The following is a 57,671-nucleotide window of genomic DNA, read 5'->3' on the forward strand; positions in this document are numbered from 1 at the left end:
GCGTCAGCCGTGGTGGGCGCTTCTGAGAACCGGTGCCCGGCGCAGACTTGACTCTGACACCGTGTGAGGTCGTAGACCGGGAGGCGTCATGTTCAGTATCGGAGATTTCGCCAGACACGGACGGGTATCGGTCCGGATGCTGCGCCACTACGACGCGGTCGGATTGTTGCGACCGGATCGGGTGGACCCGGCGACCGGGTATCGGTATTACGAAGCCGCTCGACTCGCCAGGCTCAACCGCATCGTCGCGTTGAAGGATCTGGGGTTCACGCTGGAACAGGTGGGCCGGATTCTCGACGAGAAGGTCGACAGCGCCGAATTGCGCGGCATGCTGACCCTGCGGCGCGCGGAGCTCGAGCAGCGTATCGCCGAGGATCGCGCCCGGCTCGTCCAGGTCGACACGAGACTCCGGATCATCGAGAAGGAGGGCCTCATGCCCGTCCAGGATGTCGTCGTCAAATCCGTCCCCGCCGTCCGGGTCGCCGAATTGACCGGCGCGGCCGAAGGTTTCGAGCCGCAGTCGATCGGTCCGGTGATCGGTCCGTTGTTCGAGGAACTGTGCCGCCGATTGGATCGAGCGGGGATCACCCCCGTCGGGCCCGCGATCGCCTACTACGAGCAGCGCTCCGAGGGCGACGGCTCGGTCGTCGTGCACGCGGCGATGCCGGTGTCGGCGGAATCCGATGCGTCGCAGGACTTCTCGATCGTCGATCTGCCCGCGGTGGCGCAGGCGGCCACCGTCGTGCACCGGGGCAGTATGGACGCCGTCATGGAGCCGTGGCAGGCGCTGGGGCGGTGGGTCGACGAGAATGGTTACCGCTCGGCGGGTCCGGCCCGCGAAGTCACCCTGGAGTTCACCGAGGATCCTTCGGGGTGGGTCACCGAACTCATGGAGCCCATCACCGCCGGGTAGGTGCCCAGCCGTCACCGCCGAGCCGGAACCTCGAGGCCACGCTTCCCCACCCGGGCCTACCGATGTGCGTCGGGTGATCTGGGGATACCCGCTGACGGGGACAACTCCTCAGCGGGTATCCGTTCCGGTCGCTATTCGACTGTCAGGTATCGAGGCGCAGGCCGAGGACGGGATAGTTCGGGTCCTCGTCGCCGGGGCGGGCCTGTCCGTGGCCGAGAAACGATGTCGCCGTGCACAATCGGAGGCGGTGACGCGCGCCGACGGCGGTGAGGAGTGCGCAGCCGTCCGCGGGGACCCGGGTGGGCGGGAGCGCACCGGTGGGCAGCATCGCGGCGGCTTTGTCCACGGTCGTGAGGAAGAGTCCGCCGGGGCGGAGGACCCGGGCCACCTCGGCGAGCACCGGTTCGGGGTCGTCGAGCAGGTGCAGTAGCCAGATGGCCGTCACCGCGGCGACGCTGTCGTTCGGCAGTGGAAGCGCGGTGGCGTCCGCTCTGGCGACTCGGCCCGGTAGACGTCGGGCGGCGTGGCGCAGCATGCCGGTCGACAGATCGACGCCGATGACGCGGTGGCCGAGAGCGTCGAGTCGCTCGGCCACGATTCCGGTTCCGACGGCGAGGTCGAGGACGATGCCGTGTGCGGGCAGCAGTTCGCCGAGCGCGGACGCCGCCGCGTGCGCCCGGGGCGAACCGCCGCGTGTCCGGTCGTAGTCGGCGGCCTCGTCGTCGTAATCGAGCACAGCGTCATCATCTCCCCGATTCGGGGGATTCGTCGAGCTTGCTCGATCCCCGAGGAGAACCGGTCCGTACGGCACCGGCCCGAGAGTTCCCCCGCTATGCGCGATACCGGCCCGGTGACCCGCTCAGATCTCGACTGTCACCGCGTGGAATCCACCGGGCCCGCTGGGATAAGGGGGTCGGTTCTCCCCCGCCTGTACCACTCCGGATCGGCCGACGACGCGGGCGCGGATCGTGTGACGGCCCGGCGGCAGTTCCAGGGTCGTGCGCCAACGCCGCCAGGCGGCGGGGGCGAGTTCGTCGGCCAGTTTCGTCGTCTGCCAGGGCCCTCCCCCGACCGATACCTCCACCTCGGCGACGCCGGCCGGTGGCGCCCACGCGACGCCTGCGACGACCGTCGTGCCCGCCGATTCCCGGCCGGGTGCCGCCACGTCGATGCGGGCCTGGGGTTCGACCCACAGCGGATCGCTGGTCCAGCCGCGTTTCCACCAGTAGTCGACGTGGCTGTCGTCGGTGAGTTCGAGTTCGGCGAGCCATTTGGCGCCGGTGTACTGGCCGTACAGGCCGGGGACGACCACGCGTGCGGGGAAGCCGTGGGCGGGGCTGAGCGGTTCGCCGTTCATGCCGATCACGAGGTAGCCGGGGAGTTCGCCCGAGCGCAACGGCTCGACCGGGAGCGAGATCGTGTAACCGTCCACGGCCCTGGTGACGAGGCGGGTCGCACCGGAGGCCGGGATGACGTGGCGGAGCAGATCGGCGAGCGGGACGCCGACCCAGCGGGCATTGGCGACGCGTCCCTGGCCGGGCCGGTTGTGGACGCAGACCAGGACCGCGTCGAATTCGACCGCGTCGGCGGCTAGATCGGCCAACGACAATCGCAGCGGGTGCGCGACCATGCCGGTGACGGCCAGCCGCCAGCGCGCCGGATCGACGCGGGGCGGGTGTGGGCTCACATCGGCGACGTAGAACTTGTGCTCGGGGGTGATCAGGGCCGACAGGCCGGGTTCGCCCTCCAGTCCGTCCTCGGGCGTGACAGCCGGGTTGCCCATCGCGCCGATGCGGCGAATAGCACTGCGCTGCTTGCGATCATGATCGCGGTTCAGGGTGTGCGCGGCGGCGAGCAGGCCCGCGCCCGCGGCACCGACCGCGAGCGTGGCCAGCAGTCCACGTGACCGGGTGCGCAGGCCCGCGGCGAGCACACCGGCGGCTGCCGCGGCACCCGCGGAGATCCAGGCCGACCGATTGGCCTGTCGTAGGCCGAGTGCGCCCGCGCCCGCCCCGAAGGCAGTGGCGGCGGGGACGTGCCATCGGTCGGGCAGCCGGGCCAGACCGACCGCGCCCGCGAGCGCGCCCGCCACGGTGCCGAACCGGATGAAGGTTTTGTCGTGCCGCCCGGTGAGTTCCACCGTCGTCTCGACCACCGGCAGTGGCGCGGTGTCGGTGAGCGTCCGCCCGATCGCGTCGATCAGGGACGCGCCTCCGACTGCCGCGACGACCTCACCTGATCCCAATGCCGCCAGGCCGACCGCGGCGGCTCCGAGCCCGCCGACCCGCTTCCGGTCCTTGCTCGTGCGCACCGCCGTAACACCTGCTCTCGTCGTGATGGTCGTCGTTCTTCTCGCATTGTCCCCGAATCGGCGACACCGCCGTGGCCGTTCCTCAGGAGTCGACCGGTTCGGCGGCGAGCGCTTCCAAGTGTTTCGCGACCGCTTCCGGAAGCCGGTCGCCCGCGGCGCCGCCGCCGAGGATGCCGACGGTCAGGCGATCGGCGTAGGTGTAGACGAGGAAGGTCACCGCCGCGGCGGCGCCCGTCGACGGGCGCGGATGGGCCGAGAGGTAGACGATCTCGTACTCCGACAGCGCCGAGCCCGCGGGCATCGTGAAGGTGCGGACGCGGCCGGTGTTGGTCAGGGCGATATGCCCGGCCAGCGAGTGGATCATGGTGGGGCCGAAGAAGTCGGGGAAGTGCAGCACCGATTGCCGGACCGTTCCGTCGGCGAGGTCGCGGTGCAGGCGGGCGGAGATCTGTGCGCCGAGATTCTCGATATCGCCCGCGGGGTCGACGGTCGCGGCGAAACAGGCGAGGCCCGCCATATTCGTGCCCGCGACGGCGGACACGGGCGGGTCGAGACGCGAACGCATATCGACCGGGTAGACACAGGACACCGGGACGGGATCACCTGCGGCACCGGATGTCTCGGCGACGTAGGCGCGCAGCAGGGCGGCGGTGACCAGGCCGTTGACGGTGACATCCGGCCGTCGTCCGAGTCGGACGATGCGGGCGGTGGTCTCGACGTCGAGCACCGCGCGTCGCGGGCGGGCCAAGGCGGGCGGCGGCGGGATCTCCGGATCGGGTGGAAGGATTCGCGCCCCCGGCGGCAGCGCTCGGATCGCGTCCTCGAGTCCGGACCGTTCACCCCTGACGATGCCACGCTCTGCCGCATACCATTCCAGCGACTGCGGATATGGCTGTGGGACAACAGATATCGACCGGCCGCCGACGTATTCGGTGTAGTTGTCCCACAGCCGGGCGAACAGTTCCACGCAGTGCCCGGCGTCCGCGACGGCGTGGTGCACGTACAGGGTGACCCGCGACCGGTGCGCGACCGTCACGTCCAGGTAGGCCAGCTGGGTTCGCGGGTCGATCGACTCGGCCGGGATACGCACCTCGTCCGGCTCACCGTGGGTGACCCACGCGCCGACATGGTCGCCGCTCGGGCGCAGGAGGTGGCCGTGTCCGGCCTCGTCTTCGCCGATTCGGCAGGTGAGCACCGGATAGGTCCGCAGCAGTGCGCCGAAGGCCGCGCGCAACGCCGCCGTATCGAGTTCACCCTCCACCCGCACCGTTCGACCGGTATAGGTCGCGTGCCTCACGAAACGCTGTTCCGACGCCGCTAACACCCGTAGTACATCACCCGCACACCACCACACACCGCACAGCGTGCGGCACGGGCGGATCACACGCAATCCGGCGGGTGCGAGAGACTGCTCCGATGAGTCTCGCGGCACATCTGGAACAGCTCGGACGCCCCCTGGTCGAGCGGCAGCTGACCCATCCGACGGTGGCGGGCATCGCGAACGGCGACCTGCCCGAACCCGTCTTCCGGTCCTGGCTGGAACAGGACTACCTGTTCCTGCTCGACTACGTCCGGGTGTTCAGTCGGCTCGCCTGGCAGGCTCCGGCCGCTCATCTGGGCGATCTGGTCGACCTCGCGCAGTCCACCTACCATGACGAACTCGCGCTGCACCGCTCGCTCGCCGCGGAATTCGGCGCGGACCTGAACGGGGCGGTCAAGGGGAAGCCCTGTGCCGAATACACCGCGTTCCTGCTGGATTCGGCCGCCGACTACGCCGACGGTCTGGCCGCCCTCTACCCCTGCATGTGGGGATACTCCACCCTCGGCGCCATCCTCGCCCAGAATCCGCCCGCCGACCCGCGCTACCGGCGCTGGGTCGACACCTACGCCGATCCCGGCTTCGCCGCCCTGACCGCCCGCTGCGCCGAGATGCTCGACGAAGCCGGCGGCGACCGGGAGCGCGCGCAGCGCTTCTTCCTCGAGGGAATGCGCCACGAATACGATTTCTGGGACGTGCCCTGATTCGTCCACGCGGGCGGGATATCCCGCTGCCGTGTGGGCGCGGGATCGACGGTGGTCCTAGGCTGGGCCGGTGGGTTCCGAGCACGTACGCGCGTCCGACGCCGACCGCGAGAAGATCGTCGACCGATTGAAGTCGGCGATGAACGAGGGTCGGCTGACCCTGCACGAATACGACGATCGCGTCCAACAGGTCTACAACGCCAAGACCTACGGTGAGCTGACGCCGGTACTCGCCGACCTACCTGCCCAGCGCCCGACGAAATCCGTTCGTGGGGAAAGCATTCCGCAGTGGATCATCATCATGTGGATTCCGTGGGCGGCGGTGAACGCACTGTGCCTTGTCATCTACGCGGCCACCGGGGCGGGCTACTTCTGGCCGTTCTGGGTCGCGGTGCCCTGGGGTTTCGCGTTGCTGATCCCGACGGCGATCGGGATCACCACCCGGCCGCGCGGCGAGCGGAAATGACACGAGGCCGACACCCCGTGGGTGCCGGCCTCGACGTCGCGATCGCTACGCGCCGATGAGGTGCTGGGCCAGGTAGCCCTCGACCTTGTCCAGCGCGATGCGTTCCTGCGCCATGGTGTCGCGTTCGCGGATGGTCACCGCCTGGTCCTCCAGGGTGTCGAAGTCGACGGTGATGCAGAACGGCGTGCCGATCTCGTCCTGGCGACGGTAGCGGCGGCCGATATTGCCCGCGTCGTCGAATTCCACGTTCCAGTTCCTGCGCAGTTGCGCGGCAAGGTCTTTCGCCTTCGGCGTCAGATCCGCGTTGCGCGAGAGCGGCAGCACCGCGGCCTTCACCGGGGCGAGCCTGCGGTCCAGGCGCAGCACCGTGCGGACGTCGACGCCGCCCTTGGTGTTGGGGGCCTCGTCCTCGGCGTAGGAGTCGACCAGGAACGCCATCAGCGAACGGGTGAGACCCGCGGCCGGTTCGATGACGTAGGGGACGTAGCGCTCGTTGGTGGTCTGGTCGAAGTAGCTGAGCTCGGTGCCCGAATGCTCCGAATGCGTCTTCAGGTCGTAGTCGGTGCGGTTGGCGATACCTTCCAGCTCACCCCATTCGCTGCCTTGGAAACGGAAGCGGTACTCGATATCGGTGGTGCCCGCCGAGTAGTGCGACAGCTTTTCCTTCGGGTGTTCGAACAGCCGAAGATTCTCCGGGTCGATGCCGAGATCGGTGTACCAGGAGAAACGGGTGTCGATCCAGTACTTGTGCCATTCGGCGTCCTCGCCGGGTTTGACGAAGTACTCCATCTCCATCTGCTCGAACTCGCGGGTGCGGAAGATGAAGTTGCCCGGGGTGATCTCGTTGCGGAAGCTCTTGCCGATCTGGGCGATGCCGAACGGCGGCTTCTTGCGCGCGGTGGTCATCACGTTCGCGAAGTTCACGAAGATGCCCTGCGCGGTCTCGGGCCGCAGGTAGTGCAGGCCCTCCTCGTCGTCCACCGGGCCGAGGAAGGTCTTGAGCAGGCCGGAGAAGTTCTTGGGCTCGGTCCAGTTGCCCGGCTGGCCGGTGTCGGGGTCGTTGATATCGGCCAGGCCGTTGACCGGCGGGTGGCCGTGCTTCTCCTCGTACGCCTCGAGCAGGTGATCGGCCCGGTAGCGCTTGTGCGTGTGCAGCGATTCGACCAGCGGATCGGTGAAGGTCGCGACGTGACCCGACGCCTCCCACACCGCGCGCGGCAGGATCACCGACGAATCGAGACCGACGACATCCTCGCGGCTGGTGACCATGGACCGCCACCACTGCTTCTTGATGTTCTCCTTGAGCTCGACACCGAGCGGACCGTAGTCCCATGCCGACTTGGTGCCTCCGTAGATCTCACCGCACGGGTACACCAGACCCCGGCGCTTGGCGAGGTTGGCAACGGTGTCCACCTTCGACTTGGGTGCCACGCGAGAGTTCTCCGTTCACTGCGAGTGTTTGTCCGGATGCGAACTTCCGATGCGGAGGTCGCCCGGAGACATATGTCGTGTACAGACTATCGGCAGCGGCCAACGGGTTTTCCACCGCACAGGTGTTGTCACGGCGCGTACGGTGGGCATACATCCCGAGGCGGAACTCCCGGTCTCTCGCGGGCGCATACCCCCGAGGCGTCGTGGGCCGCGCAGGTCTCGATGGTGCGAGCCGCGCATGTCGCATTTGACATGCGCACCCATGCATATCAAAATGGGATCGCTTTCCATTAAGGAGTGATTCGATGTCCGCCGAAGCCGCTACCGCTCATTCGCACAACCCCTACCGGTCCCCCGGCCCCGCCCCGCTGCCGACCCGGGGCGTCCTGGAAGACGCGGGCGAATTGCTGCGCGCCCTCGCGGCGCCCGTGCGCATCGCCATCGTGCTGCAACTGCGTGAATCGCCGCGTTGCGTACACGAGCTGGTCGACGCGCTCGGCGTGACCCAGCCGTTGGTCAGCCAGCACCTGCGCATTCTCAAATCGGCGGGCGTCGTCCACGGCGAGCGGTCCGGGCGCGAGGTGCTCTACGAACTCGTCGACGATCATCTGGCACATATCGTCGTCGACGCCGTCGCGCACGCCGAGGAAGGTTGATCCGTGCCTGACAAAACCCTGGATACGCACAAGTCGGTCGGTATCCGGAGCACCCGTCAACGCAGTGCCATCGCCGCGCTGCTCGGCGATATCGAGGAATTCCGCTCGGCCCAGGAACTGCACGACGAACTCCGCCGCCGCGGCGAGGGGATCGGTCTGACCACGGTCTACCGCACCCTGCAATCGCTGGCCGACGCGGGCCTGGTCGACGTGCTGCGCACCGATTCCGGCGAATCGGTCTACCGCCAGTGTTCCAACGGCCACCACCACCATCTGGTGTGCAGGCATTGCGGACGCACGGTCGAGGTGGAGGGGCCGACGGTCGAGGCGTGGGCGGAATCCATTGCGGGAGAACATGGTTTCACCGACGTGAGTCACACCATGGAGATCTTCGGCAGCTGTCGCGGTTGCGCGGCCGCCGACAGCGGCGGAAAACCCTGATACGGCGGGGTTAACATCGGGCGGATCAGCGCTTATTCACCTGGGAATCGATCAACACTTGATTCCTTACCCAGGGAGGAAGCGTGCGAGAATCTGTACGCGCCGCAAGGATATATCGCGTCACCCGGATCGGGGCGGCCGCGCTGCTCGGCTTCTCGGTATTGCTCACGTCGGCCTGCCTGGACGAGGAGACCACCGGAACGCCGGTCACCAGCGCCGAAGGCGGAGTAGGCGGTCCGCAGGCTCCGGCGGGCCCCGGCGCGCAGCCCGACTCCGCCGACAGCCCCGGTCGGGCCGTCGTCCGAACGGTCGGTAAGACCGGCTGGTTCGAGGGTTTCGAGATCACCGTGGACAAGGCGACGGTGGTGCCCGACGAATACGGCGGAGCCAAGGTGCTCATCGACATCACCTACGAGAACACCGGACTCGAGGCCGCGACGTTGAGTAACAACTCCCATCTCGAAATGGGCAGGGAGGTCGACGGCGGAGCCGGTTTCGACAATCCGACCGTGCCCGGCAAGGGGTCGGCCACCGGCAAGGTCACCACCCCGGTGCAGGTACTCAAGGACGCCGATCATCTGCTCGACACCCTCACCGTGGTCTACGGCGAGGCGTCGGACAACCAGACCCGGATTCCGCTGGCCGCGTCGAGCAAGGTCGAGAGCGTCCAGCCGAGAGCCCTGCCGATCACCGGCACCCTGGTGCAGGATCCGACCACCGTCGAGATCACCGGGGCCACACTCGGTCCGAGTTACGCGAAGAACGAACGCGGTAAGGACGAACTGGCGCTGCGTATCAAACTCGTCGGCGGCGCCGGGATTTCCGACGGCGGGACCAATATCTACTACCAGTACTTCAGCCTGAAGACACCGGACGGCCGGACCGTGGTCGCCGATTTCCGGGGCACGATCAACGAACTGCTCGGACGCGGCGAGACCATCGACAATCCGCTGAACTACGTGATCTTCGTGGTGCCGACGCCCACCGCCGGGCAGTACGTGGTGACCTACAACGCGGACAAGGATCCGGGGACCGCGGCGTCGATGCCGTTCACGGTGAGCTGACCGACGCCCCGGACACGAACGTCGGCCCTGTTCGACGGTCGTGTCCGTGCACCGGACTTCGGCGACCACGGCTGTCGGCGGGTGCGACCGCGTCGGTTCGGTCGGGCGGCACAGGACAAGCAGCACAGCGTCCGATCGCACCCGGTCGAACGGGTGCGACCGGGCTACAGCGGGATTCGCGTCGCGCTCAGACGGCCGGGACCGGTTCGGGTGACGCCGCCGGAACCGGTTCGGCCTCGGCGCGGCGACCGCGCAGTACCGCGACACCGATCAGCGTCACCGCCACCACGGCCCAGACCAGCAGCACCGTCAGCGGTTTCGCGGCCCCGGCGCCGTCGAAGAAGGCGACCGAGCGGAGCAGAGTGGAGGCCGCGCCGGGCGGGAGGTACTGGCCGATGGCGCCCCACGGCTGCGGCAGCAGTTCTGGGGCGGAGGTGGCGGCCGAGAACGGGTTGCCGATCAGCAGCATGGTGAGTGCCGCGATACCGATCCCGGGGCGTCCGACGACCGAGGCCAGGCCGACGACCGCACCGGCGACCGCGAAGGAGACCAGACCCGCGACCGCGGCCAGGGCGAGATAGGAGCCGGGCACGACCGACATCCAGCCCTGGATGATCGCCATGCCGAGCAATCCGCCCACCACGCCGAAGGTGGCGAGTCCGGCGATACGGGTGGCGGGGGTGGGAATGAGGAGGCTGAGCAGGACGCCGGCTGCGATGCCCGACATCACCAGGGGCAGCACCATCGCGCCGAAGGCGGTGCCGCGCGGATCGTCCACGTCGGCGGCGACGACGTCTTCGACGGCCGCGGACGGCACGCCGGACAACTGCTGGGCCAAGGCCGTGAGTTGCTGTGCGACAGCGGGACTCGCGCCAGAGGCGACGAGGACCCGTGGTGCGCTGCCGCCGGTGAGGACGGCGCCGTAGACCTCGCGGTCGACGATGGCGGCGCGGGCCGCGGCTTCGTCGGCCGGGGTGGTGATCTCGAAGGCGTCGGGAAGTTGGGCATTCAGCCGTTCGGCGACCTGCTGGGCCTGCGGACCGGTGACCGCGATGGGCAGATCACGCGGTTCGATATTGGCGGCGGGCCAGGCGAAGGCGATCAGCATCAGGGCCTGGAGCAGGGCGGCGGCGAGTCCGACCGCGAATGCTCGCTGGGTGGTGTTCATGACTTTCTCCCGAAAATCGAATGACCGTTCTTTATTGATTTCACGGTCGCACGGCGGCGGAAGGTTGTCAAGAACGGATATTCGTTTTACTTTGGGTTCATGCCCCGAGTCAGCGAAGAACATCTGGAACGCCGCAGGCAGCAGATTCTGGACGCCGCCCGCCTGTGCTTTGCCCGCAAGGGCTTCCACGACTCCTCCATGCAGGACGTCTTCGCCGAATCCGGGCTCTCCGCAGGCGCGGTCTACCGGTATTTCAAGAGCAAGGACGACATCATCGCCGCGCTGGCCACCCAGACGATGATCGAGCTCAGGGGCACCATGGCCGAGGCGATCAGCGCCGAACCCCTGCCGACCCCCGCCGAGGTGATCACCCTCATCGCCAGGAACATCGTCGCGCGCAGCGGACCGGAAGGACCGGTGCGGCTGGCCCCACAGGCTTGGTCACTCGCCCTGGTCAACCCGGAGGCGACCGGTTACGTGCGGGAGGCCATTCTCGCCATGCGCGGGGTCTGGGAGGACTACGCGGAGCGGATGCGGGCCGCGGGCTGGCTCCCGGCGGACGCCGACACCCACGCGGTCGCGGTGGCCATCATCGGCCTGCTGCCCGGCTTCATCCTGCAACACCTGATCATCGGCGACATCACGCCGGAGACGCTGGCGCGCGGTGTTCGGACCCTGCTCCCCTACGGTGAGTCCGCCGCACAGGGCGGTTAGCGGTTCACCGTAGCGGCACGCGCACGTCGCTGCCGCCCTCCGGGGTCAATCGGGCGTGCACCTTCAGCAGCGACGGGGCGGGCACGAACCCGCCCGCGAACAGCGCCTCGCCCTGACGGAACCACGGCGAGCGCTCGAGCAGCGCGGTGGGCGCGTATCCGAAATAGGTGCCGAGTTCGGCGAGATCGGACGGTGAGGTCATCTTCATCAGCGCCAGATTGTCGCACTGGGACAGGATGCCAGGATGGACCTTGGTCGGCCGCTGGGTCGAGAGCAGCAGCCACAGTCCGAATTTGCGTCCTTCCGCGGCGATCTGGATCAGCCGCTCACGCACCGAGACCGCGATCGAGGAGTCCAGGCGCGGCGAAGCGAGATTGTGCGCCTCGTCGATGACGAGAAGTAACGGACGGCGCTCCTCCCTGCGCGCCCACAGATCGTCGAGCAGTGCGAGCGCCACCACGAGTTGCTGTTCGCTCGTGGAGAATCCGCCGAGATCCAGGACGGTGGCGTCCGGACGCTGCGCGACGATATCGGTCACGGCGGTATCCCCGCGCGCCCACACCTCCCAGGTGTTGAGCCCGAGGTTCTGGATGCGCAACGCCAGCCGGCGCTGGGCGGGATTGTCCGAACCCAGCAGCTTGGGCAGCGTTTCGTCGAGTTCGGCGGCGGTCATCAGCGCGGACATGCGCAGGAGTTCGCCGAATTCCTCGCGGTCCACGATCGGGTCGATCCGCAACACCGCGGCCTTGGACGGGAGCGGCAGCGCGGTGAACCTGGCGCGCAGCGGGGCCGCGGCGTCGTGCGGGCGCAATACGCGGATATCGCGCTCCCGCAACGCATCCGCGGCGGGGCCGGTGGCGCCGGGATGCAGTTCACCGAGGCGGACGTAGTCGGAATTCGGATCGAAGATCACCATCGGCAGGGCCGTGTGCGCGATGAGTTGTTCGAGGACGACGCCGAGGGCATAGGTTTTCCCCGAGCCGCTCTGACCGCACCAGAAGGTGTGCCGGTTGAATCTCGTCGGCAGCAGCCGGGCCGGACCGAACGGCGGGGTGAGATTCACGCCGACGTCGAGTACCGCGCCGGTGGTGTCGTGCAGGGTCTGCACGATCCGCGAGTCGACCGGCTCGACGCGACCGCTGTCGAAGGCGTGACTGGCCCCGGTATCGATGCCGTCGACGGCCAGTTCGCCGATCAGGCGCCCGCGCAACCGCGCGGGTGTGGTCTGACTCCGTTCCTCGACCATCGCCAGCTGCCGCGTGCCACCGGCGTGCACCACGATGAGGGAACCGGCTATGAACGAGCTACCGACGGAGTCTGCGATGACGAAGGAGCGTCCGTCATCGGAGCGGGCCACGGGATAGCGGGAATCGTCGGGCATGGTCCGATCGTGCCACCACCTGGCAAACTCAGGGCTACATGCAGGTTGCGACGCGGGTTCGGGCACGCGGGGGCCCGATCGGATCCCGTCTGGACCACGCCGCCGAGCTCGGGCAGCGCGTGACCGTCGCCGACCCGGTTCAGGTCCGGGGCCGGATCCTGCCGCCGGTCGCCGAGGGCGACCGGGTGACACCTCGGCGCCCGAGATCCGCCTACGGCTGGAGCAGGCCCGGCCTGGCGCGAGCGGCGCCCGACAGCACCAGCACGAGCATGGTCGCCAGCGCCTGATCGTCCAGGCCCGCGGCCGGGAAGGTGTAGCGCAGGATGACATCGGCGAGTTTGCCGTGGGCGATCACCGTGAGCGAACCGAATTGCAGGGCGTTGTTGCGTTCGGCGACCCGCTTGTGCAGTTGCGGTTTCAGCGGACGGTCCCAGGCCAGCACGCAGGTCAGCGTCAGCACGTCCAGGCCGGGCGCCAGACTCACCGCGCGCAGCGAGCACAGGGAACCCTCGTATTCGAATCCGATCGAGCCCTCGGGGTCGACGCGGACGTCGACATCGTAGATCGACAGACACGCGCCCGCGCGCGCCTGTAGTTCCTGCTCGGGGGTGACCGCCGAGTCCATCTCCGCACCACCGTTCACTTGGTACCGCCGAAGCGGCGGTCACGCGAAGCGTACTCGAGACAGGCGTCCCACAGGTTACGTCGATCGAAATCGGGGAAAAGTGTTTCCTGGTAGACGTATTCGGCGTAGGCGGACTGCCAGATCAGGAAGTTCGAACTGCGGAACTCACCGGACGGCCGCAGGAACAGATCGACGTCGGGCATATCCGGTTCGTCCATGTACTGAGCGAGCGTCGCCTCGGTGATCCGCTCCGGATCTATCTCACCCGCCGCCACGCGACGCGCGATTTCCCTTGCGGCATCGGCGATCTCGGCACGGCCACCGTAGTTGACGCACATGGTGAGGGTCATCACCGTGTTGTCCTTGGTCAACTCCTGGGCGGTCTCGAGTTCGTTGATCACGCTGCGCCACAGGCGCGGTCGCCGACCGGCCCAGCGCACCCGCACGCCCATCTCGTGCATCTCGTCGCGGCGGCGGCGGATGACGTCACGGTTGAAGCCCATGAGGAAGCGCACCTCGTCGGGGCTGCGCCGCCAGTTCTCGGTGGAGAAGGCGTAGGCCGACAGCCACTTCACCCCGATCTGGATACAGCCCTCGACGGTGTCCATCAGGACCGCCTCGCCGCGCTCGTGTCCGGCGGTGCGTGGCAGTCCCCGCTCCTGCGCCCACCGGCCGTTGCCGTCCATCACCAAGGCCACATGTTTCGGCACGAATTCGATCGGCAGTTCCGGCGGCACGGCACCCGAGGGGTGCGGGGACGGCGGGCGGACTGTCCGGTCGCTGTCCGATCCGGTCTTGCTCGGCCTTGTCGTAGTGGAGTCTCGGCGGAGGATCACGGGGTCCATCCTGCCTGATGCGCCGGGCCGGGCGAACAGCCATCCACGCATCCGCCACACGATCCCCGCACGACCGCCACCTAACCCGCCACGTGCCGCCCGCCCGCCGCGGACACCGACGACACGGAGGCGGACCGCTCGATCAACGGCAGCGTGCGCAATTGCCGTTCCAGATGCCATTGCAGATGCGCCGCCACCAGTCCGCTGGCCTGATTGCGCACCGAATCGGGCACCGTCGCGACGTAATCCCACTCGCCGCGCAGCAGGGCGATCAACAGATCGAAGACGCCCGGCGCTGGCGTGGCCGCGCCGGGCGGACGGCAGTGCACGCAGACCGCGCCGCCCGCGCCGACGTGGAAGGCGCGATGCGGACCGGGGGTGGCGCATTTCGCGCATTCGTCCAGCGCGGGCGCCCATCCGGCGAAACCCATGGCGCGCAACAGGAACGCGTCGAGTATCAGTTCGTGCGGGCGCTGTTTGGCCGCGATGGCGCGCAGCGCGCTCGCGGTGAGCGCGTGCAGTTTGGGCGCGGGCGCGCGTTCCTCGCCCGCCAGGCGTTCGGCGGTTTCCAGGATCGCGCAGGCGGTGGTGTAGCGGCCGTAGTCGTCGATGATGTCGGCGGCGAACGCCTCCATCGTGTGCACCTGGGTGACCACGTCCAGCGTGCGTCCCGGATGGAGTTGCACATCGATGTAGGCGAAGGGTTCGAGTCTGGCTCCGAATCGCGACTTGGTGCGCCTTACCCCCTTGGCCACCGCTCTGACCAGGCCGTATCTGCGCGTGAGCAGCGTGACGATGCGGTCCGCCTCGCCCAGTTTGTGCTGGCGCACCACCACTGCCTCGTCCCGATACAAACGCACGGGGTCATCCTCCCACGCTGCGGCGACAACGCCCGAGAAGGGAGTGGCGGAGGGGCGATCGCTATCCGGCCCGGCTCTGCGGCCGGGCGCGGAAATGCGCGCGCTCCCCCTGTTTGCCGAACAGCGAGAGGAATTCGACCGCGTCGTCGTCGGCCGCGCCGAACCAGTGCGGCTGGCGGGTGTCGAATTCGGCCGCCTCGCCGGGGACGAGGATCAGATCGTGCTCGCCGAGCACGACGCGCAACCGCCCGTTGAGGATGTAGATCCACTCGTAGCCCTCGTGGGTCTTGGGCTCGGGCTCCCTGCGGGCACTTCCGGCCTCGATCACGATCTTGTACGCCTGGATGCCGCCCGCCCGACGGGTCAGCGGGACCATGGTCATGCCGTGGTTGGTCACCGGACGCAGGTGGATGCGCGGATCACCGGTGGTCGGCGCGTCGACGAGTTCGTCGAGAGTGACCCCATGCGCGCGGGCCAGCGGGAACAGCAGTTCCAAGGTGGGTTTGCGGGCGCCGGATTCCAGCCGCGACAGCGTGCTCACCGAGATTCCGGTACGCGTGGACAGGTCGGCCAACGTGGTCTCGCGCTGTTTGCGCAGTGCGCGCAGGCGTGGCCCGACCGCGTCCAGTGCTCGGTCGAAGTCGATATCCATGACATCCACTTTGCCATATCAGCAAAGAAGGTTGCCATCTTCGAACTATGTCACGCATGGTCGTCCCAGGAGGTGGTCCCGATGACCGATCAGTTGGAAAATAGCTATGACGTGGTGATCGTCGGTGGTGGCGCGGCGGGTTTGAACGGTGCGCTGATGCTGGGCAGGTCGCGACGTTCGGTGGTGGTGATCGATGCCGGTCGGCCCAGGAACGCACCGGCCGAAGGGGTGCACGGACTTTTGGCCCTCGACGGGATCGCGCCGTCGGAGTTGCTGGAACGCGGGCGTACGGAAGTGCGCGGCTACGGCGGGCACATCGTCGACGGTGACGTGGTCGCGGTCGAGCTGGGTGAGGAAGGTTTCACCGTGACGCTGGCCGACGGGCGCGCGGTTCGGGGGCGCAGGGTGTTGGTGGCGACCGGGCTGGTCGATGAGATCCCCGATATCCCGGGGCTGCGGCAGCGCTGGGGCAGGGACGTCGTCCACTGCCCGTACTGCCACGGATGGGAGGTCCGGGACCAGGCGATCGGGGTGCTCGGCACCGGGCCGATGTCGGTGCACCAGGCGCTGCTGTTCCGGCAGTTGAGCGCGGATGTCGTGTATTTCGCCGACATCGCGCCGCCGACAGCCGAACAGGCCGCGCAGTTGGACGCCAGGGGTATTCGGGTGGTCGACGGCGATGTCGCGTCGGTGGAGATCGCGGACGACCGACTCGTCGGCGTTCGCCTCACCGACGGAACGCTCGTCGCGCGTGACGCGGTGGCCGTGGCGTCCCGGATGGTCGCGCGCGCCGGATTCCTCGCTCCGCTCGGCCTGGTGCCCGTCGCCCATCCATCCGGTATGGGTGAGCACATTCCCACCGATCCGACGGGACGTACCGAGGCGCCCGGGGTCTGGGTGGCGGGCAATGTCACCGATCTGTCCGCACAGGTCGGCGCTGCGGCCGCGGCGGGGGCGATGGCGGGGGCGCAGATCAATTTCGATCTGGTCAACGAGGAGATCCAGCAGGCCCTGATCCCGCAGACGTAATCGCTTTCCCGACAGTCGGATTCAGTACCGGGCGGCGTTCGGACGCGCACATCTCACAACCCCGCGCACGGCTACGACACCGGAGCAGGTCAGGACTTCTGTCCCGCCAGGAGCCCGCCGACCAGCAGCATCAGCGAATGCATGGCCTGGGCGCGGGCGGTGTCCTTGTCGGGGGCGTGGGCGACGATCAGCCCCGCCTCCGACACCGCGCTGAGGATGAGTTGGGCCAGGGTCCGCAGTGGGGCGTCGGCGATCAGGCCGTCGTCGCGGGCCCGCTCCAACTGGGAGACGATCAGGCCGAGGCCGTAGCGGGCTTCCAGCTCGCGCCACTGTTCCCAGCCGAGGACGGCGGGGGCGTCGAACAGGGCGATGCGGATCATCTCGGGCCGCTGGCAGATCCCGAGGAAGACGTCGAGTCCGACGGCGACGGAGACCAGCACGTCCTCGGTCTGCGCCGCGTCGATCGCCCGCTCGATCTCGGCGGTGTTGTCCGACTCCAACTGTTCGAGGACGGCGAGGAACAGTCCGCGTTTGTCGCCGTAGTGGTGGTGCAGCGCACCACGGGTGACGCCGGCCTCGGCGACCAACTGCTCCGCCGAGGTACCCGCGAAGCCGCGCTCGGTGAACAGGCGGCGACCCGCCTGTTCGAGCGCGGCCCTGGTGGTGCGGGAGCGATCCTCCTGGCTACGGCGTGGCATGCAGCCGAGTGAACTCCAGAATCCGCCGGGTGAGCAACTCGGGCTGGTCTTCCGGGAGGAAGGTGTACGAGTCGTCGACGAGGGTCAGGGTCGCATCCGGCAGGTCGCGGGCCAGGCGTTCGGCGAATTCGATCGGGAAGATCCTGTCCTCGCGCGCCCAGACCAGCAGGACCGGAACCCGGACGTCGGCGAAATGCCGCGCCGCCTCCAGGGTGTAGCGACGGCGCGCGGTGATCAGGAAGCGGCGCAGGTCTTTTCGGATCGCGGCCGAACCGCGGCTCGGCAGCAGGTAGGAATCGGCGATCTCGGGCGGCACCGGCCGCTTGGCCACCAGCCCGAAGGCCAGTGGCAGCCGATGCAGCGCCCGGATCCGCATCAATTCGGTGAACGGCCGGATCGAGCCGGGGATTCGGGCCAGTACGCCGAGAGCGGTGAAGGGCTGCGGCAGGAAGGCCTCGTAACTGTCGACCGAGGCCAGCACGACGCGGCCGATACGTTCCGGCCTGCGGGTCAGCAGCACCTGGGTGATCGCTCCCCCGGTGTCGTTGGCGACCACCGTGACGTCGGTGAGGTCGAGCCGTTCCAGGAAAACGGCGAGCAGGTCGGCGAGACCGTTCGGGGTGAGATCCGCGTCGGGCACGGGGATGGTGTGCGCGCCCAGCGGCAGTGTCGGGGTCAGACAGCGATGACCGGCGGCGGCGACGGCGGGCACCACATGACGCCAGAGATCGGCGTTGACGAGCAGGCCGTGCACGAACAGCACGGGCGCGCCCGCTCCGGTGTCGTGGTATTCGACGCGGCCGCCGGGCAGGTCGATCTCGTGGGCGGCGCCGAGCGCGGGACTGATTGCCATGGTGTTCGCCTCTCGCAGTGGTGAGCCTTCCCGGTAATTTTTACATACATACGGAATGTATGTCCACGCCCGCACAGGTCGTGACCGTGACACGGGTTCGACACGTTCCGGATACGGACGGTGCGTTTCCGGCCCGGAACGCGATAACTGATGTGGACGGTTGACCAGATGCGCGCTACCGTTCACATCCACAGGCCGAACAAGGGAGATCGGATGACCGCGTCCGAACGCGGGAGGCTCGCGGCGGTGCCCGACCCCACAGACCACCCGGCACCCAGCGCCTTCGCCGCGCCGCACCGGGGGCTCGCGCGATTCGCCGCCGACCTGGCCGACGGCACCCTCACCTCGACCGAGGCCGTCACGTCCGCCCTCGACCGCATCGAGGCCAGCCAGCCGACGCTCAACGCCTTCCGCGTCGTCCGGCGCGAGAAGGCGCTGGCCGAAGCCGCCGACGCCGATCGCCGGATCGCGGCGGGCGAACGTCTTCCCCTGCTCGGCGTGCCGATCGCGGTCAAGGACGACACCGATATCGCGGGCGAGCCGACGGCGTTCGGCTGCGGCGGCGAATTCGCGCCCAAGACCGAGGACGCCGAATCGGTGCGCAGACTGCGCGCGGCGGGCGCGGTGATCGTCGGCAAGACCAATACCTGCGAACTCGGCCAACTGCCCTTCACCAGCGGCGCCGCCTTCGGCCACACCCGCAATCCCTGGCACGCCGAACGCACCCCGGGCGGGTCATCGGGCGGCTCGGCGGCGGCCGTCGCGGCCGGATTGGTCCCTGCCGCACTGGGTTCCGACGGCGCGGGCTCGGTCCGCATCCCGGCGGCATGGACGAATCTGGTCGGCATCAAACCCCAGCGCGGGCGCATCTCCACCTGGCCGTTGCCCGAGGCGTTCCACGGCCTCACCGTCAACGGACCGCTGGCCCGCACCGTCGCCGACGCGGCGCTACTCCTCGATCTCGCGGCCGGTCCGCACGCGGGCGACCTGCACACCCCCGCGCCGGTCACCGTCTCCGACGCCGTGGGACGCGATCCCGGCAGCCTGCGGATCGCGCTCTCCCTGCGCATCCCCTTCACCGCCACCAGAACCGCGCTGGACTCGCAGGTCGAAGCCGCGGTCCTGCGCATGGCGACGACGCTGCGCGCGCTCGGCCATTCGGTGACCGTCGCCGACCTGCACTACGGCCTCATGATCGGCGCGTCGTTCCTGCCCCGGTCCATGGCCGGTATCAGCCGGGTCTGCGACACCATGCCCGGCGCGGTGGTCGATCCGCGCACCCGCGCCAACGTCCGCTTCGGGCGGCTGCTCAACGGACCGGCGCTGTTCGCCGCCCGTCAAGCGGAACCGTTGCTGCACAGGCGAATCGGATCGTTCTTCCGCGACTACGACCTGGTGCTCGCGCCGACCACCGCCACGCCGCCGCCCCGCGCGACCGATATCGACGGCATCGGCGTGAACGACACCAACAACCTCATCACCGCCGCGTGTCCCTACACCTGGCCGTGGAACGTGCTCGGCTGGCCGAGTGTGAACATCCCCGCCGGGTTCACCGACGACGGATTGCCCATCGGCGCCCAGCTCATGGGCACCGCGAGTTCGGAACCGCTGCTGGTCTCGCTCGCGGCGCAGGTGGAATCGGAGCTGCACTGGGAACGCCGACGCCCCGAACCCTGGTGGTGAGCTAGAAGCCGAGTTTGCCCAGCTGTTTGGGATCGCGCTGCCAATCCTTGGCGACCTTCACGTGCAGATGCAGGTAGATCCGCACGCCGAGGATATGTTCGATCTGCTGGCGGGCGTTGGTGCCGACCTCCTTGAGCCTGGCACCGCCCTTGCCGATGACGATCGCCTTCTGGCTCGGGCGCTCGACGTAGAGCAGGGCGTGCACGTCGAGCATGTCCTCGTTCTCCTCGCGCGGCAGCACCTCCTCGATGACGACGGCCAGCGAATGCGGGAGTTCGTCGCGCACGCCCTCGAGCGCGGCCTCGCGGATGAGCTCGGCCATGAGGGTTTCCTCCGGCTCGTCGGTCAGCTCGCCGTCGGGGTAGAAGGCGGGACCTTCCGGCATCTTCGAGGCGATGACGTCGACGAGTACCTCGACCTGCTCACCCTTGACCGCCGAGACCGGCACCACGTCGGCGTCGGGACCGAGCAGCCGGGACAGCCCGAGCAGTTGGGCGGCGATCTCGTCGCGGCTCACCTTGTCGATCTTGGTGACCACGCCGAGCACGGTGGTCTTGGGCGCCATCTGCTTGATCTGCTGCACGATCCACCGATCGCCGGGACCGATCTTCTCGTCAGCGGGGATGCACAGCGCGATGACGTCGACCTCGGAGTAGGTGTCGCGCACCAGATCGTTGAGGCGCTGCCCGAGCAGGGTGCGCGGACGATGCAGGCCCGGGGTGTCGACCAGGATCAGCTGCGTGTGGTCGCGGTGCACGATGCCGCGAATGGTGTGCCGCGTGGTCTGCGGACGCGAGGAGGTGATCGCGATCTTCGCACCGACAAGGGCGTTGGTCAGCGTCGACTTGCCGGTATTGGGTCTGCCGACGAAACAGACGAAGCCCGAACGGAATTCGGCGGAGTCACCCGCGCGACCGTCAGCCACCCCGCACCTCGGCGGTGACCGCTGTGGCAGCTGTGGCAGCTGCGTCCTCGGAGTCGTCGACGATCTCGAAGACCGCGCCGTCGCGATCGGTGAACACGATCCGCGCGGCGGGCGAAACCTCGCGCACCGCACCGACACCGGCGTCGGAGAACCTGCCGCCGACCACCGCGGCCGCTTCGAAACCCTCCGCGCCGCTCGAGATCGCGGCGGCGACCGCGGATTGCAGTGCGGTCAGCCGCAACGCGTCCAGTGTCACCTCGCCCGCCGCGTAGGTGCGGCCGTCGGTATCGCGGATCGCGGCACCGCTCACGCCGCCGGTCCGCGCGAGCGCACCGCGAGCAAGAACCACCAGCTTGTTGTCCTCGGCATCCAATTCAATCATCGGTGTCTCCGTCCTCGTGACGATCGGCCGGGCTCTCCCGATCCGATCCATTGCCTTTCCGCTTGCCGTTCTTCTCACCCGCCGCGCGGTCGTCCTCCGACTTCTCGCGCACCCGCTGCGGCGCGCGTCGCACCACGACCGTGTGCACCCGCATCCGCCCCCTGGCGTCCGCGGCGCCCTCGCCGCGCAGGACCAGCCCGTACGCGACCACCTTGGAACCGGGCAGCGGCACCCGGCCCAGTTCGTGCGCGAGCAGGCCGCCGACGGTGTCGACATCCTCGTCCTCGATCTCCAGGCCGTACAGCTCACCCAGATCTTCCACCGACAACCGCGCCGACACCCGGTAACGGCCCTCACCCAGATCTTCCACCGGCGGGGTCTCGTCGGTGTCGTATTCGTCGGCGATCTCGCCGACGATCTCCTCCAGGACGTCCTCGATGGTGACCAGACCGGCGATGCCGCCGTATTCGTCCACCAGCAACGCCATGTGATTGCGACGGCGCTGCATCTCGTCGAGCAGATCGTCGAGCGGTTTGGAATCGGGCATGAAGACGGCCGGGCGCATCACCTCGCGCACCCGCACCTTCCTGCTCCGATCCGCGTACGGCACAAGATCTTTCAGGTAGACGACACCCAGGATGTCGTCGACGTTCTCGCCGACGACCGGAATACGCGAATGGCCGCTGCGCACCGCGAGCGACATCGCCTGTGACGCCGTCTTGTCCGCTTCGATCCAGACCATCTCGGTGCGCGGCACCATGACCGCGCGCGCGGCGGTGTCGCCGAGTTCGAAGACGGACTGGATCATCCGCCGCTCCTCGTCGGCCACGACGCCGCGCTCACCGGCCATCTCGACGACTTCGCGCAATTCGATCTCCGAGGCGAAGGGCCCGTTGCGAAATCCCTTACCCGGGGTGATCGCGTTACCGATGAGGATGAGCAGACGGCTGATCGGACCGAGCACCATGCCGATGAACTGCAACGGCAGCGCCGCCACGAGGGCAAGGGAATAGGCGTGCTGTCGGCCCAGGGTGCGCGGGCCGACCCCGATCACGACGTAATCCACCAGCACCATCACCACGGCGGTGATCAGCAGCGCCCAATTGTCGTTCCAGATCTCGATGAGCGCCGCCGCCAGCAGCACGGTGGCGCTGATCTCGCACAGGATGCGCAGCAGCACCATGAGATTCACATAGCGCGGACGGTCGGCGACGATGCGGCGCAGACGCACCGCACCCGACCGCTCGGCGCGCACCATATCGTCGAGGCGGGCCGGGGAGACGGTGTTGAGGGCGGAATCGATGCCGGCGAACAAACCGCCCACCGGGACGAGCAGGCACGCGAGTAGAACGAGGGTCAGTGAACTCACGCCGGGCCCAGAGCGTCACCCGGTGTGGTGAAACCAGCCTTGCCGAGCAGACGGGCGTCGCGTTCGGCGAGTTCGGCGCGGCGCTCGGCCTCGCGCAGGCTCTCGTACCACTCCTCGAGCAGTTGGGCCTGCAACGCGAACATCTCCTTCTCCTCCTCGGGCTCGGCATGGTCGTAGCCGAGCAGATGGAGGACGCCGTGCACGGTGAGCAGCGCGAGTTCGTGATCGAGCGAATGCCCGACCTTGCGCGCCTGGGTGGCCGCGAACTCGGGGCACAGCACGATATCGCCGAGCATGGACGGACCCGGTTCGGGGCTGTCGGGCCTGCCGCCCGGTTCGAGCTCGTCCATCGGGAACGACATCACGTCCGTCGGACCCGGCAGGTCCATCCAGCGCATGTGCATATCCGCCATGGTGTCGAGGTCGACGAGCACCATCGACAGTTCCGCCGCCGGGTGCACGTCCAAGCGGGCGATCACGAAACGCGCGACGCTGACCAGGCCTTCTTGGGGTACGTCGATCCCCGACTCGTTGGCGATCTCGATGCTCACCCGCACAGCCTATCGGCCGCCATCGGACCGGGTCCGCCCGCAACCCCGCCACGAACCGCACCGCGTCGAGACCCCCGCGACAACGCCGCTCCCGGCCGTACCGCGTCGGCCGTACAGACGCCGACGGCGCCCGGATGATCCGGACGCCGTCGGGTACCGCGTCTTCGATTACCGCCGGTCACCGCGGCCCGCGGCGCGACGCTGCGCCCGGTTTCCCGGGTAGTGCTCGCCGACGGCGGGGCGGGTATCGGATTCGAACTTCTCGTAGGCGTCGACGATATCGGAGACCAGCCGGTGCCTGACCACATCGCTGCTGGTGAGCTGGGCGAAATGGATGTCCTCGATACCGGTGAGGATCTCACTCGCCGCCCGCAGTCCGGACCTGGCGCCGGTCGGCAGATCGACCTGGGTGACGTCACCGGTCACCACGATCTTCGAGCCGAAGCCGAGCCGGGTCAGGAACATCTTCATCTGCTCGGCCGTGGTGTTCTGCGCCTCGTCGAGAATGATGAAGGAATCGTTGAGCGTGTTGTGCGTGAGCAGGAAATCCTCGGTGACATACAGGGAGTCCGCGGCAGCAACCCTGATGCAGACCGCTTCCTCGGTCCCCTCGGATTCGATGCGCTCGATGAAACGCTTCGGCTGACCACCGCCGAATTCCTCGTATTTCGCAGCTTTGCGAGCCAGGCGGAAGGGCACGATCCCCTCCGGCAGCCGAATATCCAGCCTATGAGCATCGGACCGGTGTTCGACCGGTCGCCCCTTCGCTCTGCCGGGTGCACGTCCCTCTGCGGGCCGGAAACCGACATGCGCAATTCCGCCGAGCGACTGAACGAGGAACACGACATCGTCGCGCAACTGTGGGGATACGGTGGTGAACTGGATACGGCAGGTACGCCCGGCCTGTGTGGCGGGCCCGCCATCCGAATCGAGCAGTCCCTGAAGAAGCCCGAGCCGGACGTCGGCATCATTCAGCAGATAGTCGCGCGGAACGAATTTGGTCGCCGAACGGGTGCCCGCCAGTCCCAATCCCCTGACCGCGCTCGTCACCGGGTTCGCGGTGGTAATCATGTCGCCCGGTACACGAACGCGATTCAACACATAGTCCACCGCTGACTTCCGGCGCGCGACAATTCCCGGAACAGCGTCGGCGAGTGCTGATGCGAGTTCTGGATCGTTCGTCGCGAACGACGGAGTCGTGGAGCAGGTGAGGCAGCCGTCACCGAGCAACAGTCCGAGTGCGTACGGGTCGATCGGGACCTGGCGCGATTCGAAGTGAACCGCCGCGCTCAGCAGCGGAAGTTCGTAACGATGATAATGAGCCGCGCGAAGATTGCCGATCATCTCCTTGGTCTGGAGAACCCGCGCAGGCTTACCTCTGCGGCGATCAGCACGGGTATACACCGACCACAGATGATCGCCCGAGGCCAGAGTCGACGCTCCGTCCTGGGTCTGTACTCGATATATCTCCTTGAACCCCTGCGGATAGACGCCCAGCACCTCTGTGGGACGACCATCGGACCCGATCACCGAGTCCCCGACACGAATCTCTCCGATAGGCCGGAATCCCGAAGGCGTCAGCACCTTCGTGCGAAGCGGCTGCGCGCGGCCTCGCATGTACGCCAGGGGCGCGACCTCGATGACACCGGCCGCCATGAGCTTCGGAATCGCCTCCGGATCCATCATGTCGTGCAGCGCGTCGTAGAGCGGGCGCAGGTACGGATCGATCTTCTCGTTGAGCGTGCCGGGCAGGAAGCCCAGCCGCTCCCCCGCCTCCACGGCGGGACGGGTCAGGATGATCCGGTTGACCTGCTTGGTCTGCAACGCCTGCACGGCCTTGGCCATGCCGAGGTAGGTCTTGCCGGTGCCCGCCGGACCGATGCCGAACACGATGGTGTTGGTGTCGATGGCGTCGACGTAGCGTTTCTGGTTCAGCGTCTTGGGCCGGATGGTCTTGCCGCGCCGGGACAGGATGTCCAGGCTCAGCACCTCCGCCGGGGATTCGGAGGTTCCGTCGGTCAGCATCGACACCGTGTGCCGCACCGCTTCCGGCGTCACCACCCGATTGCGGCCGGTCAGCGCGACGAGCTGCTCGATCACCCGCTCGGCCAGCGCCACGTCGGCGGCCTTACCGGTCAGGGTGACGAAATTGCCGCGGACATGGATGTCCGCGTCGAGCAGTTGCTCGAGTTCACGAAGATTCTGGTCCGCCGAACCGAGGAACGGGAACACGGATTCGGGAGCGAGTTCGATACTGGAACGCACGGTTCGCGCTGCGGGGCCCGAGCCCCCACTGTCGCCTGCACCGGTGCCTGCTGCGGGTGTGGTCGGGTCGCCGATCTCGCCTTGTGTTCTCAAAAGTGGCTATAGCCTGCTTCCTGTCTCGATCCTTCGTTGCCCAAAGTTTAACGCGCCCCACCGACACAACACAGTGAATAATCGGGTATGAGCAGCACAGGACGGGCACCCGGCGCACACGGACGGGTTCCCGTACTCTCGACGCCGAGATTCGATCGTGAGGCTTGGCGTGCTCGTACCCTGGGAGATTCGGCGCACCGTTCGGTTTCTCGCCGTGGTGCACATCCCCTGCCGTCGCTGTCGCCGCGCCGCGGAACACGGACTTCGGCAGTTGGTCACCGGATTCGGCGTGAACGGGAAGTCGTGGGGTGAGATCCACACCAGGAGCGCGCTGGAATGCCGCTCCTGCGGCGCCATATCGGAGATTCCGCGAGAGTACTTCCGCCAGTTGCTCCGACGCGCGGCGGCGGCGCGAACCGCGCCGTGGGTGACGGTGACGCCCTACCGCGGGCATCCGAACGCTCGGGGGTCTACCAGCGGGTGGTGAGCGCGCCCAACGCGCCGAGCGCCACGGTCGCGGCGGTGGAGGTACGCAGCACCGTCGGCCCCAGCAGAACCGGGGCGGCTCCGGCCTCGGTGAGCGCCGCGATCTCGGAATCGTCCAGACCGCCTTCCGGGCCGACGACGAGGACGACCTCGCTCGCGCCGGCGAACGGCAGTTCGGTGAACTTGCCCGCCCCCGATTCGTGCAGCGCGGCCACGATCGCGCCACCGGTTACGGCGGTGCGGACCAGATCGACGATCTCGCGGGTCCGATGCAGATCCGCCACCTCGGGAATGTACGGGCGACGGGACTGGCGCGCCGCCGAACGCGCGGCCGCACGCCATTTCTCCACCGCCTTGGCGGCTTTGCCCTCCCAGTTGGCGATGCAGCGGGCGGCCTGCCACGGCACGACGGTGTCGACGCCCGCCTCGGTCATCAATTCGACGGCCAGTTCCGAGCGATCCGATTTGGGCACCGCCTGGATCACCGTGACGGCGGGCGTCACCCGTTGCGCGACAGTGCGATTCAGGATCCGCAGATCGAGCCGGTCGCGCTGGGTCGCGACGACCTCGGATTCGGCGAGCAGTCCGCGTCCGTCCGACAGCGTGATCGGCTCACCCACCCGGATGCGGCGCACGGTGGCGGCATGACGGCCTTCCTGACCGTCGAGGACCGCCACCGCGCCCGTCTCCGGGATGTCGTCCAGATAGAAGACCGTGGCGGCCAACGGGTCAGCGTCCGCTGAACGAGGCGCGCAGCCGGGCGAACAGTCCGCTGTTGTGTTCGGACTGCGCCGTCATGACCTCGGCGCGGTCGCGCTCACGCATGCCCTTGTACTTGCGCAGCAGATCGGACTGTTTGCCGTCGAGTTTGCTCGGCACCACGATGTCGAGGTGCGCGAGCAGATCGCCGCGCGCGCCCGAACGCAGGCGCGGCATTCCGTGGCCGCGCAACACCGAGATCTCGTTGGGCTGGGTACCGGGCTGGATGGTGAGTTCGGTCGGGCCGTCGAGGATGGTGTCGATGACCACGGTGGTGCCGAGCGCTGCGTCCACCATCGGGACCCGGACCGTGCAGTGCAGATCGTCGCCGTCGCGCACGAACACGTCGTGCGGCTGCTCCACGATCTCCACGTAGAGGTCACCCGCGTGACCGCCGCCGGGACCGACCTCGCCCTGGGCGGCCAGGCGAACCCGCATCCCGCTGGCGACACCGGCCGGAATCGGCGCGGCGATCTCCCTGCGGGCGCGCACCCGACCGTCACCACCGCATTTGTGGCAGGGATCCGGGATGGTCTCACCGGCGCCGCGGCAGGTGGGGCACGGACGCGCCGTCATCACCTGACCGAGGAAGGAACGCTGCACCGACTGGACTTCGCCTGCGCCACCACAGGTTTCGCAGCGCACCGGCTTGGAGTTGCCGTTGGTGCCCGCACCGGTGCAGACGTCGCAGAGGATCGCGGTGTCGACGGTCAGGTGTTTGGTGACGCCGACCGCGCATTCGGCGAGGCTGAGCCTGGTCCGCAACAGCGAATCGGCGCCCGCCTGCACCCGGCCGCGCGGTTTGCGCTGGCCACCGGAGGTGTTCATCCCACCGAAGAAGGCTTCGAAGACGTCGCCGAGACCACCGAAACCCGCACCGGAGAATCCGCCCGCGCCACCGCCGCCGGATTCCAGCGGATCACCGCCCAGGTCGACGATGCGCCGCTTCTCCGGGTCCGTCAGCACCTCGTAGGCGGTCGACACCTCCCTGAACTTGGCCTGCGCCGCCTCGTCGGGGTTGACGTCGGGATGCAGTTCACGCGCCAGCTTGCGGTAGGCGCGCTTGAGTTCCTGGTCGGTCGCGTTCTTGGCGACGCCGAGCAGTCCGTAGTAATCCCGTGCCACGTGAGTCTCTTAGTCCTTGGTCGCTCTCCACCGCCGACCTGCCGGCCGGGCGTGGGCTCATCCTTGTCTGCTCCGTTCCGACCGGATACACACGGCGGCACGAACACACACCACCGCCGTCGGCATTAGTCGGATGCACTCAACTTTATCCGGCCGGAAGTTCGAGAGTAACAGCGCCTTCGATCGACACCGTCCGGCCGTGCCCAGCGCTACCTTCACGCTACCTCGGCGGCGCCGAGATCAGCGTTCGGCCAGCACCTCGCCGATGTAGCGTGCCACGGCCGCCACCGAGGCGATCGTGCCGGGGTAGTCCATCCGCGTCGGGCCGAGTACGCCCATACCGCCGAGAATCGCGCCGGAAACACCGTAACCCGTCGAGACCACGGAGGTGCCGCGCATCTGCTCGACCTGGGTCTCCTCGCCGATGCGCACGGTCACCGTTCCCGGTTGCTGGGCCGCTGCCAACAACTTGAGCACGACGACCTGTTCCTCCAGCGCCTCCAGCACGTGGCGCAGCGATCCGGGAAGGCCGAAATCGGCGGCGTTGCGCGTCAGATTGGCGGTGCCGCCGAGCACGAGACGTTCCTCGGGATGTTCGACCAGGGTCTCCACCAGCACCGTCGACACCCGGATCAGTACGTCGCGCAGGGTGCGCGGGGCGTGTTCGGGAAGTTCGGCGACCGCCGCCGACGCGGCCGCGAGCCGCTTTCCGTCCATCGCGCCGCCGAGCATGCCACGCAGCACCGCGAGATCCTCGTCGTCGATGAGCGCGCCGAGTTCGACGAGTCGCTGGTCGACGCGGCCGGTGTCGGTGATGACGACCAGCAGCAGACGTGCCGGATTCAGCGCGACGACCTCGATGTGGCGGACCGTCGACGCGGAGGCGGTCGGATACTGCACGACGGCTACCTGCCTGGTCAGCTGCGCGAGCAGCCGCACGCCACGGCGCAGCACGTCGTCGAGGTCGACGCCCGATTCCAGGAATTCCATGATCGCCCGTCGCTCGGGACCCGAGAGGGGTTTGACCTCGGAGATCCGGTCGACGAACTGGCGGTAGCCCTTGTCGGTGGGAATGCGCCCGGAACTGGTGTGCGGCTGGGTGATGTAGCCCTCCGCTTCCAGCACCGCCATATCGTTGCGGATGGTCGCGCTGGAGACGCCGAGATTGTGGCGGTCGACCAGGGTTTTCGACCCGATGGGCTCCTTCGTCGCCACGTAATCCGCGACGATCGCGCGTAGGACCTCGAAGCGCCGGTCCTCGGTGCTCGACATCGGGCCTACCTCCTCGCTCATCGGTGCGTCGCCGAAAAATCGACGCGCCCGGGCGGGGATTCTCGTCCGCCGGTGCCCGGTTCCGTCTGAGTATTCAGTCTAGTTGCCCTTACACCAATAGCCCGGTCATCGCGCGTGGGCACCTCCGGCTCCGGAGACCCCGCTGCCGGGTGATCGATCGCCTCGATCACCCGGCAGCGAACCCCGGTTCTCGACTACCCGTGGGTCAGTTGCCCACGGCCAGTTCGACCACCGCGGCGACCTCGGCCGGTCGCGATACCAGCGACGCGTGCGAGGCGTCGATCTGGCCGGTGGTGGCGCCCATGCGATCGGCCATGAAGCGCTGCGAGGACGGCGGGATCACCCGGTCGCCCGCCGAGACCAGATACCAGCTCGGCGTATCCGCCCAGGATGGTGCGACGGAGGGCTCCAGATTCGCCGCGATCGCGATCGAACGCTGGTGGGCGATCATGTCGGCGGCGGTGGCGTCGCTGACGTCCTGCGCGAAGACGTCGTGGAACCGGTCCGGCGCGACGTAACCGTCCAGGTTCTTACCCGCGATGCCCTGCGGATCGTCGACCACCGCCACTTGCAGCGCGGGCGGCAACAGCTGGCTGCCGGGGAACCGGATCGGATCGAGCGCCAGCTGGGCGACCTCGCCCCGGACCGGGGCGAATGCCGCGATGTAGACCAGGGATTCGACATCGGGATCGTGGATCTGGGTGATGACGAATCCGCCGTAGGAGTGACCGACCAACACGATGGGCCCGGAGACGGTGTCGAGCGTCCGCTGTACGGCCGCCGCGTCGTAGGCGGGGCCGCGCAACGGATTCTCCGGGGTGAGGACGGTGTAACCGTCGGAGCGCAGCTGTGCCGCCACACCGTCCCAGCTCGTGGTGTCGGCGAAGGCGCCGTGCACGAGGACGATGGTCGGCTGCGGCGCGGCCTGCGCGGGGGCGGCGGCGAGCGCCGCGGTCAGCGACAGTGCGAGCGCGGCGAGACCGCCGCGTAGCGCTGTCCCGAATTTCGTGGTGACGGTCGGCATAACAGAACTCCTCGGGTGAGTGTGTCGTGCGACGGGTGTCAGCTGCCGGGCGGGACGTCCGGCAGGTTCTTCTCCAGGAATTGCAGTGCGGTGTCGGCCAATTCACGCCAGCCGTGATCGGCGGACATGGAGTGGCACCGATCGGGAAGTACGACCAGTTCGGTGACGCCGGGATTGCGACTCTGGAGTTTGTGCGCGGCGCGGACGGTGGCCACGGGCACCGTCCGATCCAGTCCGCCCGCGAACATCAGCAGCGGACCACGTTCGGCGGCGGTGTCGACCTGTGCCTCGCTGCCCGGGACGAAATTCGCTACCGCCGCCTGGAACAGTGGTTTCGCGGGTGCGGGGATCGCGTAGTCGGCGAAGAGCCGATCCGATTCCTCGCGCGGCACCCCGTTGGCGAACGAACGGTGATAACTGTCCGCGCTGTGCGCCCAGGTCTTGCCGCGCAACCAGGGTTTGCCGAGCACGGGTAGCGCGCTGCGTAGCTGGGCGGGCGGCAGCGCGAGCACGCCTTTGAACTGCGCGGGCGCGATGGCGACGCAGGCGGCGGCCGATCCGGCGGCGAGCAGTTGCTGCGCGATCAGTCCGCCGAAGGAATGTCCGATCACCACCGGCGGTGTCGGCAGCGCGGCGATGAGTTCGGTGTAGTGCGCGGTGACCTCGGCGACGCCGCGATTGTTCAGATCGTCCGGGTTCGCCCTTGTCGCCTCCGGCGTCGGTCCGTCACCTGGCCACCCGGGCGCCTGCGCGCGATATCCCGACGCGCTGAACAGTTCGACCCACGGGTCCCAGCTACTGCTGTGCATCCACAATCCGTGGATGAAGACGACCGGACGTACTCCTGACAGGGACACGAAAACTCCTCGAGCTGAACTCGACCGACAATCGGACGTCGATCGAGCATAAATCGCGGAGGGAAACGGCGTTGACTGTGCGAGACGGCTGTGACCGGAGGTACACCATCGGGAGTGACGACGTGCGGATATGTTTCGAAACGAAAATGTTCGCGCGGTCCGGCGCATTCCGAGCATTCCGCCGCGCGGGCGGGTCGGAGGTCCCGCGGGACCTTCGCACGGCCGCTCCGAACACGAGTCGGATCACCGCCGCGTCGCCCGGGCACAGGGGGCCTACCGGCCCTCGGGTGGCACTCCGAGGAATGTCACACCGCGCCGAACCGGAATATCCCGTGTGCCCGAACGCCTGTCGTGAGGATTAGCGCATGCTCTTGGCGTGCTTGCCCGCGAGCGCGTCGAGACCGAGCATCGCCAGCAGCGACTGGCAGTCGTCGGCGTTCTCGGAATGGCTGGCGACGGTCCTGGCGGCGATCGCGCTCTGACGGGCGGTTTCCGCCTTCTCCGCGGCCCGCGCCTCGGCGAACTCGTTCTGCTCGTGGATCAGGGACATGTGACGTGCCGGTGGCATAGGACTCCTCGGGGTTGTTCGGAGCCTATACGGGTTCACCGGTACCGCATAGTGGCGCACGCCCAGAGTCGCGCACGTCGACTGCGGATATGTCACCACGCCGCGCGGTGTCCACCGACTCCTCGCTCCCCGTTTCGAGGCTTCGCACGTCGGCGGGAACGGTACAACGTCCGGCCGGATCCGTCACGGCGACGGCGGCGACGAGCGCCGGGACAGTCGACTGACCGGGCGGGTCAGACGAGCAGATCGCGGACGACGCCGTCGGCCAGGAGCCTGCCCGCGTCGGTGAGGATCAGGTGGGTTCCGGTGCGGCGGGCCAGGCCGTCGCGTTCGGCGCGGGCGATGGCCGGGGCGGCCTCGGGGGCGAGATCGGTCAGCGGCAGGCCGGTGCGCAGACGCAGGGTGAGCATCACGCGTTCGGTGTAGCGCTCGTCCTCGGTGAGGGTTTCCCAGCCCGCCGCGGGCAGGTCGCCGGTGGCCACCCGGTCGACGTAGCGGGCCGGGTGTTTGACGTTCCACCACCGCACACCGCCGACGTGGCTGTGCGCGCCCGGCCCCGCGCCGAGCCAGTCGCCGCCGTCCCAATACCCGAGGTTGTGCCTGCACCGGGCCGAATCGCCCGCCGCCCAGTTCGACACCTCGTACCAGGTGAGCCCGGCCGCGGACAGTCGCGCGTCGATGCGTTCGTAGCGGGCGGCGAGGACGTCCTCGTCGGGCGCGGGCAGTTCGCCCCGGCGCACGCGGCGGGCCAGGGCGGTGCCGTCCTCGACGATGAGCGAATACGCGGAGACGTGGTCGACGCCCGCGGCGAGGACGGCGTCGAGGCTGGCGTCCAGATCGGCGTCGGACTCACCGGGGGTGCCGTAGATCAGATCCAGGTTGACGTGGTCGAACCCCGCCGCCCGCGCCTCTTTCGCCGCCGCGACCGCGCGGCCGGGGGTATGGGTGCGATCGAGTACCGACAGCACGTGCTGGGCCGCCGACTGCATGCCGAGGGAGACGCGGGTGTATCCGGCCGCGCGGATCCGGTCGAAGAAGGCGGGTGCGGTGGATTCCGGATTCGATTCGGTGGTCACCTCCGCGCCCGGGGTGAGGGTGAAATTCGCGCGGACGGCGTCGAGTACCGAGGCGAGGCCGTCGCCGCCGAGCAGCGACGGGGTGCCGCCGCCGACGAAGACCGTCTCGACCGGCGGCGTCGCGCTCGGCAGGTCGCCGAACCGGGCGGCGGCCGTCGCGAGTTCGCCACGCAAACCTTCCAGCCACGACTGCGGCGAGGCCGACGTGCCCAATTCGCCCGCGGTGTAGGTGTTGAAATCGCAGTATCCGCAGCGCGTGGCGCAGAACGGCACGTGGATGTAGATCCCGAACGGTCCGCCGCCGAAATCACGCAGCGCCGGGGTCGTCGGCTCGGCGTTCGTCGATGTCGCGGCGGGTGAACTCACCCCTCCAGTGTGACTGTCCCGGCGCGGGCCGCTGTTTCCGGGCGGACGTGCGGGACCGCCCGTGTGACGAAGTCGATACACCGAACGAAATCCCGCCACACATCGCTTATCGGACATAACGGATGCATCACCACCCGGGTTCAGGCAAGCAACTATGACAGCCGTCACAAATAGACCCGGCGGTACAGGGTATTTCCCCCACTTTCGCGGGAAATACTGGCAGGGCGGTCGGATCGGGCGTTCGTACATGGCACAATGGGCCCCATGCGCGGATCAGGAGTACGGCTTGTGGCACGACGCCACGTCGACTTCAAGCGCGTCTGCAGTGCCAGTTGTCAGTCCGGTTGTCACCGGTAACTCAGCGGCGCGCATTCCCGGGTTTGCCCGGAATTCTCCGATATCGCATCGGTCCGCTGACACCGCGGGAGCGAGTCAGCCCCTCGCCCCTTCAGCACGGATGTACCAACACCAGCAGGAGCGACCCCCATGACGTCGAGTACCGACGCCGGTCCCAGCGATCAGTCCACGCCCGAATCCGGGCCGGGACAGCGCGCGCGTCCGGAACGTCCCGCCTCGGAGCGGCGCGTACGACCCGACCGTCCACGACGCGAGACCCCCTCGGGCCCGCGCGAGCGCACCGGGAAGCCGGTCCGCCGCCGAGCCGAAGGTCAGTGGGCGCTGGGCTACCGCGAACCGCTGAATCCGAACGAACAGTCCAAGAAGGACGACAACCCGCTCAACGTGCGGGCCCGCATCGAGAACATCTACTCGAAACAGGGTTTCGACAGTATCGACAAGGGCGACCTGCGCGGCCGCTTCCGCTGGTGGGGTCTCTACACCCAGCGTGAACAGGGTTACGACGGCACCTTCACCGGCGACGAGAACATCGACCTGCTCGAAGCCAAATACTTCATGATGCGCATCCGCTGCGACGCGGGCGCGCTCAGCGTCGAGCAGTTGCGCACCCTCGGCGGCATCTCCACCGAATTCGCCCGCGACACCGCCGACCTCTCCGACCGCGAGAACGTCCAGTACCACTGGATCGAGGTCGAGAACGTCCCGGAGATCTGGCGGCGCATCGAGGCCGTCGGCCTACAGACCACCGAAGCCTGCGGCGACTGCCCGCGCGTGGTGCTCGGATCCCCGCTCGCGGGCGAATCGCTGAACGAGATCATCGACCCGACGCCCGCGATCGACGAGATCGTGCGGCGCTACATCGGCAAGAAGGAATACTCCAACCTGCCGCGCAAGTTCAAGACCGCGATCTCGGGCCAGCAGGACGTGGTCCACGAGATCAACGACATCGCCTTCATCGGCGTGGAACACCCCGAACACGGACCGGGCCTCGACCTGTGGGTCGGCGGCGGCCTGTCCACCAACCCGATGCTCGCGCAGCGGGTCGGCGCCTGGGTTCCGCTCGACGAGGTCGCCGATGTGTGGGAGGCGGTCGTCTCGCTCTACCGCGACTACGGCTACCGCAGACTGCGCACCAAGGCCCGCCTGAAGTTCCTGATCAAGGACTGGGGCATCGAGAAGTTCCGCGAGGTGCTGGAAGAGAAGTACCTGAAGCGCAAGCTGATCGACGGTCCCGCGCCCGAGCAGCCGTCCAAGCCGATCGACCACATCGGCGTCCAGAGGCTGCGCAACGGTCTCAACGCCGTGGGCTTCTCCCCCATCGCGGGCCGGGTCTCCGGCACCGTGCTGACGAAGGTGGCCGACGCCGTCGAGCGGATCGGATCCGATCGCGTCCGGTTCACCCCGTACCAGAAGCTGATCGTGCTCGACGTGCCCGACGAGGCCGTCGACTCGTTGATCGCCGAACTGGAACCGCTCGGCCTACAGGGGCGTCCGTCGATGTGGCGGCGAAATCTGCTGGCGTGCAGCGGTATCGAATTCTGCAAGCTGTCGTTCGTGGAGACACGGAAGCGTTCGCAGGTGCTCGCGCCGGAACTCGAGCAGCGACTGGCCGACGTCAACGCCAGCCTCGACGTGCCGATCACGGTGAACATCAACGGTTGCCCCAACTCGTGCGGGCGCTCCCAGATCGCCGATATCGGCTTCAAGGGACAGCTGGTCGACGACGGCGACGGGAATCAAGTCGAGGGTTTCCAGGTTCATCTCGGCGGCAGCCTCGGACTCGACAGCGCCTTCGGGCGCAAACTGCGTCAGCACAAGGTGACCAGCGTCGAACTCGGCGACTACATCGATCGCGTGGTGCGCAATTTCGTCAAGCACCGCGAAGAGGGTGAGCGGTTCGCCCAGTGGGCCGTTCGCGCCGACGAGGCCGACCTGCGGTGAGCACGGCCGGTGTGACGGGAGATCAATTGTGACAACGAAACTCGCGCAGAAACTGTCCGAGGACGAATTGCGGGGCATCGCCGAGAGCGGAGCGGCCGAACTCGGGTCGGACGCGTCGGCGGTGGACCTGCTGCGCTGGACCGAACAGACCTTCGGCACCAACTACATCGTCGCCTCGAATATGCAGGACGGGGTGCTGGTGCACCTGGCCGCCGAGATTCGCTCCGGCGTCGACGTGCTGTTCCTCGACACCGGCTACCACTTCGCCGAGACGATGGGCACCCGTGACGCGGTGGAAGCCGTGTACGGGGTGAACGTGGTGAACGTGACGCCGGAAGCCACGGTGGCCGAACAGGATCGACTGCTCGGCAAAGATCTCTTCGCCCGCGACGCCGCCGAATGCTGCCGCCTGCGCAAGGTGGTTCCGCTGAAGAATTCGCTCAGCGGTTACAACGCCTGGGTGACCGGAATCCGCCGGGTGGAGGCCCCCACCAGGGCCAACGCCCCGCTGATCTCCTTCGACGAAGGCTTCGGGCTGGTGAAGATCAATCCGATCGCACCGTGGTCCGACGACGAGATGCAGTCCTATATCGAACAGCACGGCATTCTCGTCAATCCCCTGGTGGAAGAGGGATATCCGTCCATCGGCTGCGCTCCGTGCACACGGAAGCCGGAGCCGGGATCCGATCCGCGAAGCGGCCGCTGGGCCGGCCTCGCCAAGACCGAATGCGGGTTGCACCAATCATGACCGGAACCATCAGCGAACGTTCACTCGGCATCAGCGAATTCGACACGCTGGCCGCTCTCGAATCCGAGTCCATCCACGTGTTCCGCGAGGTGGCCGGTGAATTCGAGCGGCCGGTGATCCTGTTCTCCGGCGGCAAGGATTCCACGGTGCTGCTGCACCTGGCCCTCAAGGCCTTCTGGCCCGCGCCGCTGCCCTTCGCCCTGCTGCACGTCGACACCGGTCACAACCTGCCCGAGGTCCTGGAATTCCGGGATCGGATCGTCGAGAAGTACGGCCTGCGACTGCATGTCGCCAAGGTCGAGGACTACCTCGCCGACGGACGTCTCACCGAACGCCCCGACGGCATCCGCAACCCGTTGCAGACCGTTCCGCTGCTCGACGCCATCACCGAGAACCGTTTCGACGCGGTCTTCGGCGGCGGCCGTCGCGACGAGGAACGCTCCCGCGCCAAGGAGCGGATCTTCTCGCTGCGCAACGCCTTCGGTCAGTGGGACCCCAAGCGTCAGCGTCCCGAGCTGTGGAATCTGTACAACGGCAGGCACGCGCCCGGCGAGCACGTGCGGGTCTTCCCGCTGAGCAACTGGACCGAACTCGACATCTGGCGCTACATCGCCCGCGAGGATGTCGACCTGGCCAGCATCTACTACACCCACGAGCGTCCGGTCTACCAGCGCGACGGCATGTGGATGACCCCCGGCGTCTGGGGCGGCCCCCGCGACGGCGAGGTGCTCGAGACCCGTTCGGTGCGTTACCGCACCGTCGGCGACGGATCCTCCACCGGAGCCATCCTTTCCGACGCGGGCGACAACGAGGCGATTCTCGCCGAGGTGGCCGCGTCCCGACTGACCGAGCGCGGCGCGACCCGTGGTGACGACCGGGTCTCCGAGGCCGCGATGGAAGACCGTAAGCGAGAGGGTTATTTCTGAGATGTCCGACCTATTGAGACTGGCCACCGCCGGTTCTGTCGACGACGGCAAGTCCACCCTGGTCGGACGGCTGCTCTACGACACGAAATCCGTACTCGCCGATCAGATCGACGCCGTCACACGCGCGTCGGTGGACAAGGGTCTGGCGACCCCGGATCTCTCGTTGCTCGTCGACGGCCTGCGCGCGGAGCGGGAACAGGGCATCACCATCGATGTCGCCTACCGCTACTTCGCCACCCCCGCACGGTCTTTCGTGCTCGCGGACACCCCCGGGCATGTGCAGTACACCCGCAACACCGTCTCCGGAGCCTCCACCGCGCAATTGGTGATCCTGCTCGTCGACGCCCGCAAGGGTGTCATCGAGCAGACCCGCCGTCACGCGGCGGTGCTCGCACTGCTGGGCGTGCCCAAACTGGTTCTCGCCGTGAACAAGATCGACCTGGTCGGTCAGGACGAGCCGACCGACGAGGCCCGCACCGCGGCGCAGGCGGCCGTGTTCACCGCGATCTCCGCCGAATTCAACACCCTCACCACCGCGCTCGGCTGGACCGCCGAGGACGTGCTGGAGATCCCGGTGTCGGCGCTGCACGGTGACAATGTCGCCTCGCGCTCGACCAACACCCCGTACTACGACGGCCCCTCGCTGATCGAACACCTGGAGTCGGTCCCGGTCGACGCCGACAGCACCGGCGCGCATTCCATCGGCCTGCGTTTCCCGGTGCAGTACGTCATCCGGCCGCGCACCGCCGAATACCCGGACTACCGCGGCTACGCCGGGCAGATCGCCGCCGGGTCGGTATCCCCCGGTGACGAGGTCGTCGTCCTGCCCTCCGGTATCCGCACCACGGTCGCCCGCATCGACACCCCCGACGGCGAACTCGCGGTGGCCCAGCCGGGCCGCAGCGTGACACTGATCCTGACCGACGATGTCGACATCTCGCGCGGTGACGTCATCGCCTCGGTCGCCGACGCGCCCGAACCCATCGACACCTTCGACGCCACCGTCTGCTGGCTCGGCGACAAACCGTTGCGCGCGGGCGCCCGACTGCTGCTCAAGCACGGCACCCGGACCACCCAGGCCATCGTCGGCACGCTGGTCGAACGGTTCGACGAACAGCGCCTGGCCGCCGAACCGAGCCCGGAATCGTTGGCACTCAACGATATCGGCCTGATCTCGATTCGCGTCGCCGAGCCGATCGCGGCCGACGACTACCGGGTCAACCGCCACACCGGCAGCTTCCTGCTCATCGATCCGGCCGGTGGCAACACCCTCGGCGCCGGACTCGTCGGTGACGTGCTCAGCGCTGTCGAGGTCGGCGCCGGGGTCTGAGGTGCTCACCTCGATCGGCATCGTCACACCGGGCGCGCGAGCGTTCGGCGACGCCGCCGGGGTGGTGCGTGATGCGGCGATCCCCCGGTCGGCGCGCACCGACCGGCCCGCCCTGATCGCGGTGGCGCACGGCAGCCGTGACCCGAGATCCGCGGCGACTATGGCGGCCGTGGTCGCCGATATAGCCTCGGCGCGACCCGACATCGATGTCCGCCTCGCCTTCCTCGATCTGAGCGCGCCCTCGGTCGACCGGGTCGTCGACGCCGTTGCCGCACAGGGACATACGCACGCCGTGGTCGCCCCGCTGCTGCTGGGTAGCGCGTTCCACGCCCGAATCGACCTGCCCGCGCTGCTGGACGCGGCGCGAGCGCGGCATCCGCGGTTGCGCCTCACCCAGGCCGACGTCCTCGGACCGGACCCGCGCCTGGTCGACGCGCTACGAGATCGGGTGCGGCAGACGCTGGATCCCGAGACTCGTCCCCGCCGTGTCGGTGTCGCGGTCGCGGCCGTCGGCTCCTCGAACGCGGCCGCCAACACGCGTACCGCCGATGTCGCACGCCGTCTGGCCGCCGACACCGGCTGGCTCACCGAAATCTGCTACGCCACCACCGAACCCACGCTCGGCGAGGCCGCCGCACGCCTGCGGGCGCGCGGCGCGGACCGAGTGCTCGTCGCCCCGTGGTTTCTCGCCCCCGGCCTGCTGACCGACCGATTGGCTTGCGCGGCACCCGATCTCGTGCACGCCGACGTCATCGGGGCGCACCCCGCGCTCATCGACATCGCCTGGGACCGCTACGACGTCGCACGGGTAGACGCCATGGCACTCACCGCCTGATCCGTCCGCGCGACTACGCGGCTCGGCGAGCCCCGCTCTTCTCAGCGCCCTCGGGCGCTACACCGGCCGCCGAACGCCCGTCGATGGATTCGCGGGGTCGGTCACGTCAACTTTCCGCCCGGCCGAGCAGACGATCGGCGATCGACCTCGCCGTGCTCACCTTGGCTTCCGATCCCAGCTGACAGGCCATATTAGCCGCGCTGACCACGGCGTCCAGTTCGAAGGCGAGGGTGGCGGGGTCGACGGGGGGTAGTTCGCCCATGTCCTGCGCCTTGCGGATCTCCCCGGCGAGGAAGACCAGCCATTCCTCGTGGTCGGCGGCGAGGGCGTCCCGGACCGGGCCCGGTCTGCTGTCGAACTCGATCAGGGCCGCGGTGCGGAAGCAGCCGCCGGGGAACGGGGGTTCGGTGATGTGGTCGAACCATCGGTCGACGAGCGCGCGCACGCGGGCCACGCCGCGCGGTTCCCCGAGGCTCGGAGCGATGATCTGCTCGACGAAGACCTCGCGCGCGGCGTGCACGGCCGCGAGTTGCAGCGCTTCCTTACTGCCGAACAGGGTGGCGATACCGCTCTTGCTGATACCGAGGTCGGTGGCGAGTCTGCCGATGCTGACCCCGTTCAGCCCTTCGACCGTCGCGACATCCGCGGCATGTCTGGCGATGGACGCCCGAGAACGCGCGCCTTTGACCAGCCGCTGATCGGTGACGTGCGGCGCGGAAGCTGATGTCGTCTCGACCATGGAGTCCATTGTCCCACCGATGCCTTGCATATATGAACGTTCGGTCGTATTTTATTGTACGAACGGTCGTACTTTTAGTTGCCGCAGCATTCGCTCCCTAAGGACAGACATGACCGAAGTGTCCACGCGGACCACCGCTCCCCCGGCGTCGAAGGCTGCCACGCGCACCCTGCTGATCGCCTGCGGCGCCGCGTTCATCGCGTTCCTCGACCTCTCCGTGGTCAATATCGCCTTCCCCTCGATCGCCCGCGACTATCCCGGCACCGCGACCACCACACTGACGTGGGTGGTCAGCGGATACTCCGTGGCCTTCGCGGCACTGCTCACCCCGGCCGGGCGCATCGCCGACACGCTGGGCCGTCGCCGCGTATTCCTCATCGCCCTGGCCGGATTCGCGCTCACGTCACTGCTGTGCGCCCTCGCCCCCACCGCGGGCTGGCTGATCGCGGGCAGGCTGCTCCAGGGCTCGACGGCGGCGCTGATGATGCCCGCAGCGCTCGGACTCGTCCTCGACAGCACTCCCAGAGAGCGGATCGGCGCGGCGATCGGCGCGTGGACCGCCGCGGGCGGATTCGCCGCCGTGGTCGGACCCGCCATCGGCGGCGCGCTGGTCGAGGTCTTCGGCTGGCGCTCGGTGTTCGTCATCAATGTGCCGGTCGCGTTGGGCCTGATCCTGCCCGCCCTTCGCATTCCGGTCTCCGACACCGGGCCACGCCGCGGGGCGATGCCCGATCCGCTCGGCACGCTCGCGGTCGCGCTCGGACTCGGCGGTCTGGTCGCCGGGGTGACCGAGGGGCAGCGCTGGGGCTGGGCCTCGGCGGGCACGATCGCCGCGCTCGGCGGGGGCGCGCTCCTGCTGCTGTTCGCCCTGTTCCGCTCGACACGTCACCCCGAACCCGCCATCGCGGTGACGCTGTGGCGCAGCGGGTCGTACGCGCTGGCCAACGCGGCCTCGTTCGTCTTCGGGGCGGCCATGTTCGCCTGGCTGCTCGCCGGGCCGCTGTTCCTCGACGCCATCTGGGGCTATTCGGTCCTGGCCTCGGCGGGCGCGCTCACCATCGGCGCGGTCGCGTCGATGATCACCGCCACGGCGGCGGGCCGGGTGACCGATCCGGGTCGGCGACGCTGGGTGGGTGTCGTCGGGGCGTCGATGTTCGCCGCCTCCGCGATCTGGCTGAGCACCGACGCCTTCGGTCCGGATGCCGCGTTCTGGTCGGCATGGGTCCCGGCGGGTGTACTCGGCGGCGGCGGGGTCGGCATCGTGGTGACCGTGCTCGGCACCGCGGCGGCGAGTGCCCTTCCGCCGCAACAGTTCGCGGCCGGTATCGGCATGAATCTGACGGCGCGTCAGGTCGGTGGCGCGTTGGGCGTCGCCGTCTTCGCGGCGATCCTGGCCGCGAACGCGGACGATCTGCTCGCCGCGTTCCACCTCGTCTTCGCGGTGTGCGCGGGTATCGCCGTGGTCGCGGCGATCATCACCGCGATCCCGTCCCGCGTCCCCGCCGGCACCGAACAGGAGTAACGATGACCGACAGTATCTTTCGCACCGAAGCCGACGATCCGATGCTGGTGCCCGCCGACGCGGCCCGCGAACTCCTCGACGGCGCGCCGTGGCGACGTTTCGCCGTCATCGGCGATTCGGTCGCACTCGGGGTAGGCGATCCCAGCCCCGGCTATCTCACCTCGGGATGGTCGGACCGGGTCGCGGCCGTACTCCGCTCGGTGAATCCCGAGCTGGCCTATCTCAATACCGGCCGGGTCGGCGCGACCATCGGCGAGGTCATCGCCGAACAGCTCGGTCCCGCACTGGATTTCCGGCCCGACCTGATACACGTCACCTGCGGGGGCAACGACCTGTTCGCGCGCGGCGGCCCGGAGGAGATCCGGAAGGATCTCGATGCCCTCTTCGCGGCGTTGTCCCGCAGCGGAGCGCAGATATTCACCTTCACTCTCGCCGACGTGTGGGAGACCGAGCGGATGGCGCCGATGCGTCCGCTGCGGGACCGGATGGCCGAGTTGAACGACATCGTGCGCGAGACGGCCCTACGCTACGACATCGCGGTCGTGGAGTTCTGGGATCACCCGTTACGGCTGCGCCCGGATCTGATGAGCGCGGACCTGATCCACTTCACGTCGAGCGGGCACGCGGTGGTGGCCGGTGAGACCGTGCGCACGCTGAGCAGGCTGTTGCCGAGTAGTACCGCCGCGAAGTGACACCCCTGTCTCGCTGAGCGCAGGGCAATCCGCGAACTCGCCGACACGCGGGTGGCACGCGGGTGGCACCGAGCGCTCGGTGCCACCCGCTCTTTGCGTCTACTCCGGCGCTTTACCGGTGCTCGACACACCGGTGAGCCCGACAGCGCCTGACGGCGCGCACGATCGCCGCACCCTCCGGATGCGATTTCGCCTCCCGGTACGACGGTCGGCACGTGCGAGACACGGCGCCGGTGTCAGGAACGCGGCCGGATCAGGGCAGCACCTGCGGCACCACACCCGGTGCCACCGCGCCGACGAGGAGACCGATCGCGGTGCCCCACAGCGCACCGCTGGCCGCCCCGAGGATCGCGCACGGAATCAGGAGCGGGCCGCACGAAACACCCGACAGGAAGCCCGATCCGGCGGCTCCGGCCAGCGCACCCGCCGCCGCGCCGTTGACCAGCGGATCGGAATTGCGCGCCTCCGGGTTCGTCGCGACCTCCTCCAACGGCAGACCACTCGCCACGGGTTCGACGACCTGCTGCGCCACCGGCGCGGGCGCCTGGACGACCTGCCCCGGATCGGCGGCGGCGATACCGGCGAAGGCGACGACGGCCGCGATCGGCAGCACCGCCGCGATCAGTGTGCGCGCTGCGTTCCTGAAAGTCCCACGGACCATGTTGTTTCTGTTCCTCCCCGACCCCCGGCGTGAAATCCGCGCGCTCGATGAATCATCCGAGCAGTACAGAACGAAACATGTTCGATTCATACCGAGGAGCCGATTCGATGATGTATTGAGTGCCCGGACGACGTCCGCGAGCGACACTCTATCGCACAGTTTTTCCTTTCACGGACGTATAGGGGCAGCCGATCGGCAAACGATGAGATCGTCCGATTCGCCGGAATTCTCCGATGACACTTCGTGACCCGACCGACACACCGTTGTTCCGCTGAACAGCACAGTAGATCGCCAACCCGGTTGGCCGGACCCTCACATCCGGTCGCCTTCACTCGTGCCACCGAGGCTGAATACGTCCCATCGAGGGACTATCTCGCTCCAACCGTAAATTCGTAGCGAACAGCGAAGGAATTCCGTTTCCATTCGGCTACAGGATATTTCGGCACCGTCCTCGCGCACGCCCGGAGCGGTGCGCGTAGTCCTTTGTTCGATATGTCCGAGTCAGCGTCGATACCGTTCGATCAACTCCGCACCGAGTGCCGCGAGTTCGTCCCGAACCGCCTGCGGCCCCAGGACTTCGACATCGGCGCCCCAACCCGCCAATTGCCTGGCGACCATATTCGCGCTCGGCGCGGTGACACGCACGCGCACGCGACCGTCCTCGGCCGGTCCGTCCACTTCGCAATGCCTGCCCTGCTGATCACGCAGCACCGGGAGCAGTTCGGCGGAGACGAGCGCGGTGGCCGCGACCGCGCCGCGGCGCCGTTCCATATCCCCGACCACTTCCTCCCACGCGGTGGCCAGATCGAAATCTGCTGGCCGAGCGGCGGTTTCGTCGGTGATCACGGCATCGACCACCCGATCGACGCGGAAAGTGCGTCTGCCTCGGTCGGTCCCGGCGATCAGGTACCAGATGGCGTCCTTGTCGACCAGCCCCCACGGATCGACCAGCCGCTCCGAACGCACACCGGAACGCTCGTACACCAGCCGCACCCGACGGCGGCCCACCACCGCGCGCTGTAACAGGGTGACCACGCCGGGCCGGGTCCGGTCGTGCTGCCCCCAGCGCGCGGGGTCGACGACCACCGCTTCGGCCGCCGCTTCCGCGTCGGCGCGGAAGGTCTGCGGCAGTGCGCGCACCAGTTTGCGCAACGCGGACCGTACCTCCGGCTCCGCGCCCGCCGACGAGCCCGCCAACAGGAACAACGCCCGTGCCTCCGGTTCGTTCAACCCGCTCAGATCGGTCCGCGCGCCGCCGACCAACGACCAGCCCCCACCCCGGCCCGGCTGCGGATATACCGGGACGCCCGCCGCGGACAGGGCCTCCAGGTCACGGCGCGCGGTGGCCACCGACACCTCGAGTTCGGCCGCGACCTCGGCCGCGGTCACCCGACCGCGCGATTGCATCAACAACAGGGTCGCCACCAACCGGTCCGCTCGCATACCCCGATTCTTCCGGTAAAAGTGCTCATTCCGTGCGCACTTTGGCTGCGATTCTTATTTCACCAGCGAGAACAACGAACCGAAGGAGCTCGACATGCTTCGTGGAATGGCGACAACCACCTACTACGCCGACGATCTGGAGGCCGCCAAGGATTGGTACAGCGAATTCCTCGGCCTCGCGCCCTACTACCACGTCCCCAACGGGTACTACGAATTCCGTCTCGGCGACTACCAGCACGAATTCGGCATCATCAACCGCGCCTACGCGCCGCCGAGCGCCCGCAACGAACCGGGCGCGGGCGGAATCGTGTACTGGCACGTCAACGATCTGGCGGCCACCTTCGAACGGCTGCTCGCCATGGGCGCGAAGGAGTACCAGCCCATCACCGCCCAGGGCGACGGCGAGGGTTTCGTGACCGCCTGCGTGGTCGACCCGTTCGGAAACACCCTCGGCATCATGACCAATCCGCACTACCTCGAGGTGGTCGCGAAGACCGGCGGCGTGTAGACGCGAACGGCGACACCGCCCCGGCGAATCGGGGCGGAATCAGCCGGGGAACCAGCGTTCGAGCACCTTGGCGACACCGTCGTCACGGACGTCGTCGGCGACTTCGTCCGCCAGTACCTTGATCTCGTCGGGCGAGTTCCCCATCGCGACCGAATGCCCCGCCCACCTCAGCATTTCGCGATCGTTGTAGCCGTCGCCGATGGCGAGGGTGGCCTCGTGCGGGACGCACAGCGCGGTGCGGAGGCGTTCCAGCGCCCAGCCCTTGGAGACACCGCGGCGCGAGACCGTCACCCAGGGGCCGAATTCACCGTGTACCCAGCTCGCGCCGGGCACGTAGAGCGATTTCAGTTGTCGCAGCATCTCTTCCAACGAGCCGTCCGGCCACCAGCCGTTCAGCCGCGGGGTCGGCTCGCGGCTGAGTTCGCCGTGATCGACCAGCAGATAGTCGCCTATGGAGAATTCCCCCGGACTGCTTCCGGTCGCCCAGGTCCCGACGCCGACCTTCTCCACCGCGAAGATCATGTCCGGGAACAACTCTCGCAGCGCCGCGACGGCCGGGGCCGGATCGAAGGATTGCACCGCGACCGGTTCGTCGCGCGCCACGTCGATGTGCACCGCGCCGTTGGAACACAGCGCGTGCCCGTCGACCAGTCCCAATTCCTCCAGGACCGGCCGCGTCGTCAGCAGCGTGCGCCCCGTCGTGACCACCACGTGCGCGCCCGCGTCGACGGCACGATGGACCGCGCCCGCCACCCGCTCACTGATCGGCGAACCGGTCTCCAGCAGGGTTCCGTCCACATCCAACGCGATCAGGCGCGGCCCTCCCCCGACAACATCCACCAGCCCATTGTGCAACGTGGATCCCCGAGTCGTCACCGGTACGAGCGCACATCGGGCGACCACCCGCCACGGTCACAGGCTCGGAGGGTGAAAGTGGCGGTCGGCCTGCGCCACAACATCGCTTTTCACGCGTCTCCACCACTCGATCCGCTACCCGCAGCGAGGCAAATCTGTGTGCTGCACGATCGCCGCACCGTCACCAGCCATCGCCACCACCTGTGCCCGGGCAAATCCGTGCGCAGCATCATCACCCGCGCGCCTCCACCACCGGTGCCGATGCAGGCCGTGCGTAGGATCATCGGCCGCGCGCGCCACCGCCGCCCATGCCTCCGCCCACTCCTCCGCCACCGGGGCCGCCGGGGCTACCGGGGCCACCGCCGAGGCCACCGCGGGATCCGCCCACCGAGGAGGACGGGCCACCGTTGCCGCCGCCGGCGGATGAGCGGCTCGACGGGCCACCGGGGGATGCACCGCCTCCCGGGTTTCCGGCACCCGCCGAAGTTCCCGGCCTCGATCCGCCGGGGCCGACGCCGCCCGGGGCTGTTCCGCCTGGCGAAGCGCCCGGTGAACCGCCGACCGACGCGCCACCACCGGGGTGATGGCCTCCGGAGGCACCGCCGGGAGTTCCGGAACCCGCTCCGCCCGAATCGGATCCGGCCGAGCCCGGTGCGCCGTTGCCACCGGACGCACCGCCACCGGACATCCCGGATCCGCCGCTGCCACCACTTGACCCGTCACCGGATGCGCCACCCCCGGAAGGGCCGCCGCCGGACGCACCCGAACCGGCACCGCCGGAACCCGCACCGCCCGAACCCGCACTGTCGGAACCGTGCGCTCCGGTCGGTGAATCACCGTCACCGGAAGGCGCACCCGATTCGCCGGAATTCTGCTGGCCGTCGCTCGCTCCGCCGCCCGAATCGGCGGCCCCACCTGTCCCCGATGACGCTCCACCACCGACACTTCCGGCTCCACCGGACGCACCACCGCCGCCCGTGCCCGACGGCGCGCCGCTACCCGCGCCGGGATCGGCTGCCGTCTGCGAATGCCGGGGCGTGCCGGAACTATCCGTGCTCTCGCCGGGCAGGCTCACGCGTGGGACCTCCCGCTCGTCCGGCCAGGAGATCGGCTTGCCCGATACCGTACGCGCGGTGTTCAGGGCGTTGAAGGGCAATGGATTCACGAAATGTGCCGGATCGGCGTACAGCCTGCCGTCACGCAGGTGCGCGCAGCAGGACCTGGGGTCGGGACGCGCGGCACGACCCGATTCGGCGATCGAGGGACCCATCGGGACGGTGCGCGCGAATGCGGCGAGACTCGGTCCGTTGCCGACCGGTGCGGCCGTGGTCCCCGCGAGCGGAAGTCCCTGCCGGACGACCCGGTCGAGGGCGGAATCACCGTGCGGGTCGTAGAGCAGACCGTCGGCGAATGTTTCCGCGCCGGGCAGGATTTCCAATACGGGGGACATACCCTGGTCCCCGGGTCCGCCGAATACCGTCGCCGCCGACATGGCGAGCGCGGAAGCGACGGCGGCGCTGGAGAATACGCCGACCTTCGGGGTGCGGTGTCCGCCGATATCGGCGGGCGCGAAGACGCGGGCGGCGAAATGCGCCGCTCCCGCCGCGCAGCACTGGCCCGGATCCGCCGACATCACCACCGGTCTGCCGAGTTCGGCGACGGTGCGGGCGACCTCGGCGGGCCTGGCCGCCCCGCCGACGACCAGGATCCGGTCGATATCGGCCATGGTGCGGCCGCTGGCGCGGACGCAGGATCGCACGAGGTCGAAGGATTTCCTGATGTGCGCGATACGCAGATCCCGGGCGTCACGGGGCGCTATCGACGAGGTCGTGCCGTCCGGTGTGGCGCCGCGCGCGTAGCGGGCGATGATGGCGCCGAGCGGCCTGCCGCCGAATTCGTGTGAGCGCACCGGTTTTCCGATGATCGGATGGTCCGGCCAGTCCGGGCCGACGCGCACTACCGCGATATCGAGGCTGTTGGCGCCGAGGTCGTAGACCAGGACGAACCCGGATTCGAACGGGCCGCGCTCGCGGTCGAGCCACTCGGCCGCCGCCACGGCTTCGGGGACGAGCAGAACGTCGCGCGCACCGGATAGGTCGAGCGCCTGGCGTAGCAGCGCGACCTGTTTGTCGGAGTACACCGCCGGATAGGTCGTCACGACGCCCGCGCTCGGCTCGGAGGCGGCGATGAGTTCGTTGGTCACCGCCGCGACGAGATTCGCGGGCGAGTAGATCCGCCCGCCGACGCTCACCGGCTCCGGATCGAGGCTCAGATCCGCGAATTCGGTGACGGCCGTGTCGAATCGGAGTGTGCCCGCGCCGCCGCTGTTGCCGGTGTTGTCGTAGATCAGTGCCGTGCGCCGTGTCCGCACCCACGGTCGTAGGCGTTCCCCGCTCAGCGTGGCCGATACGGAGTTCACTGAACCAATGCTGAAACCCAGCCCTGTAGTCATCGCTATCCCGTCAACGCACCGTGACCACGTCCATCACATGTCCACCCATGTGGCCGCGGTCGTCTTCCAAACAGCTCACACAGGTTAGCTGCCACTCGGTGATCAGGGATGCGATTTCGGTATGAATCCTGCGAATCCTGTTGATACGAGCATGAAGATACTGGTAGATCGGTTTCGAGCAGTGAGATCAAGGCGACCGTCTCGCAGGAAAACCGATGTGCCGTACCGGGTTCCGCTACTTCTCAGCCATCGAATTCCGCACTCCGCAGGATTCGCAAACCGTCACGGAGTCGACGTCGGGAATAGGACAGCACGCACCGACCGGTCGGTAACCACACCATAGCTCGCCCGTCGATCTTCACGATTCGGACAGCGAGACCCGAACGATGGACGGAATCGAACGCGACATCATGTCGAGGATTCGGCCACACGGGTGACCGGAGGCGGACACACGAAACCGGCACTCGTCGCCCGGGTGCGGCACGGAATCCGGAGAGGAGAATTCCGTACCGCACCGGGACGACGAGTGCCGGTGTGTGATCAGGCGCGAGACAGCGACAGCAGTCGCCGCAGACCGCGCGCGGGCCGAAGGACGGCACCGCTCGCGCGCACCGCGGGACGGCGAGCGCGGACCAGACTGTCGAATTCCGCCGCGCTGCCGGTCGGTTCGCGCAGCAGTCCGGCGTTGAAGTCCTCGGCGAGCGCGCGCACCGTCTCCTGCGCGCAGGATTTGTTGGTGCCGATGAAGCCGGTGGGACCGCGTTTGATCCACCCGGTGACGTATCCGCCGGGAAGTACCGCGCCGCCGGGCTTTTCGAGGACCCGCCCCGCGAGATTCGGGATGATCCCGGCACGGTCGTCGAACGGCATACCCGCCGACGGCACTCCTCGATAACCCACGGAGGTCAGCACGAGTCCAGCGTCGAGACTTTCGGTGTCCCCGGTCGCGACCGCGCCGACCCGACCGTCCTCACCGAGGACGAGTTCGTTGCGCACCACCTCGATACCGGTCGCCGCGTCGGGGCCGAGGATCTCGACCGGCGAGGACAGGTAGCGCAGGACGATGCGCTTGCGTGCGCCGAAGGGCCGGTTCCGCACCGCGTGCAGCAGTTTCAGCTTCTGTTCGACCTGGTAGGGCAGTTCCACGCCGTAGTCGGGCAGCTCACCCTCGATCGCGATATCCACGTCGGCGCCGAGCAGACCGACGAATTCCGGGACGGTGAAGGCGGATTCGGCCGGACCGCGGCGGCCGAGGATCACGACCTCCTCGATCCGGCTCGCCCGCAGGGCTCGCAGCGCGTGGGGGGCGATATCGGTCCGCGCCAGTTCTTCGGGGTCTGCGGTGAGGATCCTGGCGACGTCCAGCGCCACATTGCCGTTGCCGACGATGACCACGCGCGGGTTCGACAGGTCGAACTCGTCGTCGACGTGGTCGGGATGGCCGTTGTACCACGCGACGAAATCGGTGGCGGAGACGTTACCGCGCAGACCTTCGCCGGGAATGCCGAGTTTCCGGTCCGACGACGCGCCGACCGCGTAGATCACCGCGTGGAAATGCGCGAGCAGTTCGTCGTGGGAGATGTGCTCGCCCACTTCGACATTCAGGTAGGAGCCGAATCCCGGCTGCGCCGAGATCACGTCGAACAGGTCGGCCACCTGCCGCGTTCGGCGGTGATCGGGAGCGACACCGTGCCGGGCCAGGCCGTAGGGCATCGGCAGCCGGTCGAAGACGGTCACCGAGACATCGGGCTGGGTGAGCAATTCGTCGGCGGCGTACATCGCCGACGGTCCCGAGCCGACGATCGCCACCCGCAGCGGTTCCCCTCCCGCGTCGATCTCAGCGGCGGGCACCGGGATCGCGAGCAGCGGGCGCGGCCGGGACCGCCGATAGAAATCGGCGTTGATCTCGATGAACGGCTTCTGCTCCTCGGTCAACTTCTTCGACGAGGTGATGGCGTCGACGGGGCACGCGCTGGCGCACGCGCCGCAGTCGACACAGGCCTGCGGGTCGACGTAGAGCATCTCCGCCGACAGGAAGTCGGGCTCGTCGGGCGTGGGATGGATGCAGTTGACCGGGCAGGCGTAGACGCAGGACGCGTCGCTGCAACAGGATTGGGTGACGACGTAGGGCATGTCGGTGTACCGCTCAGGCTGCCTTGCCGCGCAGCGGCTCCGAGCGGTAGCGGGTGGTGTGGCCGTCGATCTTCAACAGCTTCCACACGCCGCGCGCGATGGGGTTCATCAGGCCGATGTTCCTGGCCAGGGTCCGCACATCGCCGAAGAAGTCGGCGAATTCCCGCTTGGCTTCCGGGGTTCCGTAGAACAGTTCCTTGCGGACATGGTCCGGGATGTCGAATTCCTTCCAGAACGACCGCGGCGGGGTGTAGATCGACCGGCCCAGAATCCACATGACGATCGGCATCGCGAGGGAGAGCACGAATTTATTGGCGGCGTTCTGTTCCGGCACGTGCTGCTCGAGGAATTCGTGCGCGAACGAGATGTGGCGGGCTTCCTCGGCGACGTGGATCGCCATCACACCGCGCATGATCGGGTGCACTTCCTCACCGGAGCGCAGGATCGCCTTCTGGATGTGGTCGATGGGCTCCTCGCCCGCGAGCACCGCCATGAAGAACAGGTTCGGGAACAGCGCGGCCACCGGGGCGCCGAGGTACTTGAATTTCGAGACCAGCGGACCCATGCCCGGCACGTCGAGGCCGATGCGGTTCACCATCTCCTGGAACATCAGAGTGTGGTTGTGCTCCTCGATCATCTCGTGGGAGCAGTAGCGGAATTCCGGCGAGCCGTTGGGCAGCCCGAAATTATGCGTCACCATGCCGCTGATCAGGATCGACTCGAATTGCAGACCGACCTTGGCGACATTGGCCTGGCGGTATTTGCCGATGGCGATCTTCTGCTCGTCCGGGAGCGCGCGGTACCAGGGGTGGCGGCCGAGCGCGTCACCGGAGACCGGAAGGATCCAGCGATGCGGGCCCGCGTCGACGTCGAAGTCCGGGTGATCCCAGTCGATGTCCTCGAAAGGATCGAAGTGCCGGTTGACGGAGCCTTCCGACAACAGCAGCAGTTTGGATGCGTATTCCTGAGCCTTCGCCAGATCGGGATCGATGGCGGACGTCACGGCTGCGGACATCGTCGTCACTGCCTCTCCTCATGGGACCGGTTTCCTGTGTCCAATAGTTACACCAACATCGAGAGGCGTCAACCCGGCTGTCACCGCCCTACGCGAGCGGTTACCACATATCCGCCGGTCAAACCCATGATCGGACTGCTTGCAGGAGTGTTCGCATTCAGCTAGCGCAGGCCCGAATCAGCGATTCCGGCGCGGAGTCTGCGCCGACTGGCGCACTCGCGCACCCGGCTAGGAAGTGCCGTCCACACGCAATGGGTCACTCCGTGCCGGAAACCCGCCCCTCTCCGCAGGCCGGGGCGTCCCTCGAGATGACGCCTCGTACCGGAAGGGTGGCGCCCGCACGGCCTTCACATCGATGCGCACTCCCGGCCCGAGGGCAGTCGGATACGAGGCTTCCACGCCCCGGCGACGAGGACCGAGCGCGGCACGTAGGTGGCGCCGACGAATCGGGTGACCAGTACTCACCCACTCGCATAGCTTCTACAGGCGCACCGATGTCCGGCTGCTCACCATTCGGCTCGATCGGCATGCCGAACTCAGGGACCACCCGAGCGTGTACGCCGTGGCCCACTGCTGCGCGAGGCAATGCTCGGTGCGATTCGGCCCACCGCCTACCGGAGGCTGCTCACGTCCGATGAAACTGTCGCGCGCGGATCGAGCAGCGGTGCCTTCCGGCATCCGGGCGGTGGCGACGACTGCCGGACTACTGCGCGGGCAGCTCCGGGATACGGGTGGCGCGCGCGTACACCGTCTCACCGTCGGCGAGGCGAAGCGCCTCGGCGTCGCCACGGGTGACCTGGGCGGCGAACAGATCGCCGGTCGCCGCGTTGCGCATTTCGACGCGCACCTCGAATCCGAGGTGCACGACGCGTTCGACGGTGGCGCGGGTGACGCCCGCCGACTCGGCGGTGCCCTCGTGTTCGGCCTGCGACATGCTCGGGTCGCGGCCGACGCGGATGTCGTGCGGGCGCACCAGGTGGCCGTTGAGGCGGGCCACCGCGCCGAGGAACGACATCACGAATTCGTTGGCGGGGCGGTCGTAGACGTCTTCGGGGCTGCCGACCTGTTCGATACGGCCCTTGTTCATCACCGCGATCCGGTCGGCGACGTCGAGCGCCTCCTCCTGGTCGTGGGTGACGAGCACGGTCGTCACGTGGACTTCCTCGTGCAGCCTGCGCAGCCAGGTACGCAGGTCGGCGCGCACCTTGGCGTCGAGCGCGCCGAAGGGCTCGTCGAGCAGCAGCACCTGCGGGTCGACCGCGAGCGCGCGGGCCAGGGCCATGCGCTGACGCTGGCCGCCGGAGAGCTGGGCCGGGTAGCGGTGCTGGAAACCGTCGAGCCCGACGATGCCGAGCAATTCGTCGACCCGCTTGTTGACCTCGTTCTTGGGACGCTTGCGGATCTTCAGGCCGAAGGCGACGTTGTCGCGCACGGTCATGTGCTTGAACGCGGCGTAGTGCTGGAAGACGAAACCGATATCGCGTTTCTGCGGCGGGATGAAGGTGACATCGCGTTCGGCGATGACGACCGTGCCCGAATCCAGCGATTCGAGTCCGGCGATGGAACGCAGCAGCGTCGACTTGCCCGAGCCCGAAGGGCCGAGCAGCGCGGTCAGTTCGCCGGAGGGAATCTCCAGGGAGACGTCGTCGAGGGCGGCGAAGGAACCGTAGTTCTTCTTCGCGCTGGTCACGGTAATCATTTGGCGCCCCGCTTACGCTCGAGGAGGGTCATGAACAGAAGGACTACGAGGGCCATGCCCATCAGCAGGGTCGCGGCGGCATAGGCGCCGAAGCTGTTGTGGTCGTTGATGTAGCGGCCGTGCACCAGCAGTGTCAGGGTCTGCGACTGACCCGGCAGCGCGGAGGAGACCATGATCACCGCGCCGAATTCTCCGAGCGCTCGGGCCACGGTCAGCACCACGCCGTAGGTAAGACCCCAGCGGATCGCGGGCAGGGTGATCCGCCAGAACGTCTGCCACCGTGACGCGCCGAGGGTGGCCGCGGCCTGCTCCTGGTCGTCGCCGATCTCGTGCAGTACCGGCTCCACCTCGCGCACCACGAAGGGCAGGGTGACGAAGATGGTCGCGATCACCATGCCCGGCAGGTTGAAGATCACCTTCAGACCAGCGTCCTCGAGACCACCGAACCAGCCGCCCGCGCCCCACAGCAGGATGAGCGCGACACCGACCACGACCGGCGACACCGCGAACGGCAGGTCGACGATGCCCTGGACCAGATTGCGGCCGGGGAATCTGCCGCGAACCAGGGCGATCGCGGTGACGATGCCGAACACCACATTGAGCGGCACCACGATCAGCACGATCAGCAGTGAGAGCTGGAAGGCCGAGACGGCCGCCGGTGTGGTGATGGAATCGAAGAACGCGCCGATACCGTCCTCGAAGGTGCGCCACAGGATGATGATCAGCGGCAGCACCAGCAGGATGAACAGGTAGGCCAGCGCGACCGTGCGCAGCGAGATGCGCGTCAGCGCGGAGAGTTTCATCGGCTCGCCTGTTCCTTACGCGCGCTGCGGTCCGCGAGCAGCCGCAGTCCGAGCAGGCTCACGAACGAGATCGCCAGTAGCGCCACCGACACCGCGGCGGCGTTGATCGGGCGATCGATCTCGATCTGTTTCTGGATGTATTGCGAGGCCATCTCGGTCTTGCGCGGGATCGCGCCGCCGATCAGAACCACCGAACCGTATTCGCCGATGGCGCGGGCGAAGGCGAGACCGCCGCCGCTGATGATCGCCGGTGTCAGCGTCGGCAGCACGATGCGCCGGAACGTGGTCCAGTTGTTCGCGCCGAGTGACAGCGCGGCCTGTTCCACCTCGCGGTCGACCTCGATCAGCACCGGCTGCACCGAGCGCACCACGAACGGCAGGGTGACGAAGGCCAATGCCACGATCAGACCCGGCTGGGTCGCGTTGAGGTGGATGTCGATCGGGCTCTGCGGGCCGTAGAGCGAGAGCAGCACGATGCTGGCCACGATCGTGGGCAGCGCGAACGGCAGGTCGATCAGCGCGTTGACGATGCTCTTGCCGGGGAATTCGTCGCGGACGAGCACCCAGGCGATCAACGTGCCCATGAGCACGTTGATCAGGGCGACGACCACCGAGACGAGGATCGTGATGCGCAGCGAGTCCAGCGCGGCGGGTGCGGTGATCGCGTCCCAGAAGCCGGACCAGCCGTCTTCGAAGGAGGTCACGGTCAGCGCGGCCAGCGGCAACAGCACGATGATGCTGAGCCACAACACCGCGGTGGCGATGCCGAGCGGGCCCACCGAACCGCTGACACGTAGCCAGGAAGGCAGTCGCGGGCCGGTGCGGGCCGGCGGCGGCTTGCCGATGACGGGAGCGACGGAACCGCTCACTCTCTCGGTGCCGTCGAGATCGGGCGCGGGCCCGGTCTCGGCGGTGCTGCTATCAGTCACAGTCGTTCAGTATCCCGTGTTCCTCCGCGACGGTGCCCGGCCCCCGCGCGGTCGCGCGAGAGCCGGGTTCCGCCGCTGACTCCCCTGGCGGCTCGGACGAGCTACTTGGTCGCCTTGTCGTAGATGACGGCGACGGAGCCGGTGTTCGGTGCGAACAGCTCCTTGTCCACGGTCTTCCAGCCACCGAGATCGTTGATGGTCCACAGCTTCTGCGGGGTCGGGAAATCCTTGGCGAAGTCCTTGGCGACGGTCGGATCGACCGGACGGAAACCGGCCTCGGCCCAGGCCTTCTGGCCCGCCGGGGTGTAGAGGAAGTCGCGGAACGCGACGGCCTTCTCCGGGTTCTTGCTGTTCTTGAGGACGGCGACCGGGTTCTCGATCTTGAAGGTCTGCGGCGGGATCACGTGCTCGATCTTGTCGCCCTTGCGCTCGGAGAACAGCGCTTCGTTCTCGTAGCTCAGCAGGACGTCACCGGTGCCCTGGAGGAAGGTCTCGGTGGCCTCGCGACCCGACTTGGGCTGCACCTTGATGTGCTCGGGCGAGACCAGCTGGCCCAGGTAGTCCAGACCGGCCTGCGGGTTCTTGCCGCCGTCGGACTTGGCCGCGTAGGGGGCGAGCAGGTTCCACTTGGCCGAACCCGAGCTGAACGGGTTCGGGGTGACGACCTCGACGCCCGGCTTGAGCAGGTCGTCCCAGTCCTTGATGCCCTTGGGGTTGCCGGGACGGACCACGATCGCGACGACCGAACCGAACGGGATGCCCTTGTTGGCGTCGGCGTTCCAGCTCGCGTCGACCAGACCCGCGTCGACCAGGCGGGTGATGTCGGGCTCGACCGAGAAGTTGACGACGTCGGCCTCGGCGCCGTCCTTGACCTTGCGCGACTGGTCACCCGAGGCGCCGTAGGAGCCGTTGACCACGACGTTCTTACCCGCGTCGGTCTTGTTGAACTCGGGGACGACCTTGTCGAAGCCGGGCTTGGGCACGGCGTAGGCGTACAGGTTCAGGGTGCCACCGCTCCCGTCGGCCCCACCGCCGCCCACCGTGTCACTGGCTCCACCGCCGCATGCGGTGAGGGCTGCTACCGCGACCGCGGTGAGCGCGGCGGCGGCATAGCGGCGGCGCGGACTGAGCCAAGATTTGCGAGACATCGGGATGAACCCTTTCCTGCGGATCGTCACCGGGACAGATGTGGTGACAGACAAAAGATGTGTCGGGTAGACCTACCGCGCGAACGACGGCAGTGGCGCGACTCGGCCCCGGCGGGCCGTCGGGACGAACAGGTCTGCGAAAAGGTGCACGCCAGTCTACGAAGTAGAGGGCGCAGACATGCTCGGTCGCCGATCAGCGACAGAGAATGTCGGCGACCGCGAGGTTACCGACAGCGATCAACGCCAATTCATGGCGGACCAGCGGGACGGCACTCGAAGACACCGGCTGACTGTAGCAGAGCTTCAACCTCGAGTTCGAATTAGAAAGATTTCTGTATCAACCGTCGGTTTCATCCCATGACCTGCGGCGCTGTCACGCGTCGGGGAGCGGACGACGCAGATCCGTGACGGCGATCCTGGCCACTTCCGCGATCGCGGCGTCGACCACGGGCAGCACCGGGTCCGCGCGCGCCGCGCGGGTGAACACGGCGACCGCGACCGGATATTCGCCCGGGAACTCCACCACGGCAACCTCGTTGCGGATGACCCCGATGGTGCCCGTCTTACCCGCCACACTCACCCCGCGATGCGGGAACGCCGAGGCGATCCGATGCGACCACGGCTGCTTGCGCATGACCGATCTCACGAAATCGGTCTGCTCGGGCGAGAGCACCGCCCCGGTCCAGATCGCGCGCAGCAGGCGCGTCATCTCCTGCGGCGTCGTCGCGCTCGTGTACGAGGGGTCGTAGGCCGAGACCGACCACGCCTCGTCGTTGTCCGCGAGCGCGGCGAAGGCCTCGGCGGTGCTGTGGGTGTCGGTATCGCGGACCAGGCTGCGGTACTGATCGGCCGTGCCACCGACCACCCGCGTCTCGGTGAGACCGAGGTCGGCGAGCAATTCCTCGACCGCGCCGAGCCCGATCTCGCCGAGCAGGACATCGGCGGCCGCGTTGTCCGAGACGGTCATCATCGAGGTCGCCAGATCGCGACGGCTCATCGTCACCGGATCGCGCAGCACCGCGATACCGGTCGGCCCCGGTGTGCAGTCCGAGGGCAATACCGTGAGCCGGGCCGCCGGATCGATACGGCCCGCGTCGACCCCGCGGCAGAAGGCGACGAACAGGGGCAGTTTGTAGACCGACGCGCTGACCACCCGCGAGTGCCCGTCGACCGAGATCTCGCCGGTGGAATCGTCACATCGGCGAGCGTGCAGCCAACCCGAGCACCCCGCGTCCGCGAAAACCGCCCGTATCCGATCCTCGACCGTGTTCATCGCACCCGCTCCCGGTAGAGCACCCGGTCGACGGCGTCGGCACTGGTCTGCGCGCCGGTGCCGCGCACCACGCGCACCCGCAACGCGATCGCCCGCGGGGCCATCCGCAGCCAGCTCACCCCCGGCGTCGACGTCGGTGGCGCGGTCGTGAAGCCGAACGCGCTACCGGCCGCGACGGCGGCGAACAGCGCGCGGTCGTCGCGCACGGTGACCATCGGCGCGTCCAGGCCGCGCTCGCGCAGCAGATCGACGACGGTGTCGTAGGCGGGCGGATTCGCCGCACGCGGCGCGTGCGCGAAGGCCAACCCGGACAGCATGGGGAAATTCGGATGTTCGGCGCCGACACTGCGGTGGTCGGCGGGCGCGACCAGCCAGCGCGGCAGTTTCACGACGGGCCCGGCCTCGACGCCGTCCAGCAGGGCCGGATGTTCGACGACCGCGACATCGCACAGTCCCTCGCGCACCCTGGCCACCAGGTCGACGGTGCTGTCGACGGTGGTCGACACCGTCGCGCCCGCGCCGGACATCGTGCGCAACGCCGTCACACAGGCGGTGACCACCCGATCGGGCAGCGCCGAGGTCGCGCCCCAGTGCACCGCGCCGCGCGCGTCGGCGATCCGGTGCGATTCGGCCAGCAGTCGTGCCGCGTCGTCGACCAGGAGTCGCGCGCGCGGGAGCAGTCGCGTCCCGGCCGAGGTGAGTACCGCGCCCTGGCGGGTC

General features: G+C 68.2%; 55 protein-coding genes (1 of these 55 running past the window's edge). 17 read left to right on the forward strand and 38 right to left on the reverse strand.

Annotation, left to right across the window (positions count from 1 at the left end; translation table 11 throughout):
* Positions 1-88: 88 nt before the first annotated feature.
* A complete protein-coding gene (locus JZ792_RS18550; RefSeq protein ID WP_216911738.1) occupies positions 89-913 on the forward strand; it encodes a MerR family transcriptional regulator in 825 nt (274 codons plus the stop codon).
* A 142-nt stretch (positions 914-1,055) separates the two neighbouring features.
* On the opposite strand, the gene JZ792_RS18555 is transcribed toward JZ792_RS18550, so the two are convergent.
* The 3 genes from JZ792_RS18555 to JZ792_RS18565 form a co-directional block, all read right to left on the reverse strand.
* Positions 1,056-1,649, reverse strand: coding sequence for a class I SAM-dependent methyltransferase (locus tag JZ792_RS18555; protein WP_216911739.1), 594 nt, complete (start codon positions 1,647-1,649; stop codon positions 1,056-1,058).
* 123 nt (positions 1,650-1,772) lie between these two features.
* Positions 1,773-3,224 (reverse strand): molybdopterin-dependent oxidoreductase, encoded by a 1,452-nt coding sequence (locus tag JZ792_RS42980; protein ID WP_216911740.1) that lies wholly within the window; start codon positions 3,222-3,224, stop codon positions 1,773-1,775.
* Between the two features lie 82 nt (positions 3,225-3,306).
* Positions 3,307-4,608 carry a phthiocerol/phthiodiolone dimycocerosyl transferase family protein gene (locus tag JZ792_RS18565; protein ID WP_308165351.1) on the reverse strand — a complete coding sequence of 434 codons (1,302 nt, stop codon included), beginning with the start codon at positions 4,606-4,608 and terminating at the stop codon, positions 3,307-3,309.
* 32 nt (positions 4,609-4,640) lie between these two features.
* Here JZ792_RS18565 and JZ792_RS18570 point away from each other — a divergent pair, with 32 nt between their 5' ends.
* Both JZ792_RS18570 and JZ792_RS18575 read left to right on the forward strand, forming a co-directional pair.
* The gene (locus JZ792_RS18570) at positions 4,641-5,246 is read left to right on the forward strand and encodes a TenA family protein (RefSeq protein ID WP_216911741.1); all 606 of its coding nucleotides are present in this window, start codon (positions 4,641-4,643) and stop codon (positions 5,244-5,246) included.
* A 70-nt stretch (positions 5,247-5,316) separates the two neighbouring features.
* Positions 5,317-5,712 (forward strand): DUF1707 domain-containing protein, encoded by a 396-nt coding sequence (locus JZ792_RS18575; RefSeq protein ID WP_216911742.1) that lies wholly within the window; start codon positions 5,317-5,319, stop codon positions 5,710-5,712.
* A 45-nt stretch (positions 5,713-5,757) separates the two neighbouring features.
* On the opposite strand, the gene JZ792_RS18580 is transcribed toward JZ792_RS18575, so the two are convergent.
* On the reverse strand, positions 5,758-7,143 hold the full coding sequence (locus JZ792_RS18580) for a glycine--tRNA ligase (protein ID WP_109523748.1): 1,386 nt from the start codon (positions 7,141-7,143) through the stop codon (positions 5,758-5,760).
* 305 nt (positions 7,144-7,448) lie between these two features.
* On the opposite strand from JZ792_RS18580, the gene JZ792_RS18585 reads away from it, so the two are divergent.
* The 3 genes from JZ792_RS18585 to JZ792_RS18595 all read left to right on the forward strand — a co-directional run bounded on the left by JZ792_RS18585 (position 7,449) and on the right by JZ792_RS18595 (position 9,304).
* Complete coding sequence (locus JZ792_RS18585; RefSeq protein WP_109523749.1) at positions 7,449-7,799, forward strand: ArsR/SmtB family transcription factor; 351 nt, start codon at positions 7,449-7,451, stop codon at positions 7,797-7,799.
* 3 nt (positions 7,800-7,802) lie between these two features.
* Positions 7,803-8,240, forward strand: a complete 438-nt coding sequence (locus JZ792_RS18590; protein ID WP_109523750.1) for a Fur family transcriptional regulator — start codon at positions 7,803-7,805, stop codon at positions 8,238-8,240.
* 83 nt (positions 8,241-8,323) lie between these two features.
* Positions 8,324-9,304, forward strand: a complete 981-nt coding sequence (locus JZ792_RS18595) for a hypothetical protein (RefSeq protein ID WP_216911744.1) — start codon at positions 8,324-8,326, stop codon at positions 9,302-9,304.
* A 187-nt stretch (positions 9,305-9,491) separates the two neighbouring features.
* Here JZ792_RS18595 and JZ792_RS18600 read toward each other — a convergent pair whose 3' ends face one another.
* On the reverse strand, positions 9,492-10,472 hold the full coding sequence (locus tag JZ792_RS18600; RefSeq protein WP_216911745.1) for a hypothetical protein: 981 nt from the start codon (positions 10,470-10,472) through the stop codon (positions 9,492-9,494).
* Between the two features lie 99 nt (positions 10,473-10,571).
* On the opposite strand from JZ792_RS18600, the gene JZ792_RS18605 reads away from it, so the two are divergent.
* The gene (locus JZ792_RS18605) at positions 10,572-11,186 is read left to right on the forward strand and encodes a TetR/AcrR family transcriptional regulator (RefSeq protein ID WP_216911747.1); all 615 of its coding nucleotides are present in this window, start codon (positions 10,572-10,574) and stop codon (positions 11,184-11,186) included.
* 4 nt (positions 11,187-11,190) lie between these two features.
* On the opposite strand, the gene JZ792_RS18610 is transcribed toward JZ792_RS18605, so the two are convergent.
* The 5 genes from JZ792_RS18610 to JZ792_RS18630 form a co-directional block, all read right to left on the reverse strand.
* Positions 11,191-12,567, reverse strand: a complete 1,377-nt coding sequence (locus tag JZ792_RS18610; RefSeq protein WP_216911749.1) for an ATP-binding protein — start codon at positions 12,565-12,567, stop codon at positions 11,191-11,193.
* A 211-nt stretch (positions 12,568-12,778) separates the two neighbouring features.
* A complete protein-coding gene (locus JZ792_RS18615; protein WP_109523967.1) occupies positions 12,779-13,192 on the reverse strand; it encodes a YbjN domain-containing protein in 414 nt (137 codons plus the stop codon).
* A 14-nt stretch (positions 13,193-13,206) separates the two neighbouring features.
* On the reverse strand, positions 13,207-14,037 hold the full coding sequence (locus JZ792_RS18620) for an isoprenyl transferase (protein WP_216911750.1): 831 nt from the start codon (positions 14,035-14,037) through the stop codon (positions 13,207-13,209).
* Between the two features lie 71 nt (positions 14,038-14,108).
* On the reverse strand, positions 14,109-14,888 hold the full coding sequence (gene recO, locus JZ792_RS18625; RefSeq protein WP_216911752.1) for a DNA repair protein RecO: 780 nt from the start codon (positions 14,886-14,888) through the stop codon (positions 14,109-14,111).
* A 61-nt stretch (positions 14,889-14,949) separates the two neighbouring features.
* On the reverse strand, positions 14,950-15,540 hold the full coding sequence (locus JZ792_RS18630) for a helix-turn-helix domain-containing protein (RefSeq protein WP_216911754.1): 591 nt from the start codon (positions 15,538-15,540) through the stop codon (positions 14,950-14,952).
* Positions 15,541-15,621: 81 nt separating this feature from the next.
* On the opposite strand from JZ792_RS18630, the gene JZ792_RS18635 reads away from it, so the two are divergent.
* Positions 15,622-16,569 (forward strand): NAD(P)/FAD-dependent oxidoreductase, encoded by a 948-nt coding sequence (locus JZ792_RS18635; protein WP_216911755.1) that lies wholly within the window; start codon positions 15,622-15,624, stop codon positions 16,567-16,569.
* An 89-nt stretch (positions 16,570-16,658) separates the two neighbouring features.
* On the opposite strand, the gene JZ792_RS18640 is transcribed toward JZ792_RS18635, so the two are convergent.
* Positions 16,659-17,267 carry a TetR/AcrR family transcriptional regulator gene (locus JZ792_RS18640; protein WP_216911757.1) on the reverse strand — a complete coding sequence of 203 codons (609 nt, stop codon included), beginning with the start codon at positions 17,265-17,267 and terminating at the stop codon, positions 16,659-16,661.
* Positions 17,254-18,120, reverse strand: a complete 867-nt coding sequence (locus tag JZ792_RS18645; RefSeq protein ID WP_216911759.1) for an alpha/beta fold hydrolase — start codon at positions 18,118-18,120, stop codon at positions 17,254-17,256. The genes JZ792_RS18640 and JZ792_RS18645 overlap by 14 nt, the downstream gene beginning before the upstream one ends.
* Before the next feature lie 213 nt (positions 18,121-18,333).
* On the opposite strand from JZ792_RS18645, the gene JZ792_RS18650 reads away from it, so the two are divergent.
* Positions 18,334-19,803, forward strand: coding sequence for an amidase (locus JZ792_RS18650; protein ID WP_216911761.1), 1,470 nt, complete (start codon positions 18,334-18,336; stop codon positions 19,801-19,803).
* A gap of 1 nt (position 19,804) precedes the next feature.
* On the opposite strand, the gene era is transcribed toward JZ792_RS18650, so the two are convergent.
* The 12 genes from era to hemW form a co-directional block, all read right to left on the reverse strand.
* The gene (era, locus tag JZ792_RS18655) at positions 19,805-20,728 is read right to left on the reverse strand and encodes a GTPase Era (RefSeq protein ID WP_109523760.1); all 924 of its coding nucleotides are present in this window, start codon (positions 20,726-20,728) and stop codon (positions 19,805-19,807) included.
* Positions 20,721-21,110, reverse strand: a complete 390-nt coding sequence (locus JZ792_RS18660) for a cytidine deaminase-like protein (protein WP_216911762.1) — start codon at positions 21,108-21,110, stop codon at positions 20,721-20,723. Before JZ792_RS18660 ends, era begins: the two co-directional genes overlap by 8 nt.
* Positions 21,103-22,479 (reverse strand): hemolysin family protein, encoded by a 1,377-nt coding sequence (locus JZ792_RS18665; RefSeq protein ID WP_216911763.1) that lies wholly within the window; start codon positions 22,477-22,479, stop codon positions 21,103-21,105. Before JZ792_RS18665 ends, JZ792_RS18660 begins: the two co-directional genes overlap by 8 nt.
* The gene (gene ybeY, locus JZ792_RS18670) at positions 22,476-23,030 is read right to left on the reverse strand and encodes an rRNA maturation RNase YbeY (protein WP_109523969.1); all 555 of its coding nucleotides are present in this window, start codon (positions 23,028-23,030) and stop codon (positions 22,476-22,478) included. The genes JZ792_RS18665 and ybeY overlap by 4 nt, the downstream gene beginning before the upstream one ends.
* 168 nt (positions 23,031-23,198) lie before the next feature.
* Positions 23,199-25,295 (reverse strand): PhoH family protein, encoded by a 2,097-nt coding sequence (locus tag JZ792_RS18675; protein WP_308165352.1) that lies wholly within the window; start codon positions 25,293-25,295, stop codon positions 23,199-23,201.
* A gap of 563 nt (positions 25,296-25,858) precedes the next feature.
* The gene (locus JZ792_RS18680) at positions 25,859-26,599 is read right to left on the reverse strand and encodes a 16S rRNA (uracil(1498)-N(3))-methyltransferase (protein WP_216911764.1); all 741 of its coding nucleotides are present in this window, start codon (positions 26,597-26,599) and stop codon (positions 25,859-25,861) included.
* A 4-nt stretch (positions 26,600-26,603) separates the two neighbouring features.
* Positions 26,604-27,758, reverse strand: a complete 1,155-nt coding sequence (dnaJ, locus tag JZ792_RS18685) for a molecular chaperone DnaJ (protein ID WP_216911765.1) — start codon at positions 27,756-27,758, stop codon at positions 26,604-26,606.
* A gap of 240 nt (positions 27,759-27,998) precedes the next feature.
* Positions 27,999-29,030: a heat-inducible transcriptional repressor HrcA gene (gene hrcA, locus JZ792_RS18690; protein WP_109523766.1), complete on the reverse strand. Its 1,032-nt coding sequence runs from the start codon at positions 29,028-29,030 to the stop codon at positions 27,999-28,001.
* A 226-nt stretch (positions 29,031-29,256) separates the two neighbouring features.
* Positions 29,257-30,075: an alpha/beta fold hydrolase gene (locus JZ792_RS18695; protein ID WP_216911766.1), complete on the reverse strand. Its 819-nt coding sequence runs from the start codon at positions 30,073-30,075 to the stop codon at positions 29,257-29,259.
* 38 nt (positions 30,076-30,113) lie between these two features.
* Entirely contained in the window at positions 30,114-30,932 is an 819-nt protein-coding gene (locus JZ792_RS18700; protein WP_308165353.1) for an alpha/beta hydrolase, read from the reverse strand.
* Between the two features lie 358 nt (positions 30,933-31,290).
* Positions 31,291-31,500 (reverse strand): hypothetical protein, encoded by a 210-nt coding sequence (locus tag JZ792_RS18705; protein ID WP_109523768.1) that lies wholly within the window; start codon positions 31,498-31,500, stop codon positions 31,291-31,293.
* Positions 31,501-31,733: 233 nt separating this feature from the next.
* On the reverse strand, positions 31,734-32,942 hold the full coding sequence (gene hemW, locus JZ792_RS18710) for a radical SAM family heme chaperone HemW (protein ID WP_216911768.1): 1,209 nt from the start codon (positions 32,940-32,942) through the stop codon (positions 31,734-31,736).
* Between the two features lie 486 nt (positions 32,943-33,428).
* On the opposite strand from hemW, the gene JZ792_RS18715 reads away from it, so the two are divergent.
* The 5 genes from JZ792_RS18715 to JZ792_RS18735 all read left to right on the forward strand — a co-directional run bounded on the left by JZ792_RS18715 (position 33,429) and on the right by JZ792_RS18735 (position 39,079).
* Positions 33,429-35,240 carry a nitrite/sulfite reductase gene (locus JZ792_RS18715; RefSeq protein WP_254190013.1) on the forward strand — a complete coding sequence of 604 codons (1,812 nt, stop codon included), beginning with the start codon at positions 33,429-33,431 and terminating at the stop codon, positions 35,238-35,240.
* 28 nt (positions 35,241-35,268) lie between these two features.
* On the forward strand, positions 35,269-35,988 hold the full coding sequence (locus JZ792_RS18720; protein ID WP_216911769.1) for a phosphoadenylyl-sulfate reductase: 720 nt from the start codon (positions 35,269-35,271) through the stop codon (positions 35,986-35,988).
* Entirely contained in the window at positions 35,967-36,914 is a 948-nt protein-coding gene (gene cysD / locus JZ792_RS18725; RefSeq protein ID WP_198654123.1) for a sulfate adenylyltransferase subunit CysD, read from the forward strand. The genes JZ792_RS18720 and cysD overlap by 22 nt, the downstream gene beginning before the upstream one ends.
* Position 36,915: 1 nt before the next feature.
* Positions 36,916-38,244 carry a sulfate adenylyltransferase subunit 1 gene (locus JZ792_RS18730; protein ID WP_216911771.1) on the forward strand — a complete coding sequence of 443 codons (1,329 nt, stop codon included), beginning with the start codon at positions 36,916-36,918 and terminating at the stop codon, positions 38,242-38,244.
* 64 nt (positions 38,245-38,308) lie between these two features.
* The gene (locus tag JZ792_RS18735; protein ID WP_438804348.1) at positions 38,309-39,079 is read left to right on the forward strand and encodes a sirohydrochlorin chelatase; all 771 of its coding nucleotides are present in this window, start codon (positions 38,309-38,311) and stop codon (positions 39,077-39,079) included.
* 106 nt (positions 39,080-39,185) lie between these two features.
* Here the strand turns inward: JZ792_RS18735 and JZ792_RS18740 are convergent, their stop codons facing one another.
* Positions 39,186-39,818, reverse strand: a complete 633-nt coding sequence (locus tag JZ792_RS18740) for a TetR/AcrR family transcriptional regulator (RefSeq protein WP_216911772.1) — start codon at positions 39,816-39,818, stop codon at positions 39,186-39,188.
* Between the two features lie 109 nt (positions 39,819-39,927).
* Here JZ792_RS18740 and JZ792_RS18745 point away from each other — a divergent pair, with 109 nt between their 5' ends.
* Positions 39,928-41,340 (forward strand): MFS transporter, encoded by a 1,413-nt coding sequence (locus JZ792_RS18745; RefSeq protein WP_216911774.1) that lies wholly within the window; start codon positions 39,928-39,930, stop codon positions 41,338-41,340.
* 2 nt (positions 41,341-41,342) lie between these two features.
* Positions 41,343-42,032, forward strand: a complete 690-nt coding sequence (locus JZ792_RS18750) for an SGNH/GDSL hydrolase family protein (protein ID WP_216911776.1) — start codon at positions 41,343-41,345, stop codon at positions 42,030-42,032.
* A gap of 253 nt (positions 42,033-42,285) precedes the next feature.
* Here JZ792_RS18750 and JZ792_RS18755 read toward each other — a convergent pair whose 3' ends face one another.
* Entirely contained in the window at positions 42,286-42,693 is a 408-nt protein-coding gene (locus tag JZ792_RS18755; protein WP_216911777.1) for a hypothetical protein, read from the reverse strand.
* A 501-nt stretch (positions 42,694-43,194) separates the two neighbouring features.
* Positions 43,195-44,136, reverse strand: a complete 942-nt coding sequence (locus JZ792_RS18760; RefSeq protein ID WP_216911779.1) for a helix-turn-helix transcriptional regulator — start codon at positions 44,134-44,136, stop codon at positions 43,195-43,197.
* A 94-nt stretch (positions 44,137-44,230) separates the two neighbouring features.
* Here JZ792_RS18760 and JZ792_RS18765 point away from each other — a divergent pair, with 94 nt between their 5' ends.
* Positions 44,231-44,644 (forward strand): VOC family protein, encoded by a 414-nt coding sequence (locus tag JZ792_RS18765; RefSeq protein ID WP_216911780.1) that lies wholly within the window; start codon positions 44,231-44,233, stop codon positions 44,642-44,644.
* A gap of 39 nt (positions 44,645-44,683) precedes the next feature.
* Here JZ792_RS18765 and JZ792_RS18770 read toward each other — a convergent pair whose 3' ends face one another.
* The 11 genes from JZ792_RS18770 to JZ792_RS18815 form a co-directional block, all read right to left on the reverse strand.
* Positions 44,684-45,484 carry an HAD family hydrolase gene (locus tag JZ792_RS18770; RefSeq protein ID WP_308165354.1) on the reverse strand — a complete coding sequence of 267 codons (801 nt, stop codon included), beginning with the start codon at positions 45,482-45,484 and terminating at the stop codon, positions 44,684-44,686.
* 295 nt (positions 45,485-45,779) lie between these two features.
* Complete coding sequence (locus tag JZ792_RS42680) at positions 45,780-47,918, reverse strand: Hsp70 family protein (RefSeq protein WP_216911782.1); 2,139 nt, start codon at positions 47,916-47,918, stop codon at positions 45,780-45,782.
* Positions 47,919-48,491: 573 nt separating this feature from the next.
* Positions 48,492-50,084, reverse strand: coding sequence for an FAD-dependent oxidoreductase (locus JZ792_RS18780; protein ID WP_216911784.1), 1,593 nt, complete (start codon positions 50,082-50,084; stop codon positions 48,492-48,494).
* 13 nt (positions 50,085-50,097) lie between these two features.
* Complete coding sequence (locus JZ792_RS18785) at positions 50,098-51,099, reverse strand: AurF N-oxygenase family protein (protein ID WP_216911813.1); 1,002 nt, start codon at positions 51,097-51,099, stop codon at positions 50,098-50,100.
* Between the two features lie 703 nt (positions 51,100-51,802).
* Positions 51,803-52,798 (reverse strand): sulfate/molybdate ABC transporter ATP-binding protein, encoded by a 996-nt coding sequence (locus tag JZ792_RS18790; protein ID WP_216911785.1) that lies wholly within the window; start codon positions 52,796-52,798, stop codon positions 51,803-51,805.
* Positions 52,795-53,601 carry a sulfate ABC transporter permease subunit CysW gene (cysW, locus tag JZ792_RS18795; protein WP_216911786.1) on the reverse strand — a complete coding sequence of 269 codons (807 nt, stop codon included), beginning with the start codon at positions 53,599-53,601 and terminating at the stop codon, positions 52,795-52,797. Before cysW ends, JZ792_RS18790 begins: the two co-directional genes overlap by 4 nt.
* On the reverse strand, positions 53,598-54,446 hold the full coding sequence (gene cysT, locus JZ792_RS18800; RefSeq protein ID WP_216911817.1) for a sulfate ABC transporter permease subunit CysT: 849 nt from the start codon (positions 54,444-54,446) through the stop codon (positions 53,598-53,600). The genes cysW and cysT overlap by 4 nt, the downstream gene beginning before the upstream one ends.
* A 185-nt stretch (positions 54,447-54,631) precedes the next feature.
* Positions 54,632-55,678, reverse strand: coding sequence for a sulfate ABC transporter substrate-binding protein (locus JZ792_RS18805; RefSeq protein ID WP_216911787.1), 1,047 nt, complete (start codon positions 55,676-55,678; stop codon positions 54,632-54,634).
* A 193-nt stretch (positions 55,679-55,871) separates the two neighbouring features.
* Positions 55,872-55,961 (reverse strand): Ms4533A family Cys-rich leader peptide, encoded by a 90-nt coding sequence (locus JZ792_RS43215; protein WP_332873269.1) that lies wholly within the window; start codon positions 55,959-55,961, stop codon positions 55,872-55,874.
* Positions 55,962-56,051: 90 nt separating this feature from the next.
* On the reverse strand, positions 56,052-56,951 hold the full coding sequence (locus JZ792_RS18810; RefSeq protein ID WP_216911788.1) for a serine hydrolase: 900 nt from the start codon (positions 56,949-56,951) through the stop codon (positions 56,052-56,054).
* Positions 56,948-57,671: the 3' portion of a LysR family transcriptional regulator gene (locus JZ792_RS18815; RefSeq protein WP_216911789.1), read on the reverse strand. 152 nt of this gene lie beyond the right edge of the window; 724 of the gene's 876 nt are visible here — the last part of the coding sequence; its start codon lies off the right edge, out of view; its stop codon occupies positions 56,948-56,950. The genes JZ792_RS18810 and JZ792_RS18815 overlap by 4 nt, the downstream gene beginning before the upstream one ends.

Source organism: Nocardia noduli, from assembly GCF_019038455.1.
Lineage (GTDB): Bacteria > Actinomycetota > Actinomycetes > Mycobacteriales > Mycobacteriaceae > Nocardia > Nocardia noduli.

Bases quoted from the DNA above. Each gene is read 5' to 3' on its own strand.
- JZ792_RS18750 (WP_216911776.1), top strand. From the start codon at position 41,343: ATGACCGACAGTATCTTTCGCACCGAAGCCGACGATCCGATGCTGGTG.
- JZ792_RS18810 (WP_216911788.1), bottom strand. From the start codon at position 56,951: ATGAACACGGTCGAGGATCGGATACGGGCGGTTTTCGCGGACGCGGGG.
- JZ792_RS18785 (WP_216911813.1), bottom strand. From the start codon at position 51,099: ATGTCCGCAGCCGTGACGTCCGCCATCGATCCCGATCTGGCGAAGGCT.
- JZ792_RS18805 (WP_216911787.1), bottom strand. From the start codon at position 55,678: ATGTCTCGCAAATCTTGGCTCAGTCCGCGCCGCCGCTATGCCGCCGCC.
- JZ792_RS18715 (WP_254190013.1), top strand. From the start codon at position 33,429: ATGACGTCGAGTACCGACGCCGGTCCCAGCGATCAGTCCACGCCCGAA.
- JZ792_RS18635 (WP_216911755.1), top strand. From the start codon at position 15,622: ATGACCGATCAGTTGGAAAATAGCTATGACGTGGTGATCGTCGGTGGT.
- JZ792_RS18630 (WP_216911754.1), bottom strand. From the start codon at position 15,540: ATGGATATCGACTTCGACCGAGCACTGGACGCGGTCGGGCCACGCCTG.
- JZ792_RS18695 (WP_216911766.1), bottom strand. From the start codon at position 30,075: ATGCCGACCGTCACCACGAAATTCGGGACAGCGCTACGCGGCGGTCTC.
- cysD (WP_198654123.1), top strand. From the start codon at position 35,967: ATGCGGGTTGCACCAATCATGACCGGAACCATCAGCGAACGTTCACTC.
- JZ792_RS18755 (WP_216911777.1), bottom strand. From the start codon at position 42,693: ATGGTCCGTGGGACTTTCAGGAACGCAGCGCGCACACTGATCGCGGCG.
- JZ792_RS18650 (WP_216911761.1), top strand. From the start codon at position 18,334: ATGACCGCGTCCGAACGCGGGAGGCTCGCGGCGGTGCCCGACCCCACA.
- JZ792_RS18765 (WP_216911780.1), top strand. From the start codon at position 44,231: ATGCTTCGTGGAATGGCGACAACCACCTACTACGCCGACGATCTGGAG.
- JZ792_RS18760 (WP_216911779.1), bottom strand. From the start codon at position 44,136: ATGCGAGCGGACCGGTTGGTGGCGACCCTGTTGTTGATGCAATCGCGC.
- JZ792_RS18550 (WP_216911738.1), top strand. From the start codon at position 89: ATGTTCAGTATCGGAGATTTCGCCAGACACGGACGGGTATCGGTCCGG.
- hrcA (WP_109523766.1), bottom strand. From the start codon at position 29,030: ATGTCGAGCACCGAGGACCGGCGCTTCGAGGTCCTACGCGCGATCGTC.
- JZ792_RS18640 (WP_216911757.1), bottom strand. From the start codon at position 17,267: ATGCCACGCCGTAGCCAGGAGGATCGCTCCCGCACCACCAGGGCCGCG.
- JZ792_RS18585 (WP_109523749.1), top strand. From the start codon at position 7,449: ATGTCCGCCGAAGCCGCTACCGCTCATTCGCACAACCCCTACCGGTCC.
- JZ792_RS18780 (WP_216911784.1), bottom strand. From the start codon at position 50,084: ATGCCCTACGTCGTCACCCAATCCTGTTGCAGCGACGCGTCCTGCGTC.
- cysW (WP_216911786.1), bottom strand. From the start codon at position 53,601: ATGAAACTCTCCGCGCTGACGCGCATCTCGCTGCGCACGGTCGCGCTG.
- JZ792_RS18730 (WP_216911771.1), top strand. From the start codon at position 36,916: ATGTCCGACCTATTGAGACTGGCCACCGCCGGTTCTGTCGACGACGGC.
- JZ792_RS18705 (WP_109523768.1), bottom strand. From the start codon at position 31,500: ATGCCACCGGCACGTCACATGTCCCTGATCCACGAGCAGAACGAGTTC.
- JZ792_RS18615 (WP_109523967.1), bottom strand. From the start codon at position 13,192: ATGGACTCGGCGGTCACCCCCGAGCAGGAACTACAGGCGCGCGCGGGC.
- JZ792_RS18660 (WP_216911762.1), bottom strand. From the start codon at position 21,110: ATGATTGAATTGGATGCCGAGGACAACAAGCTGGTGGTTCTTGCTCGC.
- JZ792_RS18600 (WP_216911745.1), bottom strand. From the start codon at position 10,472: ATGAACACCACCCAGCGAGCATTCGCGGTCGGACTCGCCGCCGCCCTG.
- JZ792_RS18790 (WP_216911785.1), bottom strand. From the start codon at position 52,798: ATGATTACCGTGACCAGCGCGAAGAAGAACTACGGTTCCTTCGCCGCC.
- JZ792_RS18740 (WP_216911772.1), bottom strand. From the start codon at position 39,818: ATGGTCGAGACGACATCAGCTTCCGCGCCGCACGTCACCGATCAGCGG.
- JZ792_RS18620 (WP_216911750.1), bottom strand. From the start codon at position 14,037: ATGGACCCCGTGATCCTCCGCCGAGACTCCACTACGACAAGGCCGAGC.
- JZ792_RS18605 (WP_216911747.1), top strand. From the start codon at position 10,572: ATGCCCCGAGTCAGCGAAGAACATCTGGAACGCCGCAGGCAGCAGATT.
- JZ792_RS18645 (WP_216911759.1), bottom strand. From the start codon at position 18,120: ATGGCAATCAGTCCCGCGCTCGGCGCCGCCCACGAGATCGACCTGCCC.
- JZ792_RS18610 (WP_216911749.1), bottom strand. From the start codon at position 12,567: ATGCCCGACGATTCCCGCTATCCCGTGGCCCGCTCCGATGACGGACGC.
- JZ792_RS18570 (WP_216911741.1), top strand. From the start codon at position 4,641: ATGAGTCTCGCGGCACATCTGGAACAGCTCGGACGCCCCCTGGTCGAG.
- JZ792_RS18745 (WP_216911774.1), top strand. From the start codon at position 39,928: ATGACCGAAGTGTCCACGCGGACCACCGCTCCCCCGGCGTCGAAGGCT.